The 41,925-nt window shown below is 56.1% G+C and carries 31 protein-coding genes and 2 pseudogenes (1 of these 33 cut by a window edge); 22 read left to right on the forward strand and 11 right to left on the reverse strand.

Translation table 11 applies throughout. From position 1 onward, the window contains the following. Positions 1 to 369 carry the end of a D-lactate dehydrogenase gene (dld, locus tag RSK20926_RS19590; protein WP_008209403.1) on the forward strand. It extends 1,323 nt beyond the left edge of the window, so only the last 369 of its 1,692 coding nucleotides appear in the window; its start codon lies off the left edge, out of view; the stop codon is at positions 367 to 369. Positions 370 to 562: 193 nt separating this feature from the next. On the opposite strand, the gene RSK20926_RS19595 is transcribed toward dld, so the two are convergent. Then, positions 563 to 3,232, reverse strand: coding sequence for a molybdopterin-dependent oxidoreductase (locus RSK20926_RS19595; protein ID WP_037255927.1), 2,670 nt, complete (start codon positions 3,230 to 3,232; stop codon positions 563 to 565). A gap of 190 nt (positions 3,233 to 3,422) precedes the next feature. Here RSK20926_RS19595 and RSK20926_RS19600 point away from each other — a divergent pair, with 190 nt between their 5' ends. Next, positions 3,423 to 4,127, forward strand: a complete 705-nt coding sequence (locus RSK20926_RS19600) for a response regulator (RefSeq protein ID WP_008209407.1) — start codon at positions 3,423 to 3,425, stop codon at positions 4,125 to 4,127. On the opposite strand, the gene RSK20926_RS19605 is transcribed toward RSK20926_RS19600, so the two are convergent. After that, positions 4,100 to 6,817 carry an ATP-binding protein gene (locus RSK20926_RS19605; protein WP_198136600.1) on the reverse strand — a complete coding sequence of 906 codons (2,718 nt, stop codon included), beginning with the start codon at positions 6,815 to 6,817 and terminating at the stop codon, positions 4,100 to 4,102. The genes RSK20926_RS19600 and RSK20926_RS19605 overlap by 28 nt on opposite strands. Positions 6,818 to 6,890: 73 nt before the next feature. Between RSK20926_RS19605 and torT the strand changes: the two genes are divergently transcribed. From torT to RSK20926_RS19620, 3 genes are all read left to right on the forward strand, one after another. Further along, a complete protein-coding gene (gene torT / locus RSK20926_RS19610) occupies positions 6,891 to 7,919 on the forward strand; it encodes a TMAO reductase system periplasmic protein TorT (protein ID WP_157133188.1) in 1,029 nt (342 codons plus the stop codon). 308 nt (positions 7,920 to 8,227) lie between these two features. Beyond that, positions 8,228 to 9,445, forward strand: a complete 1,218-nt coding sequence (gene nirK / locus RSK20926_RS19615; RefSeq protein WP_008209412.1) for a copper-containing nitrite reductase — start codon at positions 8,228 to 8,230, stop codon at positions 9,443 to 9,445. 147 nt (positions 9,446 to 9,592) lie between these two features. Continuing rightward, positions 9,593 to 10,207 carry a formylglycine-generating enzyme family protein gene (locus tag RSK20926_RS19620; RefSeq protein ID WP_008209413.1) on the forward strand — a complete coding sequence of 205 codons (615 nt, stop codon included), beginning with the start codon at positions 9,593 to 9,595 and terminating at the stop codon, positions 10,205 to 10,207. Positions 10,208 to 10,284: 77 nt separating this feature from the next. On the opposite strand, the gene RSK20926_RS19625 is transcribed toward RSK20926_RS19620, so the two are convergent. From RSK20926_RS19625 to RSK20926_RS19650, 6 genes are all read right to left on the reverse strand, one after another. Then, entirely contained in the window at positions 10,285 to 10,596 is a 312-nt protein-coding gene (locus RSK20926_RS19625) for a hypothetical protein (protein ID WP_008209414.1), read from the reverse strand. Positions 10,597 to 11,006: 410 nt separating this feature from the next. Continuing rightward, positions 11,007 to 12,410 (reverse strand): TRAP transporter large permease, encoded by a 1,404-nt coding sequence (locus tag RSK20926_RS19630; protein ID WP_008209415.1) that lies wholly within the window; start codon positions 12,408 to 12,410, stop codon positions 11,007 to 11,009. A gap of 5 nt (positions 12,411 to 12,415) precedes the next feature. Then, positions 12,416 to 13,069, reverse strand: coding sequence for a TRAP transporter small permease subunit (locus RSK20926_RS19635; RefSeq protein ID WP_008209418.1), 654 nt, complete (start codon positions 13,067 to 13,069; stop codon positions 12,416 to 12,418). Between the two features lie 85 nt (positions 13,070 to 13,154). Further along, on the reverse strand, positions 13,155 to 14,171 hold the full coding sequence (locus RSK20926_RS19640; RefSeq protein WP_037255956.1) for a C4-dicarboxylate TRAP transporter substrate-binding protein: 1,017 nt from the start codon (positions 14,169 to 14,171) through the stop codon (positions 13,155 to 13,157). A 145-nt stretch (positions 14,172 to 14,316) separates the two neighbouring features. Further along, positions 14,317 to 15,657, reverse strand: coding sequence for a sigma-54-dependent transcriptional regulator (locus RSK20926_RS19645; RefSeq protein ID WP_008209420.1), 1,341 nt, complete (start codon positions 15,655 to 15,657; stop codon positions 14,317 to 14,319). Further along, on the reverse strand, positions 15,654 to 17,384 hold the full coding sequence (locus RSK20926_RS19650) for a sensor histidine kinase (RefSeq protein WP_037255958.1): 1,731 nt from the start codon (positions 17,382 to 17,384) through the stop codon (positions 15,654 to 15,656). The genes RSK20926_RS19645 and RSK20926_RS19650 overlap by 4 nt, the downstream gene beginning before the upstream one ends. Before the next feature lie 421 nt (positions 17,385 to 17,805). On the opposite strand from RSK20926_RS19650, the gene RSK20926_RS19655 reads away from it, so the two are divergent. From RSK20926_RS19655 to amt, 6 genes are all read left to right on the forward strand, one after another. Beyond that, on the forward strand, positions 17,806 to 19,056 hold the full coding sequence (locus RSK20926_RS19655) for a flavin-containing monooxygenase (RefSeq protein WP_008209422.1): 1,251 nt from the start codon (positions 17,806 to 17,808) through the stop codon (positions 19,054 to 19,056). An 84-nt stretch (positions 19,057 to 19,140) separates the two neighbouring features. Then, positions 19,141 to 19,557, forward strand: coding sequence for a RidA family protein (locus tag RSK20926_RS19660; protein ID WP_008209423.1), 417 nt, complete (start codon positions 19,141 to 19,143; stop codon positions 19,555 to 19,557). Between the two features lie 89 nt (positions 19,558 to 19,646). Beyond that, on the forward strand, positions 19,647 to 20,321 hold the full coding sequence (locus RSK20926_RS19665; protein WP_008209424.1) for a DUF1028 domain-containing protein: 675 nt from the start codon (positions 19,647 to 19,649) through the stop codon (positions 20,319 to 20,321). Between the two features lie 150 nt (positions 20,322 to 20,471). Further along, complete coding sequence (locus RSK20926_RS19670; protein WP_008209425.1) at positions 20,472 to 21,407, forward strand: LysR family transcriptional regulator; 936 nt, start codon at positions 20,472 to 20,474, stop codon at positions 21,405 to 21,407. Positions 21,408 to 21,534: 127 nt separating this feature from the next. Then, entirely contained in the window at positions 21,535 to 22,686 is a 1,152-nt protein-coding gene (gene argE / locus RSK20926_RS19675; RefSeq protein WP_008209427.1) for an acetylornithine deacetylase, read from the forward strand. 116 nt (positions 22,687 to 22,802) lie between these two features. Continuing rightward, entirely contained in the window at positions 22,803 to 25,517 is a 2,715-nt protein-coding gene (gene amt / locus RSK20926_RS19680; protein ID WP_008209429.1) for an ammonium transporter, read from the forward strand. A gap of 193 nt (positions 25,518 to 25,710) precedes the next feature. On the opposite strand, the gene RSK20926_RS19685 is transcribed toward amt, so the two are convergent. After that, a complete protein-coding gene (locus RSK20926_RS19685; RefSeq protein ID WP_442852529.1) occupies positions 25,711 to 26,166 on the reverse strand; it encodes an Lrp/AsnC family transcriptional regulator in 456 nt (151 codons plus the stop codon). Between the two features lie 294 nt (positions 26,167 to 26,460). Here RSK20926_RS19685 and RSK20926_RS19690 point away from each other — a divergent pair. From RSK20926_RS19690 to RSK20926_RS19710, 5 genes and pseudogenes are all read left to right on the forward strand, one after another. Continuing rightward, positions 26,461 to 27,694: pseudogene (locus RSK20926_RS19690) on the forward strand (3-methyl-2-oxobutanoate dehydrogenase (2-methylpropanoyl-transferring) subunit alpha). A gap of 3 nt (positions 27,695 to 27,697) precedes the next feature. Then, on the forward strand, positions 27,698 to 28,711 hold the full coding sequence (locus RSK20926_RS19695; RefSeq protein WP_008209436.1) for an alpha-ketoacid dehydrogenase subunit beta: 1,014 nt from the start codon (positions 27,698 to 27,700) through the stop codon (positions 28,709 to 28,711). A 3-nt stretch (positions 28,712 to 28,714) separates the two neighbouring features. Next, positions 28,715 to 29,983 (forward strand): dihydrolipoamide acetyltransferase family protein, encoded by a 1,269-nt coding sequence (locus RSK20926_RS19700; RefSeq protein ID WP_008209437.1) that lies wholly within the window; start codon positions 28,715 to 28,717, stop codon positions 29,981 to 29,983. Further along, the gene (lpdA, locus tag RSK20926_RS19705; protein ID WP_008209438.1) at positions 29,984 to 31,342 is read left to right on the forward strand and encodes a dihydrolipoyl dehydrogenase; all 1,359 of its coding nucleotides are present in this window, start codon (positions 29,984 to 29,986) and stop codon (positions 31,340 to 31,342) included. It abuts the gene before it with no gap. A 332-nt stretch (positions 31,343 to 31,674) separates the two neighbouring features. Next, entirely contained in the window at positions 31,675 to 32,694 is a 1,020-nt protein-coding gene (locus RSK20926_RS19710; protein ID WP_008209440.1) for a GlxA family transcriptional regulator, read from the forward strand. A gap of 137 nt (positions 32,695 to 32,831) precedes the next feature. On the opposite strand, the gene RSK20926_RS19715 is transcribed toward RSK20926_RS19710, so the two are convergent. Then, a complete protein-coding gene (locus tag RSK20926_RS19715) occupies positions 32,832 to 35,261 on the reverse strand; it encodes a GcvT family protein (protein WP_008209442.1) in 2,430 nt (809 codons plus the stop codon). A gap of 243 nt (positions 35,262 to 35,504) precedes the next feature. Between RSK20926_RS19715 and RSK20926_RS19720 the strand changes: the two genes are divergently transcribed. Beyond that, entirely contained in the window at positions 35,505 to 36,413 is a 909-nt protein-coding gene (locus tag RSK20926_RS19720; protein ID WP_198136601.1) for a LysR family transcriptional regulator, read from the forward strand. Here the strand turns inward: RSK20926_RS19720 and pdxR are convergent. Continuing rightward, on the reverse strand, positions 36,382 to 37,818 hold the full coding sequence (gene pdxR / locus RSK20926_RS19725; RefSeq protein WP_198136602.1) for a MocR-like pyridoxine biosynthesis transcription factor PdxR: 1,437 nt from the start codon (positions 37,816 to 37,818) through the stop codon (positions 36,382 to 36,384). The two genes, RSK20926_RS19720 and pdxR, sit on opposite strands and share 32 nt — an antisense overlap. A gap of 180 nt (positions 37,819 to 37,998) precedes the next feature. Between pdxR and RSK20926_RS19730 the strand changes: the two genes are divergently transcribed. The 5 genes and pseudogenes from RSK20926_RS19730 to RSK20926_RS19745 all read left to right on the forward strand — a co-directional run. Beyond that, a complete protein-coding gene (locus RSK20926_RS19730; protein ID WP_008209448.1) occupies positions 37,999 to 39,333 on the forward strand; it encodes a uroporphyrinogen decarboxylase family protein in 1,335 nt (444 codons plus the stop codon). A 162-nt stretch (positions 39,334 to 39,495) separates the two neighbouring features. After that, positions 39,496 to 40,260 carry an inositol monophosphatase family protein gene (locus RSK20926_RS19735; protein WP_442852530.1) on the forward strand — a complete coding sequence of 255 codons (765 nt, stop codon included), beginning with the start codon at positions 39,496 to 39,498 and terminating at the stop codon, positions 40,258 to 40,260. Between the two features lie 9 nt (positions 40,261 to 40,269). Next, positions 40,270 to 40,431, forward strand: coding sequence for a hypothetical protein (locus RSK20926_RS22935; RefSeq protein WP_008209452.1), 162 nt, complete (start codon positions 40,270 to 40,272; stop codon positions 40,429 to 40,431). Next, positions 40,431 to 41,195, forward strand: coding sequence for an N-formylglutamate amidohydrolase (locus RSK20926_RS19740; protein ID WP_008209454.1), 765 nt, complete (start codon positions 40,431 to 40,433; stop codon positions 41,193 to 41,195). The genes RSK20926_RS22935 and RSK20926_RS19740 overlap by 1 nt, the downstream gene beginning before the upstream one ends. Beyond that, positions 41,192 to 41,925: pseudogene (locus tag RSK20926_RS19745) on the forward strand (glutamine synthetase); the annotation flags it as partial. The gene RSK20926_RS19740 and the pseudogene RSK20926_RS19745, both read left to right, overlap by 4 nt.

Here is a 41,925-nt window from a genome sequence, read left to right on the forward strand (position 1 = left end):
AAAGACGTCGAAGACATCATCGCATTGGACATCGCTCTGCGACGCAATGACAGAGACTGGTTCGAAGAGTTGCCGGAGGAGATTTCGGAGCAGCTGGTCAGCAAACTCTACTATGGGCATTTCATGTGCCACGTGCTGCACCAGGACTACATCGTCAAGAAAGGCGCCGATCCCAAGACCTTGAAGGACGCGATGCTTGCCATTTTGGATAAGCGTGGAGCGGAATACCCAGCTGAACATAATGTTGGCCATCTCTATGCAGCCAAACCGGATTTGGCTGCCTTTTATCAAGCTGCCGATCCAACCAATAGCTTGAACCCCGGTATCGGAAAGATGTCTCGCAAGAAACACTATGCAAATGAGCCTTAAGCAATTGCGCTTGCATTAATTTTAAAAGAAGAGACCCACGAGAGCAGGCCTCTTCCAAGAGCCAAGAGCCATTTGTTCATTCCCTTCCCACAGGGGAGGTCAGGGGAGCCAATGAGACAGCGCCTTTCCCGGCCAGAAGAGATTTTTGGGGGCGGCCAGCACGTAGCCAGCCGCCAAAACTTTGCTTGCTGGTTTAATGCGCGTCAGCTGCATTCTTCATCAAGAAGTCCATGACCATTTCGGCTTCCTGTTCATCCAGACCAGCACGCGGGAACATCGAGGGGGTGATGCCTTTCCACTGCTGTTGGGTAAAGTGAGAAGCCTCGCGCGGGCCGTGGCAGACGGTGCAGCGCTCGTAGAAGATCTTTTCACCCGGCGCCATATCGGCATAAAGGGAGGCAGTCAGATCCTCCAGGCGCCCCAGGCCCAGCTTGTCTTCATCGACTTCTGCGATCTCCATATCGTCGATAATCGCTGGCGGATCATATGCAAGGTTCGGCCCTTCCGGATCTTCGCATTTGCGTAGCGAGACCAGCACGGTATTGGCGGTTGTTGCTTCCGACAGGCCAGAAGCCCGCTGAGTCGAGGTGATGAAGTTCACCAGCCCTGAGTTACAGCGTCCCTTGCTGTCAAGCTGTGGCCAGCCTCCCTCATAGATCGAGATCACGCCTGGCATGATGCCTTCGCTGACAACGGCGCCTGCAATCACGGTACCGCGTTCATTGTAGAGCTCGACCAGGTCGCCGTTCGCAATGCCGCGTTTTGCGGCGTCTTCGCTATTGATCCGAACCGGCTCACGCCCCTGCACCATATAGAGGTCACGCAGACGCTCGGAGTTGGCCATCTGGCTGTGCAGGCGGAACCAGGGGTGCGGCGAGACCACATGCAGCTGGCCTTCTTTGGCATTGCCTAGATATTCGTGCTTTTCCATCCACATGGGCATGCCGGGGCAATCCTCGATTTTCATCTTTGCAATGTCTTCGCAGAACATCTCGATCTTGCCGGATGAGGTATGCAGTGGGTTGGCCTCCGGATCGTCATAAAAGGCGCCGTGGCGGGTCCATTTACGGGCTGCTTCCGGAACCGGCATCAGGGCATAGCCTTTCTCCCAGAACTCCTCGAAAGGGGTATCTTTGGCCGCAGTGGATTTCTCAAAGGCGAGCTTGATGTGATACATCTTGTCTTCGCTATCAGTGAACTGCGCCCAGAGGCCAAGTTTGTCCGCGAGACCTTCGAAGATCTCATAGTCGGGCAGGCTGTCGCCGATGGGTTCAATCACCTTTTTCATCGCGTAGACGCGATCGTTCGAATAGGTGCCACCCGAGGTGATATCATCCTGTTCCAAAGTGGTGGCGGCAGGGAAGACGATATCAGCCCAACGGGTGGCAGCGGTCCACCAGACATCGACGCTGATGATGGTTTCGACCTTTTCCAAGGCGCGGATCAGACGGTTGGTGTCCTGTTGGTGCGACATGAAGTTGTTGCCAGCATTAAAGACCACCTTGATGTCCGGATAGGTGTGAAGGTTGCCGTTGTAGAAGACCTCCTTGCCGGGGTTCTCCAGCGCTTCGGTGATCCGGCTGGCGGGCACGACACCCTTGACCCAGTTGCGGCCCTGGGACATGCCAACAGGGGTAGCATTGCCACCTTGGGGCATACCGCCGTTGCCATAGTGCCAGGAGAAACCGACACCCTGGCCTGGTTTACCGATCTTGCCGGTCAGCGCGGCAAAGTTGATGATGGCCCAGTGGGTCATCTCACCGTGCTGTGCACGCTGCAATGACCAGGCGCCGGCGATCTCAGTCTTGGACTGTGCCAGCAGTTTGGCCAGGTCACGAATCTGTGTCGCCTCCATGCCGGTGATTTCAGCCGCCCATTCCGGCGTCTTGGGGGTGCCGTCGGTATCGCCCTTAATGTAGGCGATCCACTTGTCCGCGCCGACTGTGTATTTGTCCATATAGGCCTGATCCTGCCAACCGTTTGCCAGCACCTCATGCGCCATAGCGCTGAACAGGGCGACATCGGTATTGGGGATGATCTTGATCCAGTCGGCTTTCAGGTATTCATCAGTGGCGGTGCGCTGCGGGTTGATCGAAATGAACTTTACGCCGTTGTCGCGGATTTCCTCCCAATGGGCATACATGCCATGGTCGGCGACACGGTACTCGACGCGGTTGTTCTTGATCGGGTCGCAGCCGACCAGCACAAAGACCTCGGTGTTATCGCGGATAGTCTCCCAGGCAGATTGCGCGGAATAAACTTCCATATCGCCAATGATATGCGGCAGCGAGACCTGGCTGGCGCCTGCGGACCAGTCGCCTTGGGTATTGGTGCAACCGCCCATGAGGTTCAGCAAGCGGCCTTGCAAAACATTGGGGCGAAAGACCCCGGCATTGGACCAACCGCCATAGGAGGAAGAGAAGATGGCTTCGTTGCCGTGGTTGCTTGCGGTATCCAGCAGGGCCTTGGCCGCCAAGGACCAGGCGGTGTCCCAATCAACCTTGACCCATTCTTCCTTACCACGCAGTTCTGGTCTGATGGCACCGCTTTCCCAGCCTTCCAGATAGGATTTGCGCACCATGGGATAGTTGATCCGGGTTTTGTCATAGGTCCGGTCCATGACACCGTAGCTGAGCATCTCGGTAGGGCGGGCATCAAGTTCCATCATTGTATTGATACCGACCAGCTTGCCGTCGCGCACCACGGCCTCGAAAGGGCCGAAGTGACTGGCATGGAAGGTCCGGCCAGCAAAGGAGTTGGGGTCGATGGATGCAAGGGCGGTGGAGCCCATGAGGCCGGTGGCGCCGAACATTGCGGCACCGCCTTGCAAGAAGGAGCGGCGGGTAGGAGTGGCGAATGACATGTCAGCCTCCGTGGTTCAATCAGTGGTTCTGTCTCTTGCGCGTTGCCTCAAGCTTAACGAGGGAATGTTAACCAGTCTTCCGGCAGGCATGAATGGTCTGTGCGAGTTTGTAAAAGAATGTAAAAATGGCTACTGAACAGGAGCAGAGCGGCCTATTTCAAGCTTCAAAGGTGGCGGGAGCGAAAAGAGCATGAGCCAGCACATCATTATCGTCGAAGACGACAGCGTGACCCGGCGGCGCCTTGCGGGATCGCTGAAGAAGCAGCTCTACCGCGTGAGCGAGGCTGAGGACGCGGCTGCCATGGAAGAGATCCTGGCGCGCGATCCTGCTGACCTTCTGCTGGTGGATATCAACCTCGAAGGCAAGGATGGGCTGACCATCACCCGCGAGCAGCGCGCGAAAAACAATGCCGGGATCATCCTGCTGACCAGCCGGGACGATCAGATCGATCGTATTGTCGGGTTAGAAATGGGGGCAGATGACTATGTCACCAAACCTTTTGACAAGCGGGAGCTCTTTGCCAGGGTCAAGAACCTGCTGGCAAGAATTGCCGAGATCCGCAATGCCACTCCAGATCCTGAGCCCGCGGCCCAAATAGGACGCTGGCGGCTAGATAGACAACGCAGGAGACTTGAAGATGCGAATGGCGCCATCGAATCCCTGACACGTGCAGAGTTTGAATTGCTGTATGCTTTTGCCAAGCATCCAGGAGTAATCCTGTCGCGAGATCGGTTGCTGGAACTGATCCAGCATCGCCAGTGGGCGCCGGACAATCGGACAATTGATGTTCTGGTAGGGCGATTGCGCAAGAAAATCGAAGAAGACCCCTCACAACCGGATTGGATCATCACCGTCCATGGCGAAGGTTACCTCTTCGCGGAGGATCCCAGCTGAAGCCCTAGTTCTGCTGCCAACGTTTTGAGGCCCAATTGCACCTCTGCGGCTTTCTTCTTCAGTTCGAGAAGTTGAAGTTGGGCACTTACTCCCTCCCGCGAAGCGGTTTCGATCCAAGCGAGATGATCACAGAGCTCTGTCAGGTGGAAATTGGCAGAAGCTCCCTTGAGGCGATGAGACAGCCTTGCTGTGGTTTTCAAGTCATTCTTGCCAGCTGCAGTGCTGAGATCGAGTAAACCTGCTTCCAACTGCTGCAGATACTCCTCCAAGATGCTGCTGGTCAGCTCTGCACCCAGCTCGTCGATATCATCTTCAAGGCTGGCGCGCGTTCGACCAAACATCTCCGGCTGGGTTGCAGGCCTATCAGCGGCTAGAGCCGCTTGCCTGACGGGTTCGTTGTTTTCAAGCACTCTACGTAACAAACGTGGTGAAATCGGTTTGGTGAGAATTCGTTCAACAAAAAGCCGCTCACGTTCCTGCTGGCTATCCTGCAAGTGATGCGCAGTCAGGGCAACCAGTCGTGGAATTGGAACGGAGAAACATTGCAGCTGTCGCGCCACCTCATCGCCTTGAATGCCAGGCAGATCGAGATCCAAAAGCACCACGTCAAAACGCTCAGATTTGCACAGCTCCAGAGCCGTTTCACCATCTTCTGCCTCAGTCACCTGGCAGCCAAGCCGCTCCAGATAGCCGCGCGCAACCATGCGGTTCACCGGATTATCTTCGACCAGCAAAACTTCGTGACCCAGATCCGCATGAACGGGTGCTTCCTGAAGCTGAACTGATTTGGAAAGATCCCCGGGCTGAAGCGGAACTGTGAGTGTGAAACAGGATCCTTGGTCGGGTTTGCTTTCCAGGCTGAGAAGCCCGCCCAGGATCTCTGTCAGACGCCGAGAAATGGACAGACCCAATCCCATCCCTTGAATCCCTGCAGTCTGACTGCGGCTGGTGCGCCCATAGGCGTCAAAGATATAGTCCATGTCCTTTGCGGCTATGCCGATGCCAGTATCCCGTACCGCAAAAGACAAGACGTGACCGCCTTTTTCCAAATCAAGGGCATGATCGATCTCCAGATCAATACGACCTGTTTCCGTATACTTCGCAGCATTGGACAGCAGGTTAACCAGGATCTGGCGGATCTTGGCCGCATCGCCAAGCAGGGCAGGGGGGAGTTCTGCTGGCACAGTCACCCCATGCGACAGGCCTTTGGCCTCTGCATTGACGGAAAGATAGCTACCCAGATAGCCAATCATGGCACGTAGATCAAAATGCACCGGCTCGTTTTTTAACTGCTTTTGTTCTGTGCCAGCGTAGTCCAGCAAATCATTGGTCAGTCCCAGAAGTTGCTCGGCTGAGCTTCTTGCCGTGAGGAGACGGGCTGGAGGCTGGGCACCGCTTTCGCTCTCCAACAAACGCAGCATACCGATGATACCATTGAGTGGCGTGCGGATTTCATGGCTCATCATTGCCAGGAATTCCGATTTCGCCCGATTGGCCTCCTCTGCTTCAGCACGCGCGCTGTCATGCGCTTTCATTTCGCTGACGATCTCACCTGTTCGCTGGCGAACAGCCTCCTCCAGCTGTCCACGCAGCTCCTTGGCCCGCGCTGCATGAACACGAAGCACATCCAGCGCCCTCTCCATCTCACCAATTTCGTCTTCCCCGCTGACCGTTATCGCCTTGTCGAACTGTTCTTGGGCAAGGGTTTCAATATAATCAGCAACCCGTCGCAACCGGCCAACAACCCTGCGGCGGGCCATCCCCCAGGCAAATCCTGCCGAAATGAGTGTTCCTAAAAGAACCAGCACCAAGCCCACGATGATCCGACGGGACAATTGCTCCGTTCGGTTCTGGGACAAAAGCGCGGCTTCGCTCAGCTGTGACAAGAGCTGTGCGGAGAGTTCGGACAGCTGAGCGGCCTGCCGTTGGATGGTTACAAGAAGTGAATCCAGTTCCTGCGCCGTTTGAGTGAGTCCCGATTGCAGTTGGAAGCTGCCATTTGCAGCGGTTTCCCCCAGCAGTTGGGAAATGATCTCTTCAGTTCGCAACCGCGCGTTTTTCGAATTGAGATAGTGCACCCTTGCAAGAGCCAGCTCCAAGTCCTGCCCAAAGAGGTTGCGAAGCTTTGCCAACCGCGCGCCTGTGGTCTGGGCCTCGATCTGCTGCAACCGCAACCCCACGCGATCCAAGGCGCTCCCCAGTTCGACCTGCCGATCATGAGCAAAGAAATCGCGATCCGCCAATGCATCCAATGTGACACGGGACCTTTCACCGGATTGCTGATAGAGATCTGAAATCGTCGCCGTCACGCGCACTCTGGCAAGGTCCAGTTCAGCTGCCAGGATCTCTTGCAATTCAGAGACTTCGACCGCACGCTCAGACACGCGTCGCTGCAATTCCGTTCCCAAAGACAGGCGTTTTTGCGTGGTTGCGGCTAGCCGTGTTACGGTCTGCCCTAGGTCCTCAACAATCCTTGATCCGTTTCCCGCTTCCGCTTTGGAGGTCAATTCACCAAGTGCCAAAAAGTCATCGCTCAACGCCTCTAGTTGCCCCTTTAGAGAAAGAACCAAACTCTCCAGGTCTTCGGAATTCCCAACCTCATCAAAAGATGGCGCAAGGACAGATAGAAAAGCGCTTTTGTCTGAAATGTTCCGGGCGATGGAGGCCGCAGGTAGATTGCTCTGTATCAAGGTGCGCTGACGCCCGGAAAGATACCAGCTTGCTAAAAGCGCAATGAGACACACCAGGACGGAAAGGCCCAAGATGAAGGAAAAGACTCGCAAGAGCTGCTGGTCGAAACGGCTACGCTGCATAGCGCGAGCCTATGCCCTGGTCGTCCTGGCTGCAATCACTTGCGGTGTCAGCACGTTGCAATCTACTCTGCCAGTTACCGCTTCATCAGCCGCGCCGCGTATCTGCGTTGTCGTACCGCATTTCAAAGACGAATATTGGTTAAGTGTGGGTCACGGCCTGATGGAACAGGCTAAACTAAGCCAGGCCGAAGTGATCCTTTTTGCGTCAGGTGGATATTATGGACCCGAAAAGCAAATTGAACTGCTCATGCGGTGCAGAGCGCGACAGGCCACAGCCATTTTGCTCGGTGCGGTTTCGGCAAATGATCCCGCGTTGTTAGATGCGGTACAGGCAACTGCCACACAGGTGCCTGTGGTGGCTTTGGTCAATGAGCTGAACTCTCCCTTTCTCAGCGGTGCGGTCGGTGTCGATTGGCGGCAAATGGGCAATGTCATCGGCCATTTTCTGCGTCAGAAATTTCCCGCCGAAGGGCCACCCGTAAAAGCCGCTCTAATTACTGGGCCCGCAAAATCCGGATGGTCACCTTTGCTAGAAATTGGCCTGCAACAAGGCCTGGATGATTCCGCCGCCAAAATCACCTTTGTTGGCCGTTCTGATACCGGCTTACGCCAACAACTTGCAGCGGTGGAAGCTGCTCTGAAAGTTGACAAGGGCATTCAGATACTCATCGGCTCAGCGCCAGCTATCGAAGGGGCAATGGGCCTCGCGGCAAATTCTGACGGTGTCTTTCCAGAGTTGGTTTCCACATACATAAGCCATTCGGTTCGCCGGGGCGTACAAAGTGGAACTGTCACTGCCGTCGCTTTTGATGATCCCGTCGAACAGGGAAAGCTAGGTATCAAACTCGCACTTGCTTCGCGTTTAGGGGAGTTTTCGCCCATTCTCGTTGGGCCTGAAATTCAGCTAATTGAACGAGAAACCGACCGGGCAAACCTGATTCCACTCGCACCGGCACATCTCTCCCTGAGGATAGAGTGACGCATCCGTTCAAACCATGTTTTCTGCTGGACAGTTACATTTTACGCAAAATTGCTGCGTTCCCCCCACCTCCCCGGCCTAAGTTTGCGCATGCGCAAAGTTCTTTCCGCCCTAGTCCACTAGACTAGTTTCAGACGGTTGAAAGGCAATCACGAACCCAGGTTCGGTAGCTGCTTTGAGGGAAGTGGCAAGACCGAACAGCCTAAAGGCAACGGGGTTCGTCTCTGCCTCTTAGATCGCCGGCAAGGATGTCAGGGATCTCCCTGATCCGGTTTCGAATTTGTCATGTCACATGAAAGGGACGGAACATGACCAAGCTTATCAACCCAGGACTTATGAAAACCAGCCGTCGCAACGTTTTGCGCGGATCGGTGCTTGCAGGCGCAGCAGCGGTTGCAGGGGCAGGCGCGATGGCAACGCCATCACGCAAACTGATGGTTAAGTCCAATGCGGCCTCTGCCAATCTCTACAAAGCCGCAGCCGAGCAAAAGGCAGCTACGAATGCCATTCCTGCAGATCTGAGCGGCTATACACGTGTAAAGCAGGAACTCGTTGCTCCCCCCTTTGCACCAGAGCACGAGCAGGTCGCAACCGGTGGGCCCAAGATCATCGAAATCACCATGGAAACTCAGGAACGCCTGATGGTGGTGGATGAGGATACTGGTGCCGAAGTCTGGGCACTGACCTACAACGGATCCGTTCCCGGGCCGCTGATCATTTGCCATGAAGGCGACATGGTTGAGCTGACCCTGCGCAACCCTGAAGACAGCCAGATGGAGCACAACATTGACTTTCACTCTTCCACCGGTGCCCTGGGTGGTGGTGGACTGACCCATGTCTTCCCCGCAGAGGAAACCGTGCTGCGCTGGAAAGCAACCAAGGCTGGCTGCTTCACCTATCACTGCGCGCCAGGCGGAGCGATGATCCCCTATCACGTCACCCATGGCATGAACGGTGCCATCATGGTGCTGCCGCGGGAGGGCCTGAAAGACAAAGACGGCAATCTGCTAACCTATGATAAAATCGCCTATATCGGTGAGCAGGACTACTATCTGCCGATGGATGAGAACGGTGATTACAAGAAGTATGAGACCGCAGGCGAAGACTATGCCGACAGTCTGGAAGTGATGCGTGGGCTGATCCCAACCCATTCGGTTTTCAATGGCGCTGTTGGAGCTCTGACCGGTGAAAATGCTCTGAAATTCGCTGTAGGTGAAACCGTATTGATGATTCACAACCAGGCCAACCGGGACTCCCGCCCGCACCTCATTGGCGGCCATGGCGACTATGTCTGGGAAAGCTCCTTCACAGATGATCCAATGACTAGCATGGAAACCTGGTTTGTTCGTGGTGGCTGTGCCGTGGCAGCCATGTACACCTTCCACCAGCCTGGGGTTTATGCCTACGTCAACCACAATCTGATCGAAGGTGTCATGTTGGGTGCAACTGCGCACTTCATCGTTGATGGGCAATGGGACAACAATCTGATGGAACAGGTCGTCGCCCCACGTGAATTCGCTACCTGATTAAGGAGAGTAGAAATGGCTGCCGTCGAGATGCCGTTCCAAAAGCCAGGGCTCCCTTCTTTCCTGGTTCTGGGGGCAGCTTGTGCGGCAGTTCTTCTAGGAGTCGCGCTATCGCAGCGCAGCCCTGAACCCCAATTCTCTCCTATAATGGCTGAGAACCCCATCATCCTCCCCGGAGGACAAACCCTCTACCTGCAGAAGTATGAAGTCACCGTGGCTGAATGGAATGCCTGCCACGCCGATGGGGGGTGTGACCTGCAACTCAGAGCCGCGCAGGGACGGCAGGAACATGACCTGCCTGCAACGGGCCTCAGCTACGTGGATGTGCAGCAATACTTAGCTTGGATCAATAATCGCACCAATGGAAGTTTTCGCCTGCCAACAATCACGGAATGGAACTACGCCGCCCGTGACGTCATGCCAGAGAAGCCAGATCCATTGTTTACCGACCCTTCTCTGACCTGGGCCTCCGCCTATCTAGTCGAAAACACAACTCCACGGGCCCTCAAAACCAAAGGACAATTTTCAACTAGCGCAGAAGGGGTTGTAGACTTGGACGGCAGCGTCTGGGAGTGGACCCAAGACTGCTATACCGGTCAAGGGGAAGCTCTAGACGAAGAGAAATGCCCTGCCTACTATGTCGCTGGGGAACATGAAGCTGTGATCCCATTTCTGGTTCGCGATCCAGCGCGCGGTGGATGCGCTGTTGGTTCACCACCAGCCCACCTTGGCTTGCGCTTGGTGAGTGATAAACCGGTTTAGGCCACCCAGACGTGAATCAATCAACCCGCTAAAATCTCAGAGCTCCTAAAAATGGAGCGGTATCAATCTCAGCGCTGCTATGGTTTGTTGCTGTCGATCCAGCGCGACATTAAGTGCTTATCCCGAAAACACTCGTCCGGGACCTGGCGGCGTTTAATGCGCGCAATCTTCTCAGCAAAAGCTACCTGTTTTGAACTTGGTCGATGATCGACCTGCGCAACCGGATCTTTCAGATGTCGATCAATCCAACGGCTTAGGCTGCGGCGATCTTTCTGGGCCTCCCAGGACAGAACGGCATTGCGTTCCTGTGCGATCTTCCGCGCGAAAGCCAACTGCCGTGGCGTGACCGGCATCGGCTGGTAACTGGGATAAGGATGGTCTGCTTGCATGAGTAGTCCCCCTTCACTTTCCACAGAAGTAATTTAGAACTAAGGGTGAACAAAGTCAATAATGTTGTGGTACCTGGAATCTCACCTACTATATGTGCCACTGACAGGAGCAAAGGGCAGGTCAAAGCGGTACACTTTTGGCGCGCACCCATCTCTGGATCTACTACCTATGGGAAGCACCCCTTCGGCTGAGGCTGGTGACTATACATCTCGCGACTAGAACAGGTGCAGAGATCGCCTAAACAGCACTGCTCCGCCCATGCACTGCTTTGAACGCTTTGCTCTTGGTGAAACAACTATGCCAGCGCCAAGTGACGGAACAGAAAGGGGCAGCAACTCAGAGAATCGCACGCTCCGAGTTACTGCCCCAACCTTTGGCTCGTTTTGTCGTCTAGGTCAGTATGATCATATTACGAAGCCAACCTAGGCAGATATAAAACGATCGCTGGGAAGGCGACGAGCAGAGCGATTGTCACCGCATCTGCAATGAAGAAGGGCATGACGCCCTTGAAGACATCCTGCACACTCAGGTCATCGCGCACCCCGGCAACTACAAAACAGTTGAGGCCGATGGGCGGGGTGATCAGGCAAAACTCAGCCATTTTTACCACCAAGATACCAAACCAGATGGCGCACATGGTTCCTGACATACCAAAAGCACTGTCTACTGCCGCAACACTTTCGCCGCCATTCAGCGCCATCACTGCTGGATACACAACGGGCAGGGTCAGCAAGAGCATACCGATGGCATCCATGAACATCCCCAAAACCGCATAGGCCAGCAGAATGCAGATCAGGATCACCATAGGGGACATCTCAAGGCCGGTAATCCAGTCCGAAAAAGCCCCCGGAAGGTCCGCAAAGCCCAGGAAACGCACATAGATCAGCACGCCCCAGATGATGGTAAAGATCATCACAGTAAGCTTAGCTGTTTCCAGCAGGGCGGATTTGAATTCCGCCCATTGCATGCCGCGCCAGAGCGCCATGCAGAAGACTACAAAGGCCCCTAGAGCACCACCCTCTGTTGGGGTGCCCCAGGCGTCACCTCCAAATGGATTGTAGACAAAGCAAATGATGATCAGGACCACAAAAATGATCGGCAAGGCACCAGGAAGGGCTTCAAAGCGCTGACGCCAGGTAAAGCCACGCACTGGGGGGCCAACATTCTTAAAGATAAGGGCAATTCCAACGATCAGCGCCACATAGACCACTGCACTAAAGGCACCGGGAATAAAGCCGGCAAGCAGGAGTTTTCCTACGTCCTGCTCCACGATGATCGCATAAATCACCAGAATGGCTGAGGGTGGGATCAAAGACGCCAGGGTGCCGGCCGCCGCCACCACGCCCGCTGCAAAGCGTTTATTATAGCCGATCTCCAGCATTTCTGGGATCGCGATGCGAGCAAAGACCGCTGAGGTCGCCACGGAGGCACCAGATACCGCCGCAAAGCCAGCGGTGGCAAAGACTGTAGAGACGGCAAGCCCACCCGGCACCCAGGCGATCCAACGCTTGGCCGCCTCAAACAGCGCCCGTGTTAGGCCAGCGTAATAGGCAAGATAGCCAATCAGGATGAAGGTAGGGATAAGGCTCAGCGCCTGGGAGGAGACCTTGGAGTGGGGCACCTGACCTGCGATCTTGACCGAAACGGTGACGGCCTTGACGAATTTCTCTGGGTTGTAGCCAAACTTGGCCCAGAAAATCCAGGTCAGCCCCACAAGGCCCGCCAGACCGGCGGCAAAGGCCACTCGCATGCCCAGAACCACCAGGACCAGCATCATGCCTGTGACCCATAGGCCGATATCAATTGGTTCCATGCCTGTTACCTCCGCCCGCCAATGGCGTCATCATCGTGACCGCTTAGCTGTTCCGCCTCGGCAGCGGCCTGTTCCGCCGCGTCCTGGATGAGTGGCACCGCCACAGGAGCTTCCAACCCCAGCATCAACGCGCGCCCATAGCCCCAGACCTGCAAGAACAGGCGCAGTACCAGAACCGAAAAGGCCACCGGCGCCAGCAGCTTGGCCGGCCAGATCGGCAGGCCGATATCAATCGAACTGTCCCGGCTCCACAGCGGTGCGGAAAAATCAAAGGAGCGCTCGAAATGCGCCCAACTGCCCCAGACCAGCGCCAGCATCAGCACCAACATCATGAGCACCGAAATCAGCTCAAATAGCCACAGCCCGCGTCCGCGCAGAGCACCAATGACGATATCCATGCGAATATGTCCCCCGTCGCGCTGCACATAGGCAATGCCCATAAAGGCGATCAGCGGCATCGCTTGTTCGATCCAGTCGACATAGCCAGGCAGGGGCGCGTTCATCGTATTGCGCCCTCCAACCGAGATGACTGCCAAGAGCATCAATGAAAAGACTGCCAGCCCGCTCAGCAGGGCAAAGACCTGCTCCAGCTGCAGCAATTTGCGGTCGAGGCGGCTGATTAGACTGCCATCTTCCAGCACTGCGGCGCTTCCCGCCATGGGTCCCACCTTTCGCTAGTTGTAAGTTTAAATGTGAAACGGGGCCGAGGGAGTTCCCTCGACCCCGCTCCAAAGCCTGCGCGACTTAGTTGCCTGCGCGGGTGTTTTCCAGCGTCGTCATGACCAGGTCATAGAGTTCCTGGCCCGGAATGCCCTGGGCTTCCATGTCCTTGATCCACTGGGCGCGGATCGGATCTGCGGCGGTGGCACGGAAGGCATCCAGCTCGCTGTCGGCAAGGACAACTTTCTCAACGCCTTTTTCGGCCAGAACCGAATCCCATTTTTCCAACAACGCACCGTAGTTAGCCAGGTAATGTGCGATGGCTTCGTCGACTGAACTGTCCAATGCTGCGCGTTCTGAATCGCTCAGCGCTTCATATGCGTCAGTATTGACCACCACCGGGCAGTTTACGGTCCCGGGGTTGAGGTTGGCAGTCCACCAGTCAGCACGATTGATCGTGCCAAAGGCCAGATGCGCGTGCTGGGCAAAGGCCACAGTGTCAACGACGCCGCTCTCCATGGCGTTATAGGCCTCGGTTGCTGTTACCGAAGTCGGCACCGCGCCCACCGCAGAGAAGGCCTTGCCGATGCCGCCGGTTGCACGCACCCGCATATCCTTGAACTCTGCCAGTTCATCACGTGGGTCACCCGTACCTACGATATTGTATTGCGGCATCGGCGAGGTCATCAGGAGTTTGGCGCTCCAACGCGCCAGATCCGCCTGTACCGCTGGGTGGTCATAAACCGCGTGAGAGACGGCAACTTCTTCTTCCAGGGTATTCACCCCAAGGAAGGGCAACTCCAGCACGGTGATGGTGGGGTTTTTGTCGCGATGATAACCCGCGCAGAACTGCGCCATCTCAAAGGCCCCGATGGAGATCCCGTCGAGGTTCTCCTTGTTTTTTGACAGCCCGCCGTAGCTGATATTGAGCGTGAATTCCCCATTGGTCTTGGCTGATACCAGTTCCGCCAGTTTCTCAACATGCTCTGTAAAGGCACGGCGCTTACCCCAAACCGAGACATTCCATTCGGTTGCAAAGGCTTCAGATGCAAAAGCGATAGAGAGCGCCGCCACTGCGGTGCCTTTCAGATATTTACGCATGATTGTTCCTCCCAGAGACATGCCGTTTCTTTGCATGGTAGTATCATGCAGGCTTTTTGCTTTGCCTAGGAAAGAAAATGCAGAGATGACGGAGGGTCACTCTGCGGAAATCCGCAGAGCGGCATTCTCCTGCAAAGGCTAGCCCTTACAGAAGGGTATCTTTATTCAGTCCCAGCTTTACGATCTTCTCATTCAGCGTGCGGCGTCCGATACCTAGCTCTTCTGCTGCGGCTTCCATCCTACCCTCATGGATGCGAATAGCCTTGCTGATCAACTCACGCTCAAAGGCGGCGACGGCCTCACGCAAAGTGCTTGGAACTTTGTGCTCCTCCGAACGCCCGGCCAACGTCGTTGCCAGAGTACTGCCCCCGCGCCGAGAGGATAGGACATAGCGCTCACAAAGATTGCGCAGCTCCCGCACATTTCCGGGCCACTCGTGAGCCAACAATGCCGCAAGATCCTCAGGTTCGGGTTCTGGCGCGGTGAACTCATAGATCCGCGCATAATGCTCGAGAAAATGTGCCGTCAACAGCATCAGATCTTCGCGCCGCTGCCGCAAAGGCGGCAAGGTCAAGGTTATCGTATTGATCCTGAACAGAAGATCTTGACGCAACTGTCCCGATTTGACTGCCTCCGCAGTATCCTCATTCGTGGCGGAAACCACCCGAAAATCGACGGGTACAGGATCCAGCGCCCCAACCGGCAGGATCTCTTTTTCCTCAAGAACACGTAGAAGCTTTGCCTGAACCTCCAAGGGGCAGGAGCAGATTTCATCAAGAAACAAAGTACCGCCAGAGGCGGCCTGCAATCGCCCAACAGATCCACCGTGCACACCGAACATCTCTTCTTCGAAACTGAGAGACGAGAGGGCCGCACAGTTCAGGGCCAAAAAGGGCCCATCCGGACGGCTGCCGAGGTCGTGCAAAGCCCGTGCTGCTAGCTCCTTGCCTGTTCCCGTCTCACCCAAGACTAGAACCGGAGCAGAGGCATCAGCAAGATCCAAAATATCTCGCCGGAGTGTCTCAACCGCTGGGCTGTGACCCAAGAGAACCCTATCAAGACCCGAGAGCTGAAAAAGCCGGACTTTGAGACGGTTATTGCGTTGGCGCATCCGGTTTTGCTCAGCGGCATGAGCGAGAATGCTTAGCAGGCGGCGCGGCTCATAGGGTTTTTCGACAAAGCTATAAGCCCCGTCCTGCATCGCCTGAACCGCCATGGGGATATCACCATGCGCTGATATCAGGACCAAGGGCGGGTCTTTGGCCAAATTCAGATGGCTCAGCAGCTCCAATCCGGACATTCCGGGCATCTGGACGTCAGACAGCAAAACATCAAAAGGGCGTTCTTGTAGCAATTTGAGAGCATCAGCCCCGCGAGCAACAGTTTCGCACTGCCACCCAGCAACTTCGAGAAGCTCAGCAAGGGAGTGCCGCATCGCCTTGTCGTCATCGGCGACCAGGATACTAAAATCTTGCTGCGCGCTCATACTGATCCTTCTTCCTCTGATATGGGGACCGCAAAGGTCACACGGAACCGAGCCCCACCTTCGGGCAGATTTGTTGCTTCCATTTGCCCACCGTGATCATTGACGATCCCCGCAGAAATCGCCAATCCCAAGCCCATTCCCCGCCCGCTCGCTCGTGTCGTGAAGAAGGGTTCTTGCAAATCGGCAAGAGCCGCATCCCCCAGACCATGGCCATTGTCCCTGACTTCAAACCAAGCAACACCAGCGTCCATCCCACTGCTGACCTGTATTTGAGGGGTCTCTTCCTCCTCAGAGGCATCAATGGCATTGCGCAGAAGATTGGTCATCACTTGCTCGACCCGTAGTCGGCTGCCGGCTATCAGAATGGGCTGATCCGCTAGCTCCAACGTCAGCTTGGTGCGGGTTTCTTGCAGATTGCCTTCAACTAGTGTCAACGAGGTTTGCAGGGCGGCGTTCAGATCTACGGCTCCAGTTTCTTCGTGATCAGAACGGGCAAAAAACTTCAACTGGCGCGTGATCCCTTCCATCCGATCAACCAAAGAACTGATCTTGGCACTCAAAACTGATGGTTCCGGCTGGGATATCTCGGCAGCGGCCAGATGGTTCCGCATAGCGGCAATGGGTTGCCCCAACTCATGGGTAACCGAAGCGGCCAACCGCCCCAAGGCGGCCAGGCGGCTGGTTCGCTCTAACTCATCCCTCGTGCGCTCTAGCCGTCTCTCAGCGGTGCGGCGCACTTCGATCTCTTTTGCCAATCGGTCATTGGACCGGCGCAGCTGGATTTCTTCCCGTTCCGCCCTTGCCAGGGCACGCGCGGTTCTTTGTGCGCGTTGGAACTGAATGCTGATCACGGCTAAACCGGCGATAAAAACAACCAAAGCGGTTACCAACCAACTCCGCGCCAGGGCACGTCCGTCGCTGGCAAAATAGTGCAGCTGCCAGCCATGCGGCAGATCCCGAATACTCAAATGTAAACGCTCAGCGGTGCCAATTTTGGCCCAGCCCTCTTCCATCGGTGCCCAGTCCAATGGTTGCAGTGGTTGGCCAGGAAACTGACGCGCCTTTTGTATCTTGTCTTTCTGCCCCTGAGAGAGCGGTGCCAGAACCTGATAGAGCCATTCCGGGTTGGACGCCATGAGGACCACCCCATCCTGGTTAGCCAAAAGGACCTGCTCTCCGGATCTGCGCCAACTGCCCTCTAGCTGAGTGAAGCCGATCTTTATTGCGATGACCCCCCCTATCTTTCCAGTCGAGTTCAGAACCGGGTCTGCAATGAAATATCCAGGCAAGCCTGTAGTACTCCCAATGGCATAGAAGCGGCCTTTCTGCCCCTGAAGCGCCTGCTGGAAGTAAGGGCGGAACGCATAGTTCTGCCCAATGAAACTGGTTTCGGTTTGATGGTTCGACGCAGCAATTGTCAATCCAGTTGGGGACATCAGATAGATGGCTTCAAGCCCGGCTCGCAGGGCAAAATCCTCAAGCCTTGTGTTGAGGTCCTGCGACCTCAAACCTTCAACGGCCTGAATAACGTGCGGATCCCGCGCCAGGACATAAGTGAGATGCGAGAAGCGATCCAACTCGCTGTAAACAGAGCTCTGATAGAGCGATAGTCGCCCATCTGCTTCGGCCAACTCCTGTGATTGGAAGTAGTTGTAAGAGGCCTGAAACGCGGCAGCAGCCACTGCCCCAACTGCGAGGACAGAGAATATGTATGAGAGTAACCGCATAAAGATCGATTGAAGCCTTAGAAGCCAAAAGGCAAGCATTTTGCATTTCGAACTCCTTTCCCAGCGTTTATGGCAAGCTGGTCTGATTGTGGGATAAGAACGGCTGCTTTTACCACGTCGAACCCAGCTTCATGGGTTAGGGAAAGGCGAAGCAGCGATAAGTTAGATGATTGTTTCGCCCCTTAGAGACCTATGAAAATATCATTTTCGAAACGCGCATAGATGCTCCCCCGCATTGTTTGATTTGCCCCCGTTTGGTGCTGACGCTCGTCACTGGTCCAGATGGGAATGTGTTCCTTTGAGGAAAGGGAACGTGGCGCTCATCGACAAGCGGCCATTCGCCAAACTTGATGGCGAAGACCAGTAATTTGCGTTTTCAACAAGCGGCATTCGGGTTGACTAGAGAGAAGGAATAGGACGCATGGCGAACAAGAAAACGGACACTCTAGTTGTCGGCGGCGGCCAGGCCGGGATCGCGATGAGTGAGCATCTCAGCGAGAATGGTGTTGAGCATGTGGTCCTGGAAAAAAACAGAGTTGCAGAGGCATGGCGCTCTGGGCGGTGGGATTCACTTGTTGCAAATGGGCCCGCTTGGCATGATCGCTTCCCGAATCTCGAATTCTCAAAATGCGGCGCTGATGAATTCGCAGGGAAAGACTGTGTTGCGGATTATCTTGAAGAATATGCCGCGATGATCAAATCGCCTTTGCGAACCGGCGTTGAGGTGACAAAAGCCAAGCGCAGCGCTGATGGCTCCTCCTTCCTGGTGGATACTAGCGACGGAACTTATGAAGTGCAAAACATCGTCGCTGCAACAGGCGCTTTCCAGTGCCCCGTAGTCCCACCAATTGTCCCGAAAGAAGCCGCGGTCGAGCAGATCCATTCCTTTCACTACCGAAACCCAGAGCAGTTGCCAGAAGGCGCCGTGCTGGTTGTCGGGGCTGGCTCTTCAGGTGCGCAAATCGCGGATGAGCTAAACCGCTCTGGACGAAAGACTTTCCTCTCCGTTGGACCACACGACAGACCTCCGCGCGCTTACCGAGGCCGTGACTTTGTCTGGTGGCTAGGCGTGTTGGGGCTTTGGGATGTCGCGGCGCAAAAGCCGGGCACAGAGCACGTTACAATTTCAGTAAGCGGGGCCTATGGCGGCCAGACCATGGATTTCCGACGTCTTGGGGGCGAAGGGGTCACTCTGATGGGCTTGACCGAAGGTTATGAGGAGGGGGTCCTCACCTTCCGCGATGACCTGCAGGCCAATGTCGCAGGTGGTGATGCAAACTACCATGAAATGCTGGATCTGGCAGATGCTTATGTGAAGCGGACCGGCATTGACCTACCGGAAGAGCCGCAAGCAAGAGAGCAGTTCCCTGACCCGGACTGCTTGACCAATCCGCTACGTGCCTTGGACCTCGCCAAAGAAGGCATCTCGACCATCATCTGGGCCACAGGATTTCGCCAGGATTTCTCCTGGATGGAGTTTAATACCTTTGACGAAAAAGGTGCCCCACGCCATCAACGCGGCGTATCGAAGGAACCTGGTGTCTATTTCCTGGGCCTGCCCTGGCAGTCCCGTCGTGGCTCTACCTTTATCTGGGGGGTTTGGCATGATGCAAAGCATGTGGCCGATCAGATTCAGATCCGCAAAAGCTACTTGAACTATCAGTCTTCATAACACCTACAAGGACCCATATTGATGCCGAAACAGGGGAGAGAGATCTGCTCTGTTTCAGCTTCGATCCTTCACCAGGAGCAACCTATGGCGCATACTCGCATTCGAAAATTCAACACCTCCGAAACCTACCCAGAGCAGAATCTGGATAACGATCTTTGCCAAGCGGTTGTCACCCAGGGGGGCAAAACCGTCTATCTGCGTGGGCAATGTCCACAGAACCTAGATGACGCGGTGAATATCGACAGCCATGATCCGGTAGAACAGACCCATAAGGTCATGCAGAATATTCAGCAGCTTATCGAAGAGGCCGGCGGCTCCATGGAGCATTTGGTCAAGGTGGTGGTCTATATCACAGATGTCCGCCACCGTGAGGCGGTCTATCGGACCATGGGGGAATACATCAAAGGCGTGTACCCGGTCTCTACCGGGCTGGTCGTACAGGCGCTGGCGCGCCCGGAGTGGCTGGTGGAAATCGACGGTACCGCCGTTATTCCTGACTAAGGCGCGTGTAACAACGGGCGAGGGGGCTCTCTGCCCCTCGCGCTCCCCCGAAGGTATTTGGGCAAAGTGAAGACAAGAAGGATATTGGAATGACCTTTTCTCTGGTGGCGCGTTGTGCTGAGACAGGCATGTTCGGAATGGCGATTTCTTCCTCCTCGCCTGCGGTGGCGGCACGTTGCGCTTTTGCCCGTGCTGGTGTCGGGGCGGTTGCGAGCCAGAATGTCACCGATCCAAGCCTTGGACCGATGACACTGGATCTAATGGAAGCAGGAGCAAGTGCCGAGGAAGCCATTGCTGAGATAAAGAAGCAGGGACGGTTCATCGAATATCGTCAGGTATTGGCGATTGATGCACAGGGAAACACAGCAATCCACTCGGGCCCAAATTCCCTAGGTATCTGGACCGAAGCTCAGGGGCGCGACGTGGCCTCTGGGGGCAATCTGCTGGCTAATGACAGTGTCTGTCAAGCCATCGTGGCAGGATTTGAACAGGCAGATGGTCATCTAGGCGATCGGTTGATCGCAGCAATGCAGGCAGGCTTGGCTGCCGGGGGAGAAGCAGGCCCCGTACATTCAGCTGGAATGCTTATTGTTGATAAGGTCAGCTGGCCCGTTGCAGAACTTCGCTGCGACTGGAGCGAAAGCTGCCCTATCGCCGATATCGCGCACGCATGGGACGTCTACAAACCCCAGCTGGAGGCCTATATCCAACGCGCTTTGGATCCTCGTGAAGCTCCTTCTTATGGCGTACCCGGAGACGAGTAGGTTCTTAAACCAAAGGGGCTGAGTAAACTCCACCTGAGAGGAAAACTACGCTTCAAATCGGTTTAAAGGCGTCGCAATCACGCGTAGAATAGCATGCAAAATACCTGGCCCGGAAAACATCTAGGCCAGGACCCTGCTGGAGTTTGAACCTTGCCCTTCCGATACACCCTGCGCCAGCTTGAATACCTTGTAGAAGTCGGCAAGACCGGAAGTATCGCTGCGGCCAGCGATATGCTCAATGTTTCTTCGCCCACCATCTCGGCTGCGATTTCCCAGCTCGAAGATGAGTTTGGCCTACCTCTGTTTACGCGCGAGCACGCCAAGGGCCTGACCCTGACCAAAGCTGGGGCACGGCTGGCTGAACAGACCCAGATTGTACTGAGCGAAGCAGAATACCTTGCGGTATTGGCGGGTGAGATTTCGGGGAAAATCCAGGGGACATTAACCGTGGGCTGCCTGGTGACATTCGCTCAGATTGTTCTGCCCGGACTGCGCCGAGAGTTTGAACAACTGTATCCGACGGCCAGAATCGAACAAAAAGAACTGAACCAGGCAGAGATTTTCAGCCACCTGCGTCGCGCAGAGCTGGACATCGCGCTGACCTATGATCTGGATATTCCTTCTGATCTGAAGTTCTACCCGCTGCGAGAGCTGCAGCCTTATGTAGTTCTCTATGAAGGTCATCCGCTTGCTGGACGGCAAGAGATTCAGGTTGAGGAATTGCGTGAGCATCCAATGGTCTTGCTAGACCTCCCCTATAGCAGCGAATACTTCATGTCGTTTTTTAATGATGCAGGTTTTCGACCCAATGTCAGTGAGAGAACCCGCGACATGTCAGTGATGCGCAGCCTTGTAGCTAATGGCTATGGCTTCTCGATCGCAAATGTATTGCCTCCAAACAACCTTTCGCCTGATGGAAAGATGCTCGAATTTGTACGCCTTTCCGGACCCGTCCGCTCGATGCAGATCGGGCTATTAAGCATAAAGAGTGGGAACCCGACCAATACGCTCAAGGCCTTTATTGACCATTGCAAAAAGATGGTTGAGGAAAACCGACTTTCGATTGCAAACCTTCCAGGTGGCTAGGGCAAATTTGCTTTTCCTCTAGCAGCTTTGGCGCAGCCTAAGCGCGGCTTTCGAATATCAGAGTTTATGAACAGCCTTAAGGCTTTTGATAGGCGGTTCAAACCAAGCTCAACGAGCAGGACCAAGAATGACACTGACACTGGAAATTCTGGAAAAACTGATTGCTTTCGACACGGTCAGTCACAAGTCAAATTTGGAAATGGCAGGTTTCGCCGAGGATTTCCTGAATGCTCGGGGGTTTGCGGTCACGCGTCTTCCCAGTGCTGATGGTTCCAAAATGGGGCTCTATGCGGAACTGGGCCCCGCCGGGGCTGGTGTACTTTTGTCGGCTCATATGGATGTGGTGCCTGTTGATGGCCAAAACTGGCGCAGGCCTCCATTTCAACTAACACGCGAAGGTGATCAGTTATTCGGCCGCGGCACTACGGATATGAAAGCTTATGCAGCGGCAATGCTCTCTCTCGCGGATCAAGCATCGCGCGCTTCCTTAAGTGAACCGCTAAAACTGGTGCTGTCTTACGATGAAGAAATAGGCTGTGTCGGAATTCAGCACATGATTGAGCCTCTTTCGTCATTGGTCGGGCGTCCCAAAATCTGTTTTGTCGGAGAGCCGACAGAAATGCAGGTAGCCACCGGACACAAAGGGAAAGCGGCACTGAGGGCCAGGTGCCATGGCCAAAGTGGCCACTCTGCGTTGGCACCAAATTTTGTGAATGCACTCGATCTGGCGGGTGAATTCCTGGTTGGTTTGCGCCGGGTGCAAGCGCATTATCGGGAAAAGGGCGCTCAAGACCCGGACTATTCCGTACCATACACCACATTGCATGCAGGGATTTTGCAAGGTGGCACTGCCCTGAATATTGTCCCGGACTTGGCAAAGATCACCTTCGAGTATCGGCATCTAGCCGCTGACAATTCGGCCGAAATCGAAGAACATATCCTTCAAACGGCAGAGCAAGCCTGCCTAACAATCGGGCAAGGCAGACCGGAAGCAAAAATCGAAATAGAAAATTACAATTCCTACCCTGGCCTTGATACAGCGCAGGAATCTGCTGCGACACTTTATGCCCTACAATTGGCACAGCAGAACCACACCACCAAAGTCGCCTTTGGCACCGAGGCCGGTTTCTTTGATCGTTTGGGAATACCAACAATCGTTTGCGGCCCGGGTTCCATGGAAGGGCAGGGACACAAGCAGGATGAGTACCTTGAAATGCGCCAATTAGTTGCGTGTGAGGAAATGATGGCCCGTATTCTTGACGATCTTTGCAATTCCTGACGCATTTCTCTTGTGAAGTAGTCAGTAAAATACTCCTTTTAGAAACGCTTTCTTGACGACCTTAAGGCAATCTCTCTGAACAGTATCAGTACCCCCAACGGTTTGAGGGAGCAGAAATGACAGATGGTGATGCCTCGTGGATCTTGATCATGGCACTCTTTGTGCTCGTGCTTCAATGCGGGTTCCTGTGCCTTGAGGCCGGTACGGTCCGGATAAAGAATGCAACCAATGTTGCGCTCAAGAATATCTCGGATGTTTGTGTGGTGAGCTTCGCTTTTTGGTTTTTGGGCTATGGTCTCATGTTTGGGCAAAGCAAAGGGGGGTTTTTCGGCTCCAGCTATTTCTTCCCTGCGTTAGACAACACCAGCGGCCACTTTGCAGCAGTCTTTCTATTTCAAATGGCCTTTGCTTCGACAACTGCGACCATTGTTTCGGGTGCTGTCGCTGAAAGAGAGCGTTTCCTGGGCTATATGATTATGTCAATTGCCCTTGGTGGATTTATCTACCCGATTGCCGGTCATTGGATTTGGAATGAAGGTGGCTGGCTCAATCAGATGGGCTTTATTGACTTTGCCGGGGCCACCGTTGTCCATAGCGTGGGCGGCTGGGTCGCCCTAATCGCGGTTGTCCTACTTGGTCCGCGCCTTGGTCGTTTTAGCCATAAAAAACGCCTTTTTGAAGAAAACTCCATCTCTTTGGCGGCCCTAGGTGGTTTGTTGCTTTGGGTCGGTTGGGGCGCTTTCAATGGTGGGAGCGGATTAATATTTTCAGCGGACGTTGCCCCGATCATGGTCCGCACCATGCTGACAGCTGCAGGCGCTGGATTGACCAGTATTATCATCGGTCTCTTCTTGATCGGTCATATGCGTTCAGAACTGTTGATCAACGGGCTGCTTGGTGGCCTTGTGGCTGGCACCGCTTCTATACATCTCATTTCGGGGTATTCCGCCTTTGTCATCGGCGCTGTTGGCGCCGTGTCGGTTGTACTTTCAAGAGATATCCTTGAGGCCTTGAAAATCGACGATGTTATTGGTGCTGTGCCCGTCCATCTTGTCGCGGGGATTGTCGGTACACTTGCGGTGGCCTTTGCCGTACCTGTCGAGCATTTACCTATGGGGTCACGGCTAGAACAACTGGGCGTCCAAGCTATCGGGATCGCTTGTGTTGGGCTTTGGGTCTTTGCCTGGGCGCTCCCCTTAGCTCTATGCCTCAAGGCCTTTGGCCTTTTCCGTGCCAAGCCGAAAGACGAGGTCAAAGGCCTCAATTTGGCAGAAAACCACCAACGCAACCTGCTTCTTGAACTCATTGAAGAAATGAAGCGCCATCAGAACTCATCAAGTTTTGCTCGCCGTGTCAGAGTGGAGCATTCCACGGAAGTCGGAGCGCTTGCCTATCGCTACAACAAGGTTCTTGATCGCGTTGAGCTAGAAATCAATCAGCGTATGGATGTCATCTCCAGAGAGCGGGAAACCCGCTTGATGGCAGAAGAGGCCTATATTGCTATGTGCGAAGCTCAACAGGACAGCGCATGGGCCGCACGGCACGATAGGCTCACGGGTTTGGGCAATCGAATGCACCTTGAAGAGATTGCTTCGGACACGGTTGAAGGCGGAATGAGCGGAGCTTTGGTTATTGCTTTTGATCTGGATCGCTTCAAGGAAGTGAACGACACTTATGGGCATGAGGCGGGGGACCTTGTGCTCCAGGAAAGCGCAAACAGAATCTGCAAACCCCTTAGGAACGGGCAGGATTTTGCCTTTAGGATCGGTGGGGACGAATTTGTCGTCCTATTAGATTCAACAATGCCACAGGAAGAGGCTGAAGAGCTGTGCAACGATATTCTTTTTGAACTCTTGCAGCCGATCAAGTTCAAGAAAACAGAACTTCGTGTAGGGGCATCAATTGGGTTTTCAACAGCATCACCAACAGCCTCCCTAAGCACAGCCCTACATCAGGCAGATCTTGCTCTATACGCGTCGAAACGAGATGGTCGTTCCTGTGTGAATGGTTACACGGAAGAAATCGGAGCAGCGCATGAGGAGAAGCTAAATCTGATCAAGGATTTCAAACTTGCATTCGAGCGCAATGAAATTGAAATCATGTTGCAGCCCCAAATCGATGCGAAGACACGCGAGCTAACAGGCTGTGAGGCTTTGGCACGCTGGAACCACCCAATTCGCGGAATTCTTTCACCTGATCTGTTCACTCCTATCGCGCAAGAGCTGAATCTTCTTGCCGCTTTGGATCGAAAGATCCTTGATCAAGCCCTCTATGCATATTGGGTTCTTGCGGAACGGGGGATACTTCTGTCGAACATCTCCGTCAATGTATCGGCGGCGAGCCTCGCCAGTCCTGACCTGGCGGAACGCTTGGAACAACGTGTTGATCTTCCCAAGAATGGCCTGGCCTTCGAGCTTCTCGAAACGGTCTTTTTGGACCAGGTTAGCGATGATTACGCCCGTAAGATCCAAGCTTTAAAGGACCTGGGGATTACAATCGAGATTGATGATTTCGGAACGGGTCATGCCAGTATTGCTGCTGTGCTGGCGCTGCAACCTGACCGCTTGAAGATTGCACGCGTCTTTGCTGTTGACATTGACCAAAAACCTGAACGCCAGAACCTCATGCGAGGTTTCATCGAAATGGCTGCAAGCGTTGGTGCGGAAACCGTGATTGAAGGCATCGAAACGGAAGCGGAAGCGGATGTTTTGCGAGACTTGGGCGCCGATGTACTTCAGGGGTATGTTTTTGGTCGCCCAATGGACCTGCAGGCTTTTCTCGCTTGGGCGGAAACACGTCAAGTTTCAACAGGCAACACCAAAACCGGCTGAAAGATGTCACCCAGGCCCGGCCTGGGCAACCACGGGCCCTCTGGGCAGTATTTGTGCCACTGTCCCATGCCGTCACTTGAGCGGTCATTTTTGGGCTGACCGAAGCCAGTACCGCCCATGGGTCTGGTTCGGAGCGCTGGCAAAACGTATAAATCCCTAACTAACTCTGCCATCATCATTGACCTGCAATGACCTAGGGTAAGCGTGCGCGATTGATAAATTTGCGCAGCGCGAACCGCGAGCGAACCACTCGCAACCCAGGCAATCGCATCAATTTAATTTGCAAAAAGCTCTCAAACTCCTCAAGGCTTTCTACAGCAACCTCCAACAGAAAATCCTGAGCACCGGTCATCAAGGTCCCGGTTACCACCTCATCAAAAAGTGCGACCTGACGTTGGAAATCCGCCACTTTTTCAGCATCCTGCCTTTCAAGCTCCACAGAGACAAATGCGGTAATACCAAAGCCAGCAATCTTTCGGTCAATCCGCGCACTATAGCCACAAATCAATCCAGATTCTTCCAGTCGTGCCAGGCGCCTTTTGCAGGGGGTTGCAGATAGCCCAGCCCGTTCTGCCAGCTGAACCAGAGGCATCCTCCCATCCTCCTGAAGTGCGCGAATAATTTTCCGATCTATCGAATCTGTAGTGATACTCACTCTCAACTCCTTAAATGATAGTGAAATCAGCTCACCTCAGAAGGTTTACGCTGCAAAAGGCGCTACTTCAACCTAAGCTAATAAAATAGTCTGAGAGAAAAGCAGGCCAAACGTTCCAAATCTCTCCCTCCTCTGCGGGCCCCGCCCTGCCTTTCACCTCTGCTCGAAAGCGTGGTTTTCAGGTGAAAAGGCAAAAGGCAGGCCTGGAAGCACGATCTTGGTTTTGAACAAGGAAAGGTACCTGCAAGCAAAAGGAAGCTGTCATGACAGATACCGGAAAGGGCAAGCATGACCGATGAGATTGAGCCGCTATCGTTGAATGTGCCGGAGCCGGGCTGCCGACCCGGAGACACACCGGATTTCTCTGACTTTGAAATCCCCCGCGCCGGCGCGGTGCCGCGCCCACCGGTGGATGCCGATCCGGACAGCATCCGCGATATGGCTTTCTCCATCGTGCGGGTCCTGAACAAGGAGGGCGAGGCCGTTGGCGACTGGGCCGGTGCGCTCAGCACGGATGAATTGCGCGAAGGGCTGCGCCACATGGTGACGCTACGGACCTTTGATGCGCGCATGCAGACAGCGCAGCGCCAGGGCAAGACCAGCTTCTACATGCAGCATCTGGGCGAAGAGGCGGTGAGCTGTGCCTTTGCCCGTGCGCTTGAGGACGGCGACATGAACTTCCCGACCTACCGGCAGGCCGGGCTCCTGGTGGCCAGCGGCTATCCGATGCTGACCATGATGAATCAGATCTACTCCAATGCCCATGATCCGCTGCACGGGCGTCAGCTGCCGATCATGTATTCCTCAAAGGAACACGGGTTCTTTTCGATCTCCGGCAATCTCGGCACCCAGTTTGTGCAATCGGTCGGCTGGGCCATGGCCTCGGCGATTTCCGGCGATACCAAGATCGCAACGGGCTGGATCGGCGATGGTTCAACCGCCGAAAGCGACTTCCACGCCGCCATGGTCTTTGCCTCCACCTACAAGGCGCCGGTGGTGCTGAATATCGTCAATAACCAATGGGCAATTTCGACCTTCCAGGGCATCGCGCGCGGCGGTGTCGGCACCTTCGCGGCCCGGGGCCATGGCTTTGGCATCGCCTCGCTGCGGGTGGACGGCAATGACTACCTGGCAGTGCATGCGGTGGCGAAATGGGCGGCGGAACGCGCCCGCCGGGGCTTTGGCCCCACCTTGATCGAACACGTGACCTACCGGGCCGGCGGCCATTCCACCTCGGATGACCCCTCGGCCTACCGCTCCCGGCGCGAGGCGGCGGCCTGGCCGCTGGGCGACCCGATTGAGCGGCTGAAACAGCATCTCATTACATCGGGGAATGGTCGGAGGACCGCCACACCCAGGCCGAGCGGAGATCCTGGATTCGGTGATTTCTGTGCAGAAACAGGCCGAGGCCGTCGGCACCCTGGGCGATGGCGATGCGCCCAGCCCGCGCGACATGTTCGAGGGTGTCTATGAAACCATGCCGCCGCATCTGGTCCGGCAGCGCCAGGAAGCGGGGTACTGAGCCATGGCAAGCATGACAATGATCGAGGCCATCCGCGAGGCCCATGACGTGGCCATGGCCGCGGATGACAAGGTGGTGGTCTACGGCGAGGACGTGGGTTTTTTCGGCGGGGTGTTCCGCTGCACCGCCGGCCTGCAGGAGAAATACGGCAAGAGTCGCTGCTTTGACGCGCCGATCAACGAAAGCGGCATCGTCGGCACCGCCATCGGCATGGCCGCCTATGGGCTGAAGCCGGTGATCGAGATCCAATTCGCCGACTATGTGTATCCGGCCTATGACCAGATCGTCTCTGAGGCGGCGCGCCTGCGGCACCGCTCGAACGGAGATTTCACCTGTCCCATCGTGATCCGCATGCCCACCGGCGGCGGCATCTTCGGTGGCCAGACCCACAGCCAGAGCCCCGAGGCGCTGTTCACCCATGTCTCCGGCCTCAAGGTGGTGATGCCCTCCAACCCGGCGGATGCCAAGGGGCTGCTTTTGGCCTCGATTGCGGATCCGGACCCGGTGATCTTTCTGGAACCGAAGCGTCTTTATAACGGGCCTTTTGACGGGCATCACGACAAGCCGCTGGTCTCCTGGAAGAAACACCCGCTGGGCGATGTGCCCGATGGCAGCGACGCTGTGCCGCTGGGCAAGGCCAAGATCCGGCGCGAGGGCGCTGATTTGACCATCCTGGCCTATGGCACCATGGTCTATGTCGCCGAAGCGGCGGTGGCGGAAACCGGTATCGATGCCGAGGTGATCGATCTGCGCAGCCTGATGCCGCTGGATCTGGAGACCATCGTGGCATCGGTGCAGAAAACCGGCCGTTGCGTCATCGTGCATGAGGCAACACGCACCTGCGGTTTTGGTGCTGAGCTGATGAGCCTGGTGCAGGAGAGCTGCTTTTACCATCTGGAGGCGCCGATCATCCGGGTCACCGGCTGGGACACGCCTTATCCGCACGCCCAGGAATGGGAATATTTCCCCGGCCCGGCCCGCCTGGGCGAGGCGCTGAACAAAGTCATGGAGGACTGAACCATGGGAATTCATGCAATCCGGCTGCCGGATATCGGGGAAGGCATCGCCGAGGCGGAGCTGACCGAATGGCAGGTGAAACCCGGCGATCTGGTCAAGGAAGACGACGTTCTGGCGGTGGTGATGACCGACAAGGCCGCCGTAGAAGTCCCCTCGCCGGTGGACGGCAAAGTGGCCGCGCTTGGCGGTGACATCGGCGAGCTGATGGCGGTGGGCTCGGTTCTGATCCGTCTTGAGGTCGAGGGCGCCGGCAATGAGCAGGAGGGCACTTCCGCCAGTCCAGAACCCGCGCCTGCAGCCGCACCGAAACCTGAACCTGCGGCAGCTGCCGCACCTGCGCCGGAACCGGCTCCATCTGTTGCACCCGGCCCGGCCCCGGCGGCAGTGGCCCGTGCCAAGGGCACCAAACCGCTGGCAGCACCCTCGGTGCGCGCCCGCGCTCGCGAAGAAGGCATCGATCTGCGCCAGGTTCCGGGCTCCGGCCCCGCCGGGCGGATCAGCCATGCGGATCTGGACCACTGGGCGGCCTCTGGCGGCATCCAGCAGGGCCAGGTCTCGCGCGGAGCCAATACCGGCATCGAAGAGGTCCGCGTCATCGGCATGCGCCGCAAGATTGCCGAGAAGATGCAGCTCTCGAAACGGCAGATCCCCCATATCACCATCGTCGAAGAGGTGGAGATGGAGGCGCTGGACAGCCTGCGCGTAGCCCTCAATGACAAGCACAAGGGCGAGCGAGCCAAACTGACCATCCTGCCCTTCCTGATGCGCGCCATTGTCGAGGCCGCCCGCGAACAGCCCGCCCTCAATGCGCGTTATGATGATGAGGCCGGCGTGATCCACCGCCATGGCGGCGTCCATATCGGCATCGCCACCCAGACGCCGAACGGGTTGAACGTGCCGGTGATCCGCCATGCCGAAGCCGGCAGCCTTTGGGACAATGCCGCGGAACTGACCCGCCTGGCGGAAGCGGCGCGCGAGGGCACTATCAAGCGCGAGGAGCTGCAGGGCGGCACCATCACCATCACCTCGCTGGGACCCCTCGGGGCGATTGCCACCACGCCGATCATCAACCACCCGGAGGTGGCGATTGTCGGTGTCAACAAGATGCAGATCCGCCCGGTCTGGGACGGCCAGCAGTTCCAGCCGCGCAAGATGATGAACATCTCCTGCAGCTTCGATCACCGGGTGATCGACGGCTGGGACGCGGCGGTCTTTGTGCAAAAACTGAAATCCCTGCTGGAAACTCCGGCGATGCTGTTTGTGGAGGGCTGAATGCCTGATCTAAAATGTAAGCTGCTGATTATCGGGGCCGGTCCAGGCGGATATGTCTGCGCCATCCGGGCGGGCCAGCTGGGGCTGGACACCATCATCGTGGATGAGAGCGCACCGGGGGGTACCTGCCTCAACGTAGGCTGTATCCCTTCCAAGGCGCTGATCCATGCGGCGGAGGAATTCCACCGCATCGCCACGGCAGGGCAGGGGCCTCTGGGCATCAGCGCCGCCGCGCCCGAGATCGATCTGGCCAGGACCGTGGCCTGGAAAGACGGCATCGTCAGCCGCCTCAACTCAGGGGTTTCGGGGCTGATGAAAAAGGCCGGCGCCCGCTTTGTGGCGGGCCGGGCGCGGTTCCTTGACGGCAAAACCGTGGCAGTGACGCAAGCGGGAGAAGAGATCCAGATTCGCGCCGAGCAGATCGTCATTGCCTCCGGCTCAGCCCCGGTGGAGCTGCCCTTCCTGCCCTTTGGCGGCGATATCCTATCCTCCACCGATGCGCTGGCGCTGACCAAGCTGCCGCAAAGCCTCGCCGTGGTTGGCGGCGGCTATATCGGGCTGGAACTGGGCACCGCCTTTGCCAAGCTGGGCGTCAAGGTCACCGTGGTTGAGGCCGAGGGCCGGATCCTGCCCACATATGACCGGGCGCTAACCGCGCCGGTGGCCAAACGGCTGGAGGCTTTGGGGGTCACCGTGATGACCGGAGCCAAGGCCGAAGCCTTTGCCGGCGGTCAGCTGCACACCGATCAGGGTGCGGTCGAGGCGGAGAAGGTCCTGGTCACCGTGGGCCGCCGCCCGCGCACGCAAGGTATTGGCGTGGAGGAGCTGGCGCTGACGCTGGACGGGCCCTTTGTCCGTATCGATCAGCACTGCCAAAGCTCGATGCGCGGCATCTATGCCATTGGCGATGTGACCGGCGAGCCGATGCTAGCGCATCGGGCCATGGCCCAGGGCGAGATGGTGGCCGAGCATGTCGCGGGCCATGCGGTGGAATGGGACAAGCGCGCCATCCCCGCGGTCTGCTTCACAGATCCCGAGATCGTCACCTGCGGCGCCCTGCCGGGCGAGGTGGAAGGCACGAAATCCAGCGAGTTTCCCCTGATGGCCAATGGCCGGGCGATGACCTGCGAGCGTGAAGAGGGCTTTATCCGGGTGGTCTGGCGCGAAAGCGACCATGCGGTTCTGGGCATCCAGGCGGTCGGCGCCCAGGTCTCGGAAATGTCGGCGGCTTTCACTCTGGCGATCGAGATGGGGTGCTGCCTTGAGGATATCGGCGCCACCATCCACGCCCATCCGACCCAGTCAGAAGGCCTTCAGGAAGCCTGCCTTCGCGCTTTGGGGCATGCACTTCATATCTAATTGTTAGGATAGCAAATCAGAAACGACCTCGGGATTTAGCCCCGGGGTCGTTTCTTGGGAGTCATGCCCAAGAGGCGACAGGCGCGAGTGCTAAATTCGTTTGCCAGCCCTCAACTGTTTTGAACAGCAACCCCTCGAAGAAAAACTAAAGAACATCCAAAGACCAATGTGACTCACTTTCAAAATGGGTCTATCAAGAGTCAAATAATGGGACTTTTCTTTTACCCAATACTCCACATCTTGAATCCAGACATGACGTTTAAGTGCGTTTGGTACCAGAGTTGGCCAAATTCGCTCCCGATTTTGGGTTTGATCGAACAGGAGGCCGCCGGATGACAAAATTTCACGCGATCCAGAACAACCAGCCCCCATTCCAAGGAAGCAACCGGCGACTGTTCAATGCAGCCATTCTAATAACCGAAGGGTTCTCTCTGCTGAGCCTGACCTCTCTTATAGACGTGTTGGACGCGGTCCAGACAGCTTCGCCTTTGGCCTGTGTGGATGTCACCATCCTGACTCTTGATGGCACTCCGGTGCGGGCGCGCTCGAAGGTTCAGATAGCCTCCGACGGTTCCTTGCTAGACAATCTAAGACGGGACACCCTGCTACCCAGGCCCGACGTCTATGCCGTCTGTTCCGGTCCACAGATGAGCGCGGCCGAGACGGCTCTCACCCTCGAGTTGGTGCGAAAATGTCGCCTTTCTTCCACTCCGGTTTGCGCCATGGGTGCGGCTGTCCGCGTGATTGCCCAGTCTGGCCTTATCACAAAGGGAACCGACCATTGGTCGCGCATCCCCGCAAACCGCGAGACCCTCCCACATATCGATTTTGAAGATTCGATTTTTGTCAAAGACGGAAATCTGATCAGCTGCTCAGGCGAATTGGGCGCAATGGATTTTGCCTTGAACTGGGTGGAAAACAATATTTCCACAGAAACCGCCACGCGGATTCGAAACTACCTGCTTTTGCAATCCACACGCAGCGCTGACCGAGCTCAGACTTGCTCTGCCGCTGACCGTTACCGGGGGGCTCCTCCCAAGCTGCAACAGGCCATCAACCTGATGCTCGATAACTTGGAAGAACCACTTAGCGTCAATACCATCGCAGCCATCATTGGCTTGTCCGTTCGTCAGGTTGAGCGCTTGTTCCTGCGCTATTTGGGTACGTCTCCGGTGCGGTTTTATAGAATGGAACGCTTGGAGCTGGGGCGTAGCCTGGTGGAGGACACCAACATGCCGATCACCGAAATCGCACTTGCCTGCGGCTTCAAGTCCCTGTCTTCTTTCATAAAACTGTTCCGCAACAACTTTGGCGCCACGCCAATCACATTCCGGGCATCAAAAGCTGCCTGAGGCATGATCCCCGGGCACCTTTCTCTCCTGCCGGCAAACGCAAAGAAGCTGCCGGTTTCTTCTCTCAAAGGTGCTCTGGGCTGCCGCTTGCCCTCCGGGATACAATCCCGGAGGGTTTTTTATTAACTTACAGTGCCTTAACCATTCATTTTGCCGTTATCCGGATCGTATGGCACCCGGGTCAGCGGCCTCGCCTTATAGCGCCGGTCTGCCACTTCAATTTCAAAGCAGCGGGATCGGGTTTCTGCCAGAGTTTCACCCGGGGCAATTGCCACATTGGCAAAACACAGGTTCTTACCGGTTCTAGGACCACGGGCGCCAGATGAGGTCAAACCAACGCGCTTATCCCTCTCCCAGACGGGTTCATCGTGCAGAAGCAATGCCTCGCCTTCGACCTCCAACAAGAGCTGACGGCGGGTGAGACCATCCTGTTTTTGTTTGGCCAGTGCGATGCGACCCAGGAAATCACCTTTGGTCCAGTTCACTGCAAATCCTATCCCCGCCTCCAGTGGGGAGATATCTGGCCCCAGATCATGGCCCCAATGTTTGAAACCCTTTTCGATCCGGCAGCCGTCCAAGGCGTGAATGCCCAAAAGACCTGCGCCTTCGGCACGGAAAGCATCAAACAGCACTGGCGCTTGCACTGCCGGCATCGCAATTTCCCAACCCAACTCACCAACAAAACTGATCCGGGTGGCACTGCACTCTATGCCCGCAACTGTGACCCGGCGAGCAGTGGAGAAGTCAAATTCCTGCCAATTGTCATCTGAGAGATCTTGCAACAACGCACGCGCGCGCGGACCCATCACCCCTATCACCGCTTCACTCTCTGTCACATCTTGCAGCGTGACATCGAACCCTTTGATACGCGCCTGTTTCTGCAGCCAATACAGATCTTTGCGTCGTGTGGCTGCTCCGCTTGTCACCCGAAAAAGGTTAGAGCCCAAACGTGTGACCGTAAGATCCGCTTCCACACCGCCGCGCTGGTTCAGCCAAGCGGTGTAAACCGCGCGACCTTCGGCAACATCCACGTGTGCGGTGCTGACCCATTGCAAAAGAGCCAATGCATCTGGACCTGACACATTGATCTTAGTGAACATGGACAAGTCAATCAGTACCACATCCGCTGCCATATTCTGCGCTTCACGATCTGCCACATATTGCCAGCTTTGTGGCCCAACGGAATAGGGAAGGTTTTTTTCTGCCTCATCCTGCGCAAACCAGCGGGTGCGTTCCCAGGCTCCGCCTACGCCCCAGACTGCTCCTGCCTGATCCAGGCGCTGGTGCAATGGTGACCGGCGGAGGTCGCGGCCGGAAACCGGCTGTTTGAAGGGCCAATGCATGGCAAAGTTATTGCCCACGGCCTCGCGCATCTTGTCTTCCATATAGGCCTGGCCGGATTGCAGCGGATCACCGCGCAGAATGTCGATGTCCCACAGGTCGCTGGGCGCATCGCCATCGATCATCCAATCCGCCAGCGCATCTCCCACGCCAGCGGATGACATGATCCCCACAGAGTTCAAACCGGTTGCGACAAACAAGCCCTGCAACTCTGGCGTCTCGCCCACCAATGGGCGGCTATCAGCGGTAAAACTCTCCGGCCCATTCAGAAAATGCTGGATGCCCGCGCTCTCGAGACCGGGATACATCCTGAGTGCTGCTTCGATGAAGGGCTCGGCCTGCTCCCAATCATCCTCCATTTCCAGAAACGGCCGGTCACCTTCTGCCCCATAAGGGTCCCAGGATTTCGCATCCATCTCGAACCACCCAACCAGCAGTTTTCCCGCGTCGCCCTTCATGTAGACATGGGTTTCCATGTCGCGGAACACCGGGAAAGGCTTTGGGAACCCCTCAATTGGTTCAGTCACCACATACATATGTTTCACCGAATGCTGCGGCAGGACTATGCCTGCCTCGTCAGCCAGTTTTTTAGACCAAGCACCAGCGCAAAGCGCCACCTGGTTGGCTTCAACCCTTGTTCCATCGGCCAGTTCTACTCCGGTCACGCGACCGTCCTCCTGGATAAGGCTTGCCACGCTGATGCCTTCGCGGATCTCCACTCCCCGGCTGCGCGCGCCTTTGGCAAAGGCCATGGTCAAATCCACAGGATTAACCTGCCCATCTTCCTTAAGGGTCAAAGCACCATGAATACCTTCGGCGCTGATGCCGGGCACCCGTGCGGCAACCTCTTCGCCCGAAAGCATCTCTGGGGTCATGCCGGTGAATCCCGCCATGGCGTGAATCCGATAGAGTTCGTCCATACGCTCCGCTCGCCTGGCGATCCAATAACCCGAGGTCTGCATATAACCCGTCGCCAGTCCGGTTTCGCGCTCCAGCTCCGGAAAGGTCTGCAGCGCCTTGGCGGCCAGTTTGGTCATGTTGAAGGTTGAGCGCAGCGGCCCGACAATCCCTGCCGCGTGCCAGGTTGTGCCCGAGGTCATCTGGTTTCGTTCCAGCAACAGGATATCCCGTGCGCCTTTCTTGGCCAGGTGATAAGCGAGGCTAAGGCCGATCACCCCGCCGCCAATGATGATAATATTGCGTTTCTCTGACATGGTGTCTTCCATCCAATTTCCTAAGAAATGATGCCTGAAGCAGATCACCAGAACAGATGAGAATGACGCCTGCAAACACAACATTTTGTAAAATATAGATTTTACTGTTCTCCAGGAATGGGAGCGCAGGAGCACCAAGCCAGAGCAACATCAATCAATGCTTTTTTTGCATGTATTTTTGTGTAGTTTCTAGATACACTCTTTCGCAGGTCTTTCATGATGCCACCTGAAGCCGATTCCCTCCTCTTGCCTGTGATGAACGCCTTAGCTGCCTTTCGGGTGGTCGCCTCGCAAGGATCAGTCAGCGCCGCAGCGCAGGCCCTTGACACCTCTCAATCCAGCCTATCGCGCCATATTCAAAACCTGGAGGAGCACCTGGGCTGCCCTCTCTTCCTGCGCCAAAACCGCCGCATGGTTCTGACCACCGCCGGCCAGCAACTTTTTACAACTGTAGATGCAGGTCTTGGTGCCATTTCGCTGAAAGCACAGGAATTAAAACGCCAGCACGGTCCGGGTGAAATACGTATCCGCTGCGGTCATGGGTTTGCGCATTTCTGGATGTTGAAGCACTACCCGCGCCTGCAACGATCCTTTCCCCAGCTGCAAATCAACCTATCGGTTGGCCCCCTTGGAATGCGCCCAGAAGATGGGGTGCCAGACCTTGATGTACGCCTTGGTCCGCACCCAGACCCGGAGTGGCATTCAGATCTGCTTATTCCGGAGGACATTTGCCTCGCTGCTGCACCAAAACTGCTTGAGAAACACGAGTTGCCAAACCCCGATCTGCAAGACCTCACCCGTCTGCCGCTCTTGCATCTGGACCGGGGGGAGTATGGCATACTCTGGTTCGGCTCTTTCTTCGAACGTTTTGGCATCCCTTATGAGCCAGATCCATCCACCCTGTTCTTCAACAGCTACCCGCATGTGGTCTACAGTGCCATCGAAGGGCGTGGCGTCGGTATCATCTGGCGTGGTCTGGATGATGGAGCATTGGATAGTGGCGAGCTGGTCGAACTGCCCGGCACTGGTCTGCGCACCGAAAACGGCTATTTCCTGACCTGCCGCAAGGCCATCTGCGAAGAGGCTGAAATTTTGCAACTGCGTCGCTGGATGACCAACGCCTGTGCACGGGTCAACCCGCCCCGGCACCCGCCAGCTCTTTGAGTATTTTTGCGAGCCGTTCCACCAAGCGGGGGATAATCCGCTCATCCACGCCGGAAAACCCCAGCACAAGCGCGGTGCGTTCTAATGACTCGATGCAGTAAAGCGAGATCGGGAGCGATTCGATTCCCGCTGCCAGCAGCGCTTCATGGGCAGCTTGGTCGTCGATCCCGCCCTTCAGCCAGGCGACCATATGCATGCCCGCATCAGTCCATTGGGGTTCCAGCCAGGCACTGCAATCACGGCACAGGGCTTCGTAGAGCACATCCCTCCGCGTCCGGTACAAGCGGCGCATTTTGCGGATGTGTTCGGTGAACCGTCCATCCTCCATGAACCGCGCCATCGTTTCCTCCACCACTGCAGAGGAGTTCTGACCCAGCAGATTGCGAGCGGCGGCAAATGTTTCCGCGAACTCCTGTGGCACCACCACATAGCCCAGCCGCATCGCGGCAAACATCGATTTAGAAAAGGTGCCGACATAGAAAACCCGTTGGGCGCTGTCCAAGGCGCTGAGGGCAGGCAAAGGCCGGCCGCGATAGCGAAACTCACTGTCGTAGTCATCCTCGATGATCCAGGTATTGTTTTCCTGAGCATAGCTGAGCAGTGCCAATCGTCGCCCCAAGCTCATTGTCGTTCCCAAGGGCTGCTGGTGCGAGGGGGTGGTAAAAATCAAAGCCGGCTTTGGATGACGTTTGATAGCCTGGGCCAAATCTAACCCCTCACTATCAACCTGCACCGGCGCCACATTGGCGCCCATGGTTTGCATCACATCCCGGCCAGCGATGTGTCCGGGGTTTTCGTACCAAACCGTATCCCCATGGTTCAACAACACAAAAGCAATCAGCACAAAGGCTTGCTGAGCGCCGGAAGTTACAATCACCCGCTCCGCATTCACCTTCATTCCGCGCGCATCCGCCAGATGCCGGGCAATCGCCTCACGCAGGTCGGCATTGCCATTCACCTGGCCATAGCTGAGACTGCTGCGCATATCCCGAACCATCGCTTCGGCCATATACTTATTCCATAGTTTCACCGGGAACTGGTCCAGAGCTGGAACCCCGGGGCGAAACGGCGCGACCTCCCCATAGCGGGCGGTTGATTTCGACGCAGCGATGGTTCGCGCACGGCTTGAAATCTCAATGCCCGATGGTTTGTCTTTGTGTCGCGGGGTTCGGATCTGCGGAAAGGCCTCGGTGTCCAGACCATCCGCCACAAAAGTTCCAGCCCCCGTCTTTGCCTGGGCATAGCCTTCGGAGATTATCTGTTCGTAGACATTTTTCACAGTAATCCGTGAAATCCCCAACTCCTGCGCCAACTCGCGCGTTGAAGGCAGCTTTTGCCCAGGCGGCAGAGAGCCATCCAAAATCAAGCGGCGCAACGAGGCATCCAGCTGCCGGTAGATTGGCACTGAAGAGTCGCGTTCGATTGTGAAACCCTGGAGCAGTGCACCACTCGGAGATTTTGGCATGTCTAAATGGGCCTATAAATGGGAATATAGTGGGTATATTTTATAATTCCAATCTTGAGTAGCCTCAATTTCAACAGGCGCATAATCGCGCCGGGGATGCACAATGCTTGAGGCCAATCCATGACCAGAATAGAAGACTACGCGTTCCCCAAAGGGGTGGATCTTTTGCGGGCTTGGCAAGCGGGCGACGCTGAAGCCAAAGCTGAAATGACACAGGTATTCGATGCCGCAATCGCAGGTGATTTTGATACCAACTTCGCCCAGAAAGCTGACCCGAACCATGTGAACAGCGTGGCCTCTGTCCACATGCTGGCACTGGCGGTGCTAAACGACCTTTATGGCATTGAGACGCGCGAGTATTACCACGAAGATCCCTATCGCTATGTTCGCGCCAACCTTGCGGTCAGCCGACTGCTAGGGGTGAATAAATTCTATATCACCTGGGCGCTTTATGCATGGTCCTGCGAACCGCTGGGTCAAACCGTCATGTATCCGGATAAATACCCTCCTGGCGCCGACCCTGATGATATGCTGATCAATAAGGAGAACTGGCGCGAGCTGAAGACCCCTGATTTCACCACTGGAGTGCCGCTGGCGATCACCAATATTCTGCGCGTGCATGAGGAACTGACCGGCCTGCCACCGCTCTTGCAGATCACCGCGCCCTACAGCCTCGCCGCCGACATCTACGGTCAGGAACCCCTGCTGGGTGACGTCGTGAACGACCCCGATGAAGTCAACGCGCTACTCGATCACCTGGGCGACGTGGTGCTGGGTCCCTGGATGGATCACCATATCGCAACCTTTCCCCATGGCTGGATTGAATTGTCCGATGCCTCCGGGTCGCCCTTCTTCATTGGTCCAGAAAACTGCAAGAACATGTCGATCCGGGCGATCCGCCATATGCTGCGCGATAAACCCTATGCAGACCGGGTGTTTGACAACAATTACCGTGGCGACCACGTAGCTCTCGCCAAGAAAAAAGACCGCCGATCCCGTCGCCGCGGGGGCACGCATACAGCCAGCGCCGCAACACCCGAAATGGCGCCATCAGAGAACCCCGCGCTGCTGGATCTCACCGATGCCAAGGTCAGCGCAAACCCGGTTTTCATCATGAGGCTGGCTGCAGATAATGTGGACATCTCGTTTTATGAAGATCAGGCGATCAAGCGCAACATGCCGCTCACCTCGGGAATTGGCTCCCCACAAATCGATCGCAACAGCATCGAGGATCTGGAGGCAAAGAAGGCAGAAGTCCGCGAGATGGCGCGCACTCATGTGGCGGCAATCCGGAACGTCTGCGCCAATATCGATCTGCCCGAAGACAACCATGTCGGCCAGGCATGGCCCAGCCATATCTATTTCGAAGACGTCAATCTGCATACCCAGTTCGATCTCGTCGAAATCATCCTGGAAGAGGCCTACAACTCCGCCCCAATTCAGCGCGCCTCGTAATTGGATTGCACCTCACAAGGCTGTTTCAGACCGCTCTGTGAGGATCCTCCCTAAACAAGCTGTCTGCCCCATTGGCCAGCGCACTCCCATTGAGGCGCAACCGGCACCCTGCGGGCAGCAGCACGACTAAACGACAAGGGGTTTTCTGAAACAATGTCTAAGATGCCAGACTACGCTGATCATGCTCTCCGGATGTCAGAGATCGCTGCAGAAGCAGCCCGCGGCTACTTTCGCGGTCGGCTTGGGATCGAATTCAAAAAAGATGAAAGCCCGGTCACCCAAGCCGACAAAGGCGTAGAGGCTGAGGTACGGGCCTACCTTGAACAACACTTTCCAGATCACGGGATTTTCGGCGAGGAACAAGGATTTGACGGTGTCGACCGTGACGAAATTTGGATCATCGATCCGATCGACGGCACACGCTCATTCCTCTCAGGCCACCCTCTGTTTGGGTTTTTACTAGGCTATCTAAAGGCCGAAGTTCCCCAACTTGGCGTGATCGGAATGCCAGCCCTAGGCGAAACGTTTATCGGGGTGCAAGGGCAGGGCGCGACGCTGAATGGCAAACCAATCCAAGTGTCCCGCCAAAACCGGCTGGACCGGGCGGTTTTATATGTCAACGAAGGTGACAAGATCCACCGGGACTATCCGCAACTCTTTGACAGGTTGATGCAATCCGGACAAACCCGCCGTTTTGCCTATGACTGTTATCCACATGCCCTGCTCGCCGCTGGCCATGTGGATGCAGTGATCGACTATGATCTGCAACCCTATGACTACCTCCCAGTCTCGGCCGTCATCGAAGCCGCTGGTGGTGTGATTACCGATTGGGATGGCCGCTCCTTGGGGCTGCAATCGGATGGCCGGGTGGTTTCCGCGGCCACACCAGACCTGCACGCCGAAATGCTAGCTTTGGTCAAAGGTTAACTGTGACGCATGAGCGACTTGCTGGAAACACTGCGCTCCCGTCGCGAGTTCAGCAACTACATCGCATCTGTAGCCAATTCATCCCTCTATCGCCATGGCCAGTTGTTGGAAACGCGCCGGATCAAGGACATACAAAAATTGAAAGACACCGTAGTGACGGAGGCAGGCTGATGGCTGAGTTGTCGGATAGTGACCCTGTAGAAATCGTGAACCCCCAGGGCACCGGTCAAGTGGTTCTCCTATGTGAACATGCCAGCTCCCATATTCCCAAGGCCTATCACGGACTGGGCCTGGCAGAGGAGGATCGTCTTAGCCATGCGGTCTGGGATCCCGGCGCGCGAGAACTGACCCTGGCTTTATCCGCAGCTCTGGATGCGCCTGCCATCATGTCGACGGTTTCCCGGCTGGTTTATGATTGCAACCGCCCGCCCCAAGCACCAGGTGCGATGCCGCAAAAATCCGAACTGATCGATGTGCCCGGCAACCAGGACCTCTCTCCAGCCGAGCGGGAGGCCCGAGCCGCAGAGGTTTATCAACCCTTTTGCGAAGCGGTTTCACAGATCTTAGATCATCGCGGTCCGGAGACTGTATTGGTAACGGTGCACAGTTTCACCCCAGTCTATTTTGGCAAACGCCGCACAGTAGAGATCGGGCTTTTGCATGATGGTGACAGTCGCCTGGTGGATGCCATGCTGAAACAGTCCGGGCGCCTGACCGGACGCCGGGTGGCCCGCAATGAGCCCTATGGGCCAGAAGATGGGGTGACCCATTCGTTGCGCCTGCATGCGCTGCCCCGCGGGCTGGCCAATGTCATGATCGAAGTCCGCAATGATCTGATGCGCACCCCCGAAAACATCGCTGCCAGAGCCCAGGAACTCCTGCGGCTTCTCGAGCCCGCACTTCAAAGTATCACGATCAAGGAGGATGTATCGTGAGCAATTTTCTGAGTTTCGACACTCTTAAGGATCAGGTTGTTTCTGGGGCCGTTGACACAGTTCTGGTCTGCCTTGTTGACATGCAGGGGCGGCTGATGGGTAAGCGTTTTCATGCCAAGCATTTTGTTGCGGGCGCCTGGGAAGAGACCCATTGCTGCAATTATCTGCTGGCCACCGATCTGGATATGGCGACGCCGGATGGCTATGCTTCGACCTCCTGGGAACGGGGTTACGGCGATTATGTGATGAAGCCGGATCTTTCAACGCTGCGCCCCGTGCCCTGGCTGGAGGGCACGGTCATGGTGCTCTGCGATGTGCTGGATCATCACAGCCATGAAGAGGTCCCGCACTCCCCCCGCGCGATCCTGAAGCGCCAGGTCAACCGTCTGACAGAGATGGGCTATGAGGCCATGTGCGCCACCGAGCTGGAATTCTTCCTCTTTGCCAAGAGCTTTGATGAGATCCGCCGCTCAGGGTTCAAGGATCTGGAGCCGATCTCGGGCTATAACGAAGACTACAGCATCCTGCAGACCACACGCGAAGAGCACGTGATGCGCCCCATTCGCAACCACCTTTGGGATGCGGGCCTGCCGATCGAGAACTCCAAGGGTGAGGCGGAGACCGGCCAGGAAGAGCTCAATATCAAATATGCCGCCGCCATGGCGACAGCGGAATATCACACCATCGCCAAGCATGGCATCAAGGAGATTGCCGAGGCCCGGGGCCATGC

The organism is Roseobacter sp. SK209-2-6, from assembly GCF_000169455.1.
Lineage (GTDB): Bacteria > Pseudomonadota > Alphaproteobacteria > Rhodobacterales > Rhodobacteraceae > Pseudophaeobacter.

Excerpts from the sequence above, each read along its gene's own strand:
- RSK20926_RS19595 (WP_037255927.1), bottom strand. The coding sequence starts at position 3,232 with ATGTCATTCGCCACTCCTACCCGCCGCTCCTTCTTGCAAGGCGGTGCC.
- RSK20926_RS19600 (WP_008209407.1), top strand. The coding sequence starts at position 3,423 with ATGAGCCAGCACATCATTATCGTCGAAGACGACAGCGTGACCCGGCGG.
- torT (WP_157133188.1), top strand. The coding sequence starts at position 6,891 with ATGAAGGAAAAGACTCGCAAGAGCTGCTGGTCGAAACGGCTACGCTGC.
- nirK (WP_008209412.1), top strand. The coding sequence starts at position 8,228 with ATGACCAAGCTTATCAACCCAGGACTTATGAAAACCAGCCGTCGCAAC.
- RSK20926_RS19620 (WP_008209413.1), top strand. The coding sequence starts at position 9,593 with ATGGCTGAGAACCCCATCATCCTCCCCGGAGGACAAACCCTCTACCTG.
- RSK20926_RS19625 (WP_008209414.1), bottom strand. The coding sequence starts at position 10,596 with ATGCAAGCAGACCATCCTTATCCCAGTTACCAGCCGATGCCGGTCACG.
- RSK20926_RS19630 (WP_008209415.1), bottom strand. The coding sequence starts at position 12,410 with ATGGAACCAATTGATATCGGCCTATGGGTCACAGGCATGATGCTGGTC.
- RSK20926_RS19635 (WP_008209418.1), bottom strand. The coding sequence starts at position 13,069 with ATGGCGGGAAGCGCCGCAGTGCTGGAAGATGGCAGTCTAATCAGCCGC.
- RSK20926_RS19640 (WP_037255956.1), bottom strand. The coding sequence starts at position 14,171 with ATGCGTAAATATCTGAAAGGCACCGCAGTGGCGGCGCTCTCTATCGCT.
- RSK20926_RS19645 (WP_008209420.1), bottom strand. The coding sequence starts at position 15,657 with ATGAGCGCGCAGCAAGATTTTAGTATCCTGGTCGCCGATGACGACAAG.
- RSK20926_RS19650 (WP_037255958.1), bottom strand. The coding sequence starts at position 17,384 with ATGCGGTTACTCTCATACATATTCTCTGTCCTCGCAGTTGGGGCAGTG.
- RSK20926_RS19655 (WP_008209422.1), top strand. The coding sequence starts at position 17,806 with ATGGCGAACAAGAAAACGGACACTCTAGTTGTCGGCGGCGGCCAGGCC.
- RSK20926_RS19660 (WP_008209423.1), top strand. The coding sequence starts at position 19,141 with ATGGCGCATACTCGCATTCGAAAATTCAACACCTCCGAAACCTACCCA.
- RSK20926_RS19665 (WP_008209424.1), top strand. The coding sequence starts at position 19,647 with ATGACCTTTTCTCTGGTGGCGCGTTGTGCTGAGACAGGCATGTTCGGA.
- argE (WP_008209427.1), top strand. The coding sequence starts at position 21,535 with ATGACACTGACACTGGAAATTCTGGAAAAACTGATTGCTTTCGACACG.
- amt (WP_008209429.1), top strand. The coding sequence starts at position 22,803 with ATGACAGATGGTGATGCCTCGTGGATCTTGATCATGGCACTCTTTGTG.
- RSK20926_RS19695 (WP_008209436.1), top strand. The coding sequence starts at position 27,698 with ATGGCAAGCATGACAATGATCGAGGCCATCCGCGAGGCCCATGACGTG.
- RSK20926_RS19700 (WP_008209437.1), top strand. The coding sequence starts at position 28,715 with ATGGGAATTCATGCAATCCGGCTGCCGGATATCGGGGAAGGCATCGCC.
- lpdA (WP_008209438.1), top strand. The coding sequence starts at position 29,984 with ATGCCTGATCTAAAATGTAAGCTGCTGATTATCGGGGCCGGTCCAGGC.
- RSK20926_RS19710 (WP_008209440.1), top strand. The coding sequence starts at position 31,675 with ATGACAAAATTTCACGCGATCCAGAACAACCAGCCCCCATTCCAAGGA.
- RSK20926_RS19715 (WP_008209442.1), bottom strand. The coding sequence starts at position 35,261 with ATGGAAGACACCATGTCAGAGAAACGCAATATTATCATCATTGGCGGC.
- RSK20926_RS19720 (WP_198136601.1), top strand. The coding sequence starts at position 35,505 with ATGAACGCCTTAGCTGCCTTTCGGGTGGTCGCCTCGCAAGGATCAGTC.
- RSK20926_RS19730 (WP_008209448.1), top strand. The coding sequence starts at position 37,999 with ATGACCAGAATAGAAGACTACGCGTTCCCCAAAGGGGTGGATCTTTTG.
- RSK20926_RS19735 (WP_442852530.1), top strand. The coding sequence starts at position 39,496 with ATGCCAGACTACGCTGATCATGCTCTCCGGATGTCAGAGATCGCTGCA.
- RSK20926_RS22935 (WP_008209452.1), top strand. The coding sequence starts at position 40,270 with ATGAGCGACTTGCTGGAAACACTGCGCTCCCGTCGCGAGTTCAGCAAC.
- RSK20926_RS19740 (WP_008209454.1), top strand. The coding sequence starts at position 40,431 with ATGGCTGAGTTGTCGGATAGTGACCCTGTAGAAATCGTGAACCCCCAG.